We start from the raw sequence: 57671 nt of genomic DNA, 5'->3' as shown, positions 1-57671 counted from the left end.
GCCGCCGCCGTCGTCCACCTGCACCGGCATCAGCCGCGGCGCGAACTCCACGATGTGCGCCTCGACCCCGAGGCCCTTGAGGGCGCCGGCCGCCTCCAGGCCGAGCAGGCCGCCGCCGACGACGGCGCCCGTGACGGCCTTCGTCCTCGCGTACTCCTCGATGGCCAGCAGGTCCTCGATGGTCCGGTAGACGAAGCAGCCGGTGGCGTCCTTGTGGGGGACCGGCGGGACGAACGGGTAGGAGCCGGTGGCCAGGACGAGGACGTCGTAGCCGACGGTGAGCCCCGAGCGGGCGGTCACCTTCCTCGTCTCGCGGTCGATCGTCTCGGCCGGGTCGCCGATGTGCAGCTCGATGCCGTGGTCCTCGATGAACCCCATGTCGGTCAGGGAGAGGTCCTCCGGCGTCCTGCCGGAGAAGTACGAGGTGAGCTGCACGCGGTCGTAGGCCGGACGCGGTTCCTCGCACAGCACGACCACGCGGTGCGTGGCGGTCAGGCCGCGCTCGGCCAGCGCTTCGAGGAAGCGCTGGCCGACCATGCCGTGGCCGACGAGCACGATCGTGGGGGTGGCCCCCGGGGTGGCGGACATTCAGGAGCCTCCATCGTTGGTGAGCAGGTGGAGCAGGGGGCCGTCGCCGGGGAGCGGCTCGGCCCCCTCCCAGGCGCGGGCGAGCGCGCCGACGGTGCCGAGTTCGCCGACGAGGACCCCGCCGACCAGGCGGTCGTCGCGGACGACGACCTTGCGGTAGGTGCCGCGGGTGGCGTCGGCCAGCCGTACGACGTCGTCGCCGGGCCGGGCCTCCGTCTCGCCGAACGCGGCGAGATCGAAGGGGGATTCGGGGCCGGTCAGGGTCAGCCGGGTCAGCGAACGGGTGCCGGTGTAGCGGGCACCGGTGTCGCCCGCCAGCAGTGCGGCGAGCGCGTCGGCCTGTTCGAGGGCCGGGGCGGCCAGGCCGTAGACCGTGCCGTCGTGCTGGGCGCAGTCGCCGATGGCGTGGATGTGCGGGTCGGAGGTGCGCAGTTCGTCGTCCACGAGGACGCCCTTGCGCACGGCCAGGCCCGCCTGTTCGGCGAGGCCGGTGCGCGGCCGCACCCCGCAGGCCAGGACGACGAGGTCGGCGTCGAGGGCGTAGCCGTCGGCCAGTTCCACCGAGCGGACCGCGCCGGCGACGCAGCGCACGTCCCGGACCCGGCACTCGGTGTGCACCTCGACGCCCAGGCCGGTCAGGTGCCTCAGCACCAGCCGGGAGGCGTCCGGGTCGAGCTGGCGCTCCATGAGCCGCTCGGCCTGCTGGGCGAGCACCACCTGGGCGCCGCGGACGGCGAGCGCGCGGGCCGCGGAGACCCCGAGCAGCCCGCCGCCGATGACGACCGCCCGTACGCCGGGCCGCACCGCCTCGGCCAGGCCCAGGCAGTCGTCCATGGTGCGGAACGCGTGGACGCCCTCGGGGAGTCGGTGGCCGGGGGTGAACAGGCCGCGCAGCGGGGGCAGTACGGGGTTGGAGCCGGTGGCCAGGACCAGCGTGTCGTACGCGATCGACATGCCGTCGGCGCAGTCGACGGTCCGGGCGGCCCGGTCGATGCCGGTGACCCGGGTGCGCAGCAGACCCGCGGGCGGCGGGAGGGTGATCACCTCCGGCGCGTACCGGCCGGCCAGCACCTCGGCCAGCAGCACCCGGTTGTACGGGGCGTGCTCCTCGTCGCCGACGAGCAGCGCGGGCGTGCCCAGGTCGCCGAGCCGCCGGGCGAGCCGTACGCCCGCGAGGCCGGCGCCGATCACCACCACACGCGTATTCGAGGTCATGCCACGAGCGTGCGGTCCGGACGTTACCCGGTGGGATCACGTCTGTTTCCTGGGGGGAACGCTGCCCTCAGCGAAATAGGGCGGCGGGTGTGAGGAGGCGCCGTGACGCCTGTTCCCCGGGCGGGACGCGGCACACGAGCGAGGGTCCGGCGCCGGCGGGTGCACCGGTGCCGGACCCGGCGCGTGTCAGTACGCGCGCGACACGAGGGCGACGTTCCCCGGCTGGTCGTCGGCGTCGGGGACCGAGCCGTCCGCGGCGACGAGGCACCGCACGGACACGCCCTGTTCGGCGAGGGCCGCCTCGCCCTCCGGGCCCAGCGTGGCCCAGGGGATGCGCGCCCAGCCGGTGGCCGCGGCCTCCGCGGCCTCCTCGATCGTGGCCGCGTCGACCGTGCGGTCCCTGCGGCGCTCGCGGGACTGCGCGAGCAGCAGTGCCTGGTCCTCCTCCAGGACCTTGGGGAGCAGCGCTTCGAGTTCCCCGGTCCGCACGGGCTCCTTGCCGCCGGGGATACGGCGGGCCAGCATCGCGGTGCCGTTCTCCAGGTCGCGCGGGCCCACCTCGATGCGGACCGGCACACCCTTGAGTTCCCAGTCGACGGCGCGCCGGCCGAAGGGGATGTCGGTGCGGTCGTCGACCTGGACGCGCACACCCGCGGCCCTGAGCCTGTCACTGATCTCACGGACCTTGGCGATCACCGTGTCGTCGCCCTTGATCGCGAGCACGACGGCCTGGACCGGCGCCAGCCGCGGCGGCACGCGAAGTCCGCTGTCGTCGCCGTGCGACATGATCAGACCGCCGACCATCCGGGTCGACACACCCCAGGAGGTCTGCCACACCAGCTCCTGCCTGCCCTCCTTGGACAGGTACTGGGTGTGGAAGGCCCTGGCGAAGTTCTGGCCCAGCTCATGGCTGGTGCCCATCTGCAGCGCCTTGCCGTCGCCCATCATGCCCTCGAGGGTGAGGGTGTTGATCGCGCCGGCGAAGCGCTCCCTGGCGGTCTTGCGGCCGAGGACCACGTCGATGCCCAGGACGTTGACCATGAAGTCGTAGTAGACGTCCCGGTGGATGCGGGAGGCGTAGGCGCGGGCGTCCTCATAGGTGGCGTGGGCGGTGTGCCCCTCCTGCCAGAGGAACTCGGTCGTACGGAGGAAGACCCGCGGACGCATCTCCCAACGCACGACGTTCGCCCACTGGTTGATGAGCAGGGGCAGGTCCCGGTAGCTCTGCACCCACTTCGAGAAGTACTCGTTGACGATCGTCTCGGAGGTGGGCCGGACGACGATCGGCTCCTCCAGTTCCTTGCCCCCGCCGTGCGTGACGACCGCGAGTTCGGGGGCGAAGCCCTCGACGTGCTCGGCTTCCCTGGTCAGGTAGGACTGCGGGATGAAGAGCGGGAAGTAGGCGTTGGAGGCACCCGCGGCCTTGATGCGGGAGTCCATCTCCTGCTGCATCCGCTCCCACAGCCCGTACCCGTACGGTCGGATGACCATGGTGCCGCGCACCGGGCCGTTGTCTGCCAGCTCGGCCTTGCCGATCAGTTCCTGGTACCAGCGGGGGAAGTCTTCCGCCCGGGGCGTGAGAACGGGTGCCTTTGCCATAGCGCGCATGCTAGAGCGCGCCTCCGACCGTGCGCGAATCACTTCTTCCGCGAGCGGGACCCGGCCGGCCCGGCGGTCAGCGGGTGCGCAGGAGGTCCACCAGGCCGGTGGTGTCCTCCCCGGCGTGGCCGTCGGCCAGCCTGCGGCGCATCAGCTCCAGGAACGGGGTGATCAGCTCCGGGCTCACGCCCTGTTCCGCGGCCGTGCGCAGCAGCGTCCCGCTGCCGGCGACCTGCATCGCCAGGTTGGAGACGACTCCGGTGGTGTAGTCGCCGGAGACCAGCCGTTCGGCCGTCTCCCGCGCCATGCCGGACATCGCGTCCAGCCACGGCACGAGCAGCGCGGCGAAGTCCTGGGGCGCCACGTCCGTCCCGCGCAGCAGCGCGAACGCGTGGGTGATCCCGGCGAACATGCCGTACATCCCGCTCAGCAGCGCCACGTCGTGCAGCGCGGCGAGACCGGGGTCGGCGCCGACGTACTCGGTGCCGGCCGGGACGGCGAGGGTGTCCCGGTGCTCCTCGAACAGCTCCTGGTGGCCGCTGTAGAGCACGAAGGCGCCGGGCACACCGATCATCGGCGGTACGGCCATGATCCCGCCGTCCAGGAACCGGGCGCCCCGCTTCTCGGCCCAGGCGGCGCGCTCCCGGGCTTCGGCCGGAGTGCCGGTGGTGAGGTTCACCAGGTCCCGGCCGCCCAGCTCCGCGGAGTCCAGGGCGGTGCCCACCGAGGCGTCGTCCAGCAGACAGGCCACGACGAGCCGGTTCGCGGCCACCGCCTCCGCCGCGCTCCCCGCCGCCACCGCGCCCTCGGCGGTCAGCGCGGCCGTCCGGCCGGGCGTGCGGTTCCACACGGTCAGCGGATGCCCGGCGGCGAGCCAGGCCCGCCCGAGCGCGGTGCCCATCGCACCGGTGCCGAGCAGGGTCAGAGGAGTACGGGGCGCGGAGGAAGAGGAGGTGTCGGTCATGGCGACTAGGCTCACCCGTGGAACCGCCGCGCAGAAGTACGTACTTGTAAGTAGGTGGTTACCAGCGGGAAAGGGTGCAGGTCGGAAGGGGGAGGACCATGCCGGTGGGACGGCGGCCGGGGGCCCGCATGTGCGGGACCGACGCGGCGATGGACATCATCGACGGCAAGTGGAAGGTGTCGATCCTGTGGGTGCTGGGCGAATGCGGCACATGCCGCTTCGGTGAACTGCGCCGGCGGCTGCCCGGTGTCACGGAGAAGGTGCTCGCCGCGCAGCTGCGCGAGCTGGAGGCCGACGGTGTCGTGCACCGCGAGGAGTACGACGAGGTGCCGCCCCGCGTCGAGTACACGCTGACCCAGAGCGGCCGGCAGCTGAACGAGGCGCTGGAGCCGCTCGCCGGCTGGGGGATGCGGCACGTCCTGAGCCGGATACCGGAGCCGCGCTGAGCCTGCCGGGGCCGCACCGGGCCTTCAGCGGCTGCCCGTCAGATGGGCGAACACCACCACGTTGCCCTGGTAGCCGGTGGTCCGGGAGTAGCCCCCGCCGCAGGTGATGACGCGCAGTTCGGGGCGGGGGGCCGCGCCGTACACCTTGTCGTCGGGGAAGTCGTGCGCCGAGTACACCTCCACCGCGTCCACGGTGAACACGGCCACCGAGCCGTCCCGGCGGTCGACCTCGATGCGGGCGCCCCGCTTCAGCGCGCCCAGGTCGTAGAAGACGGCGGGGCCCTCGGTGTTGTCGACGTGCCCGGCGACGATCGCGGTGCCCGTCTCGCCGGGGGTGGTGCCGGCCTCGTACCAGCCGGCGAGGTTCTTCTCCTTGGCGGGCGGCGCGTCCAGGCTGCCGGAGCGGGTGAGGGCCAGGCCCGTCAGCGGGGCGTTCACCCGGATCGCGGGGATGCGGATGCGCAGCGGCGGGGAGGGGGCGAGCGCGGGGGCGCCGGCATGTTCACCGGCCGGGTCCGGGCGGCCCTCGGCGACTGACGGCTGTGGGGGCGTGCCGGGGCGGGTGCCGCCGCCCAGCAGCCACACCCCGGAGCCGAGGGCCACGACGGTGACGGCGGCTATGGCGGTGTCGCCGAGCCGGGCGGCCCTGCCCCGCCCGCCGCCGCGGCCCCGCCGGCGGCCCCTGCTCCCGCTGCCGCTGCCGCTGCCGCTGCCGCCGCTGCCGGACCCGGCGCCGCTGCCGGACCCGGCGCCGGTGGCGCACTCTGCGCAGGAGCCGCACGCGGCACCACCGCCGCACCCCGCGCCGCCGTACCGGCCGCTCACGCCGCTCCCGGCGTTCCTGCGCATGGCAAACCCCTCTCCCGGGGGGCGGCCCCCCGAAGCACCCTCCCCCTCCGGGCCGCGAGGGGCGTCGGACCCGGAGGGGGCGGGATGTGCGGTACCGCGGACGGACAGCGGAGGGTGTCCGTCAGATCCCGTCGCCTCTCGCCCGGCGATGCAGGAGCCAGGTACCGCCCGCGGCGGCGACGGCCAGTGCCGCCACACCCGCCGCGGTCTGTACGGGGTCGGGGCCCAGTCCGCCGCCGACCCCCGTCTTCACGCTTCCCCGCGGCTGCACCTGCTCGTGCGCCGCGCTCAACGCCACCACCAGATCGCCCGTCACCTGCCGGTCGCCCACGGCACACCGGGCGACGATCTCGTACGTCCCCGGCTGCGCGCTCGGCGGCACCCGGAACTGGCCGATCGCCTCGCCGTCGTGCGCGCTGGGCGCCAGCATGAACGTGCCGGCACCGACCGCGCCCGCGTCCCCGGTCGCGGCGCCCGCGTCCCCGCACGCGGCCGTGTTCACCGAGACCTGGCCACCGGGCGCCACGGTGGACGGGTACACATCCAGACGGCCGGTCCCCACGGCGTGGGCCGGTGCCGCGGCGGCCACGGCGAGCGCGGTACCGGCCAGCACACGGGCAGTGCGTCGCATGGTGCTCCCCAGAGCTCGTCCGACTCGTCCAGGGGTGCGCCCCTGCCCTTCCGAGGTAAGTCGCAGTCGGGGAGATCCGCTTGCCGAGGCGGGCCGGCGATGCGGTGAACGGGTGGCGCGAACGGCCCCCCACACGGCCCAGCCGGGAAGTGTTCCGGCAGGTCAGGGCCGTGTGAGGGGCCGGGTGCGAAGAGCACACGATTGGCCTCCACCCGCCGGCCGCACCCCGTGCGCGGGGCGGCGGCCGGCCGTGGTGCCGCTCGCGTCAGGTGACGTTGACCGCGCTCCAGGCGGCGGCCACCGCGTTGTACTCCGCGCTGCTCGCGCCGTAGAGGTCCTTGGCGGCGTTCAGCGTGGCCGTACGGGCGCCCTTGTAGTTCGTCGACGAGGTCATGTAGACCGTCAGCGCCCGGTACCAGATTCTGCCGGCCTTGTCCCGGCCGATGCCGGTGACCGCCGAGCCGTTGTACGTCGGCGAGTCGTAGCCGACGCCGTTGATGGTCTTCGCCCCGCTGCCCTCGGCGAGCAGGTAGGCGAAGTGGTTGGCGACGCCGGAGGAGTAGTGGACGTCGAGGTTGCCGACCGAGGAGCTCCAGTAGTCGGCGGAACTGCCGTCCTTGGACGGCTTGTCCATGAAGCGCAGGGCCGCCTTGCCGAAGCCGGGCTTCACGATCTTCTCGCCGATGAGGTAGTCACCGGTGTCGGAGGAGTTGTTCGCGTACCACTCCACCATCGTGCCGAGGATGTCGGAGGTGGCCTCGTTCAGGCCGCCGGACTCGCCGGAGTAGGTCAGCGCGGCGGTCTTGGACGTGACGCCGTGCGTCATCTCGTGCCCGGCGACGTCGAGGGCGACCAGCGGACCGAAGGTGGTCCCGTCACCGTCGCCGTAGGTCATGCAGAAGCAACTGTCGTCCCAGAAGGCGTTGTTGTAGTTGCTGCCGTAGTGGACGCGGTTGTACGAGCCCTTGCCGTCGCCGGCGATGCCGTTGCGGCCGTGGATGTTCTTGTAGTAGTCCCAGGTCTCGTCGGTGCCGTACTGGGCGTCGACGGCGGCCGAGGCGCGGTCCGCCGTGGTGCCCGTGCCCCAGTGGTTGTCGGCGTCGGTGAACAGGGTCGCCGGGGCCCGGCTGAAGCAGATGCCGAAGAAGCACAGGTCGGTCTTGCCCTCGGCGTCACCGGTGTAGGTGTTGCCGCGGGTCGGGTCCTTCAGCTGGTACGACGACCCGGACTGGGTCGACTCCAGCGGGACCGTCCCGCTGTACAGGGACGCGCCGTCGCCGGTGGCCGTCTCGATGCTGTCCCAGGCGTCGATCTGCGCGCCGGTGCGGGCGTCGGTCAGCACGGTGCGGGCGACGGGGTTGCCGAGCGAGTCCAGGCCGGCGGCGTTGGTCCGCCAGGCGAGCCGGGGGCTGCCGTGCAGGGCGTCGACCACCAGCTCCGGTTTGGCCTTGACCTGCTTCAGCTTCTCCCCGAGGTTGGCCGCGCGCAGGGCGTTCACGGCGAGGCCGGCGGCCTGCGGGCCGGAGACCTCCGGGGTGACGGAGGGCACGGAGACGGCCTGCCGGGTGGCGCGGTCGGCGCTGCGGTAGGCGCCGTCCGGGGCCAGGTGGACGACGAAGTCGCCGCCCAGCACCGGCAGGTGCCGGTAGGTGCGGTCGTAGCGGACGTGCTGGGTGCCGTCCTTGTCCACGATCACGTCCCGGACACTGGTGTCCTGGGCGGAGGTGAGGCCCAGGGACGAGGCGTGGGCCAGCAGGGCCGACGCCGCGTTCTCGATCGCGGTGGCCCGGGTCGGTCTGCCGTCGGCGTGGGCGGCGGGGGAGAGGCTGACGGCCAGCAGGGTCGCGGTGGCGAAGGCGACACCGGCGGTGGCCGTGCGACGGGTTCCTCGGACGTGCTGCCGTATCCGGCTCATCTGTCTCCTCGGGGAGGCGCCAGGCTAGGCGTGGGGGTGGCGCTCGTGTCCCCGAGATTTAAGTGGCCATGACATGTCATGTCCATAGCCTCTTCATGGAGATGTGTGGGGAGCCGGCGGGGGTACAGAATCGTTTCCGTGACCGCCGAGGACCCCCGCGAGGACTTCCGCCCCCTGCCCTTCTTCGTCTACGGCACCCTCCGCCCCGGCGAGGCCAACCACGACCTCCTGCTGCGCGGCCGCACCCTCGCCGAGGAACCGGGGCACCTCACCGGCGCCGTGCTGTACGACGGCCCGGGCTACCCCTACGCCGTCGAGGAACCCGGCGCAGCCGTGCGCGGGGAACTGGTGACCGCCCGGCCGGAGGCGTACGGGGAACTGCTCGCCGCGCTGGACCGGCTGGAGGAGTACGTGCCGGGCGACCCCCGCAACCTCTACGTCCGCGCGGCCCGGGACGTCGTACGCCCCGCCGGCGGCACCGTCCGGGCCTGGGTGTACCTCGCCGCCCCGCCTGTCGCCGCCCGGCTGCGGGCCACCGGCACCCGGATCGCGGACGGCGACTGGCTCTCCCGCCGCTGACTCAGCCCAGCAGGGCCAGCCCCCCGGGCACCTCGATGCCGAACTCCTGCGCGACCAGGCGCCGCGCCTCCGACTCGTCCGTCAGCGTCCGCTCGGTCACCGTGCCGTCGGCGAGGGTCTCGGTGAACCGGGCGCCGTCCAGGGCGAGATGGCGGTCCGCGGTGGTCCGCTGGAGGTAGGGGCGGCGGGTGAAGGGGGAGCGCGGGTGGGTGCCGACGAACCAGTTGAACACCTCGAAGTCGGCCGGGGCGAACGGCTCCTGCGTGAACGCGTACTGACCGGACCAGCCGCCGCGCGCCGCGTGCGCCTGCAACTCCCACAGCTCCAGCGGCCCTTCGTGCGGCAGCCGCACCAGCCGGTGCCGGCGCCCGGCGCCCTCGAACTCGGTGCCGGTCACCAGCGGCACCGGCAGCAGCAGCGCGCCGACCGCGCCGAAGCCGACGTCCGCCAGCCACGGCTGCGGTTCGCCCGCCACCTCGACCCGGAGCATCGCGTGTGTCCGGGGCCGGCTCTCGGGGGTCTCGGCGCCCACCACCACCCGGCCGGCCAGCGGGGTCACCCGGAAGCCGAGCGCCTCCAGCGCCAGCCGCAGGAGGGTGTTGTGCTCGTAGCAGTAGCCGCCGCGCCGGCCGTGGACCAGCTTGGCCATCAGGTCGGCGGGCGCCAGGGAGGGGGCCGCGCCCCGCACCGGGTCCAGGTTCTCGAACGGCAGCGACAGCGCGTGCGCCAGGTGCACGCCGCGCAGGGTGGCCAGGTCGGCCCGCCGCCCGCCCTTCCAGCCGATGCGGTCGAGGTAGGCGTCCAGGTCGTACGGCTCGCTCCGTCCGTCCTGTCCGTTCCGTGCGGTCTGCTCGATGTCGGCCATGTACCGAACCTATGCGAGTCCCGCCGGCCGTGCGGCATCCGGCGGACCGGACCGCGCTACCTCCCTGGCCCCAGGACCTCCACCCGCACCGCGCACGACTTGAACTCCGGCATCCGGGACGTCGGGTCCAGGGCCGGGTTGGTGAGCGTGTTCGCGCGGCCCTCGCCCGGCCAGTGGAACGGCATGAAGACGGTGTCCGGCCGGATGGCGCTGGTGATCCGCGCCGGCGCCACGGCCCGGCCGCGCCGGGACACGACGGCCACGCGGTCGCCCTCCGCCGCGCCCAGCCGGGCCGCGAGCCGCGGATGCAGCTCCACGAACGGCCCGGGCGCCGCCGCGTTCAGCTCCGCCACCCGCCGGGTCTGCGCCCCCGACTGGTACTGCGCCACCACCCGCCCGGTGGTCAGCAGCAACGGGTACTCACCGTCCGGCTCCTCCGCCGTCCCCCGGTACACCACCGGCACGAACCGGGCCCGCCCGTCGGCCGTGGCGAACGCGTCGAGGAAGAGCCGGGGAGTACCGGGATGAACGGGCGGCACGACGGGGGCGCGCCCGGCATCCACCGGCGAACGGCCGTCCAGCGCGCCGGTGTCAGCCGCCGGGCCGTCGGGCAGCGCGGCCGGCGTCGCGTCCTCGCCGTCACCGACGGCGGAGCCCCCGGCCCCGGCCCCCGCCGGGGCCGCGCCCCCGGCGCCGCCCCCCGTCCCCGCCGCCTCCTGCGGACAGGGCCAGAAGACGCCGTTCTCCTCGGTCAGGCGGCGGTAGGTGATGCCGGAGTAGTCGGCGGGTCCGCCCGCGCTGGCGCGGCGGAGTTCCTCGAAGACTTCCTCGGGGTCGGTCGGGAAACCCTTCTCCACGCCGAGGCGGTCGGCCAGCTCGTGCAGGACGTGGAGGTCGCTGTGGACACCGGGCGGCGGAGCGACCGCCCGGCGGCGCAGCAGCACGCGGCCCTCCAGGCTGGTCGTCGTGCCCGTCTCCTCCGCCCACTGGGTGACCGGCAGCACCACGTCCGCCAGCTCCGCCGTCTCGGACAGCACGACGTCGGCCACCGCGAGGAAGTCCAGCGAGCGCAGGCGCTCCTCGACGTGGGCGGCGCGCGGGGCCGACACCACCGGGTTGGAGCCCATCAGCAGCAGCGCCCGGATGTCCGTACCGAGGGCGTCGAGGAGTTCGTACGCGCTGCGCCCGGGCCCGGGCAGGCTGTCCGGGTCCACCCCCCACACACCGGCCACGTGCGCCCGCGCCGCCGGGTCGTCCAGCTTGCGGTACCCGGGCAACTGGTCGGCCTTCTGGCCGTGTTCGCGTCCGCCCTGCCCGTTGCCCTGCCCGGTCAGGCAGCCGTACCCGGACAGCGGGCGGCCCGCCCGGCCGGTGGCCAGGCACAGGTTGATCCAGGCGCCCACCGTGTCCGTGCCCTGCGACTGCTGCTCCGGCCCGCGCGCGGTGAGCACCATCGCCGCCTCCGGCTCGCAGAACATCCGTACCGCCTCGCGCAGGTGCGGCACCGGCACCCCGGTGATCCGCTCCACGTGCTCCGGCCAGTGCGCCATCGCCGCGGCCCGGGCCTCCGCCCAGCCGGTGGTCCGTTCCCGGATGTACTCCTCGTCCGTCCGCCCCTCGGCCACCACCAGGTGCAGCAGGCCGAGGGCGAGCGCGAGATCGGTGCCGGGCCGGGGCGCGAGGTGCAGGTCGGCCTGCTCGGCGGTCCTGGTCCGGCGCGGGTCGACGACGATCAGCGTGCCGCCGTTCTCCCGCAGTTCCGTGAAGAAGCGCAGCGACGGGGGCATGGTCTCGGCCGGGTTGGACCCGACGAGGATCACGCACCCGGTCTTCGGGACGTCCTCCAGCGGGAACGGCAGCCCCCGGTCCAGACCGAACGCCTTCGTGCCGGCCGCCGCGGCCGACGACATGCAGAACCGGCCGTTGTAGTCGATCTGCGAGGTGCCCAGCACCACCCGCGCGAACTTGCCGAGCGTGTACGCCTTCTCGTTGGTCAGCCCGCCCCCGCCGAACACCCCGACCGCGTCCGCGCCGTACCGCTCCCGGGTCGCCGAGAGCCGCTCGGCGATCCGGTCCAGCGCCTCGGGCCAGCCCGCCTCCACCAGCCGGCCGCCCTCCCGCACCAGCGGCGCGGTCAGCCGTACCGCCGGGGACAGCACCTGTGCCGCCGTACGGCCCTTGCCGCACAGCGCGCCCCGGTTGACGGGGAAGTCCGGGCGCTCGGTGACCTCGACGCCCCCCTGGGGCAGGGGCGTGATGTTCATCCCGCACTGCAAGGCGCAGTACGGGCAGTGGGTGGGCGTCGAGGTGTTCTCCATACCGCCCAGCGTGCGTCCGGTGTGTTACGGCCCCGTGCCGCATCCGGTTACGCCCCCGGCACGGCGACCTCCCCGCGCCGCCCCGCCCGCCGTGAGGCCACGGTCGGCGCACACCGCCGGCGCACGCCGTCTCCGCACGCCGTCACCGTCCGGCGGCCAGCGCCCGTGCCACCCCCGGCTCCTTCGGCCCCAGGAACCGCGGGTCCGGCCGGAACACCGCGTCCAGTGCCGCCTTGCCCGCCGCGAACACCTCGCGCGTCCCGCCGTAGTACCAGGTCACGTCGCGTTTCGCGGCCACCCCGACGCCGTACGAGTCCACCCCCGCCGCCTCGCACAGCGCCACCGCCCGCCGGATGTGGAAGTCCTGGCTGATCAGCACCGCCCGGTCCACACCGAAGATCTTCCTGGCCCGGACGCAGGAGTCCCAGGTGTCGAACCCGGCGTAGTCGCTGACGATCCGCGCGTCCGGCACCCCGTGCCGGGTGAGGTACGCGCGCATGGCGTCCGGCTCGTCGTAGTCCTCGCGGCTGTTGTCCCCGGTGACCAGGACCACCTTGATCCGCCCCGCCCGGTACAGCTTCGCCGCCGCGTCCAGCCGGTGCGCGAGGTACGGCGACGGCTCGCCCTGCCACAGCCCGGCCCCGAACACCACCGCGACATCGGCGCGCGGGACGTCCGCCGTCGTCCGCAGCCGGTCCGCCGTGGACACGTACAGCCAGGTCACCGGCAGCAGCGCCAGCACACACCCGGCCATCACGGCCTGTACCAGCCGCCGCTGCCCGGCCCGCGTGCGCGGCCACCGCGGTCGACGGATCCTCATACGGTCCCTCCTGATCGCCTCCGGTCATGGAGGACGCCGAACGAGGGCGGTCCGGTTCGCCTCACACCGTGCATCCGTACGCGGTGAACCCACGGAAAATACCCGTGACGGCCGCGCAACGGGCCCGCAACGTCTTCCGGTCAGGATCCTTCCATGACGGCGTCCACCCCACCCCGCACCAGTGGCCGGCCCCTCTCCCCGCCCGGCCGCCGCCGCCCGGCCCCGCCCGCCCTCGTGCTGGTCGCCCACGGCAGCCGCGACCCGCGGGCGCTCACCACCGTGCGGGCCCTCATGGCCCGGGTCCGCGGGCTGCGTCCCGGCCTCCCCGTGCACCTGGGGCACATCGAGCTGAACGAACCCCTGCTCCCGGACACCCTCGCCGCGCTCGGTGACACCCCCGCCGTCCTCGTCCCGCTGCTCCTCAGCCGCGGCTACCACGTCAAGCAGGACATCCCGGAGATGGCCGGCGCCGCACGCGCGCGCACCCGCCTGGCCGCCCCGCTGGGCCCGCACCCCCTGCTCGCCGAGGCCCTGCACGCCCGCCTGGCCGAGGCCGGCTGGCCGTCCGGGACGGACGACACCGCCCGCCGCTCGACGGCGGTCGTCCTCGCCGCGGCCGGTTCCCGCGACCCCGACTCGGCCGCCGACACCCGTCGCACGGCCCGCCTGCTGTCCGCCCGGCTGGGCGTCCCGGTGCTCCCCGCGTACGCCTCGGCGGCGACGCCGACGGTGGCGACGGCGCTGCGCGTCCTGGCGGCGCGGGGACGCCACACCGTGGCAGTTGCTTCCTGTTTCACGGCTCCCGGCCGCTTCGCGACCCGGTGCGCCGCGGAGGCGCCGTGGATCGCCTCGGCCCCCCTGGGGGCCCACGACACGATGGCCCGCCTGGTTCTGCACCGCTACGACCAGAGCCTGGGGGCGACGGCGGCCGAAGCCGCCTGAGGGATGCGGGGTGCCTTAGTGTCGACCCATGGAAGGCACCGCACTCGCCACGGCATACGACCCGGCGTCACTCGACCGCTGGGTCCCCGAACCCGACAAACGCCCCGGCCGTACCGCCTTCCAGCGCGACCGCGCCCGCATCCTGCACTCGGGCGCCCTGCGCCGCCTCGCGGGCAAGACGCAGGTGGTCACCCCGGGGACGCACCCCCAGGCCTGGGACCCCAGCCCCCGCACCCGCCTCACCCACTCCCTGGAATGCGCCCAGGTCGGCCGTGAGCTGGGCGCCGCCCTCGGCTGTGACCCGGACCTGGTCGAGGCGGCCTGCCTCGCCCACGACCTCGGTCATCCCCCCTTCGGCCACAACGGCGAGACCGCGCTGAACGAGTTCGCCGACGACTGCGGCGGCTTCGAGGGCAACGCCCAGTCCCTCAGGCTCCTCACCCGCATCGAGCCCAAACGGTTCACCGACGACGGCTCAGTCGGCCTGAACCTCACCCGCGCCACCCTCGACGCCGCCACCAAGTACCCGTGGCCGCGCGGCGCGCACCCCGCCGACCCGGACTCGCGGAAGTTCGGCGTGTACGAGGACGACCGCCCGGTGTTCGACTGGGTCCGCGCCCACGCCCCCGGCACCCGCACCTGCTTCGAGGCACAGGTCATGGACTGGTCCGACGACGTCGCCTACTCGGTGCACGACGTCGAGGACGGCCTGCACGCCGGGCACATCGACCCCGACTGCCTGCACGCCGAGCCGGAACGGCAGGCGGTGTTCCAGGTCGCCGTCGGCCGGTACGTCCCCGCGGACACCGACCCGGCCGAACTCGCCGCCGCGCTGGACCGCCTCCAGGAGGAGGAGTGGTGGCCGCACGGCTACGACGGCAGCGCGGCCGCCCAGGCCCGGCTGAAGGACGCCACCAGCCAGCTCATCGGACGCTTCTGCCTGGCCGCCGAGGCCGCCACGCGCACGGTGTGGGGGACCGGCCGGCTCACGCGCTACGCCGCCGGACTCGTCGTACCCCGTGAGACCCGCATGGAGTGCGCGGTGCTCAAGGCGGTCGCGGACCGCTACGTGATGCAGCGGGACGAGCAGGAGCGGCTGCGCGCCGACCAGCGGGTGATCGTCGCCGAGCTGGCCGAGGCGCTGACCGCCCGCGCGCCCGACGGCCTCGACCCCCAGTTCCGGGCGCTGTTCGACGCGGCCGGTGACGACCGGGCGCGCAAGCGGGTGATCGTGGACCAGATCGCCTCCCTCACCGACGCCTCCGCGCTCACGCTGCACGCGAGACTTACGGGGCATATGTGAGAGGAACATGACCCTCCGTGGCCTGATCGGGTCACACCCTCTTCCCGCATCACGCTGCGTGCGGGACGCTCGCATGTGGCGGCACCCTTAGAGGAGGCATCAAGTGGTCGACGCGGATCAGACATTCGTCATCGTCGGAGGCGGTCTCGCCGGTGCGAAGGCGGCCGAGACGCTCCGGGCGGAGGGCTTCAGCGGCCGGGTGATACTGATCTGCGACGAACGCGACCACCCCTACGAGCGCCCGCCGCTGTCCAAGGGCTATCTGCTCGGCAAGGAGGAGCGCGACAGCGTCTTCGTGCACGAGCCGGCCTGGTACGCGCGCAACGACGTCGAGCTGCACCTCGGCCAGACCGTGGACCGCATCGACCGCGCGGCGAAGACGGTCCGCTTCGGCGACGACGGCACGCTCGTCCGCTACGACAAGCTGCTGCTGGTCACCGGCGCCGAGCCGCGCCGCCTGGACATCCCCGGCACCGACCTGGCGGGCGTCCACCACCTGCGCCGCCTCGCGCACGCCGAGCGCCTCAAGGGCGTCCTGCACCACCTCGGCCGGGACAACGGGCACCTGGTGATCGCGGGCGCCGGCTGGATCGGCCTGGAGGTCGCGGCGGCGGCCCGCGAGTACGGCGCCGAGGTCACGGTGATCGAACCGGCGCCGACCCCGCTGTACGGCGTCCTCGGCCCCGAGCTGGGCAACGTCTTCGCCGAACTGCACCGCGAGCACGGCGTCCGCTTCCGCTTCGGGGTGCGGCTCACCGAGATCGTCGGCCAGGACGGCATGGTCCTCGCGGCCCGCACGGACGACGGCGAGGAGCACCCGGCGCACGACGTCCTCGCGGCGATCGGCGCCGCCCCGCGGATCGCCCTCGCCGAGGCGGCGGGGCTGGAGACCGCCGACCGGGCGCACGGCGGCGGCATCGTCGTCGACGAACGGCTGCGCACCTCCGACCCCGACATCCACGCGGCCGGCGACGTGGCGTCCTTCCCGCTGGGCCTCTTCGACACCCGGCTGCGGGTGGAGCACTGGGCGAACGCCCTGAACGGCGGCCCGGCGGCGGCGCGCGCGATGCTCGGCCAGGAGGTCGTCTACGACCGCGTGCCGTACTTCTTCACCGACCAGTACGACCTGGGCATGGAGTACAGCGGATGGGCGCCCCCGGGGTCGTACGACGAGGTGGTGATCCGCGGCGACGCGGGGAAGCGGGAGTTCATCGCGTTCTGGGTGCGGGAAGGACGCGTGCTGGCCGGGATGAACGTGAACGTGTGGGATGTCACAGAGCACATCCAGAATCTGATCCGTTCCCGGGCCCGGGTGAACGTCGAGGCGCTCTCCGACCCGCACGTCCCCCTCGGCAGCCTCACCTCTTGACCTCCGCGGGCACCGGGACTGTCACCGCGCCCCCGTAGAATTCACGCGTGGCAGGACGGATCAACGACGAGGACGTGAAGGCGGTACGGGACGCGGTCCCGATCGACGCCGTGGTCTCCGAGTACCTCCAGCTGCGCAACGCGGGCGGCGGCAACCTCAAGGGGCTGTGCCCGTTCCACGACGAGAAGTCGCCGTCCTTCCAGGTCAGCCCGAGCAAGGGACTCTTCCACTGCTTCGGCTGCCAGGAGGGCGGCGACACCATCACCTTCGTGATGAAGGTGGACCACCTCTCCTTCTCGGAGGCGGTCGAGCGGCTGGCAGCCCAGGCCGGCATCACGCTGCGGTACGAGGAGGGCGGGTACAACCCGGCGCACCAGCGCGGCGAACGCATCCGCCTGGTCGAGGCCCACAAGATCGCCGCGCAGTGGTACGCCGAGCAGCTGGCCACCAGCCCCGAGGCCGAGACCGGCCGGATCTTCCTCGCCGAGCGCGGCTTCGACCAGGCCGCCGCCGTCCACTTCGGCGTCGGCTACAGCCCCCAGGGCTGGGACCACCTCACCCGCTACCTGCGCGGCAAGGGCTTCACCGACAAGGAGCTGGTCCTCTCCGGCCTGTCCCAGGAGGGCCGCCGGGGACCCATCGACCGGTTCCGGGGCCGCCTGATGTGGCCCATCCGGGACATCGGCGGCGAGGTCGTCGGCTTCGGCGCCCGCAAGCTGTACGAGGCGGACAACGGCCCCAAGTACCTCAACACGCCCGACACGGCGATCTACAAGAAGAGCCAGGTGCTGTACGGCATCGACCTGGCGAAGAAGGAGATCGCCAAGTCCAGCCGCGCGGTGGTGGTCGAGGGCTACACGGACGTCATGGCCTGCCACCTCGCCGGGGTGACCACCGCCATCGCCACCTGCGGTACGGCCTTCGGCGGCGAGCACATCAAGATCCTCCGCCGCCTCCTGATGGACAACGGCTCGGCCCGCGTGATCTTCACCTTCGACGGTGACTCGGCCGGGCAGAAGGCCGCGCTGCGCGCCTTCGAGGACGACCAGAAGTTCGCCGCCGAGACCTACATCGCGATCGCGCCCGACGGCATGGACCCCTGCGACCTGCGGCTGGCCAAGGGCGACGAGGCGGTCGCCGACCTGGCCGAACCCCGCACCCCGCTCTTCGAGTTCGCGCTCCGCCAGATCGTGGGCCGGTACGACCTGGACACCCCGGCCGGCCGGGCCGCCGCCCTCGACGAGGCCGCCCCGGTCGTCGCCAAGATCAAGAACAGCGGCGCCCAGCACGAGGTCGCCGTCGAACTGGCCGGCATGCTCGGCATCCTCGACACCCAGTTCGTCGTCCGCCGGGTCGCCCAGCTGGCCCGCTGGAACCGCGAGGGCAAGGGCCCGCAGCAGCAGGGCCGCTCCCGGCAGGCCCAGCACCAGTGGACCGAGGCGCCGCGCCCCGCCGGCTCCGGCCCGGCACTGACCCTGCGCAACCCCGTCTTCGCCGCCGAACGCGAACTGCTCAAACTCGCCCTCCAGCGCCCCGAGCTGGTCTCCCCGGCCTTCGACGCCTACGGCGTGGACGAGTTCACGGCCCCGCCCTACGCGGCCGTACGCCGGGCCGTCGCGGAGGCGGGCGGCGCCGAGTACGGCGTCCCGGACCCGCAGGAGTACCTGGTCCGCGTCCGCGAGGCCGCACCGGACGACACGGTCCGCGCGATGGTCACCGAGCTGGCCGTCGAACCGATCCTGCGCCGCACGGTGGACGAGACCTACGCCGGTACGGTCCTCGTCCAGATCCGCCGCCGCGCCGTCGAGCGCCGCATCCGCGACATCCAGTCCCAGATGACCCGCCTGGCCACCACCGGCGACCCCGCCCAGCTGGCCGCCGTACAGAACGAACTGTGGGTCCTCCAGCAGTACGACCAGGCCCTGCGCGTACGGGGCGCGGAGGCGCTGTAGCGGGGCCGGCGGGCGGTGATCGCCTGAAGCCGCGACCTCGTCGCCCGGACCGGACGGCCCGCAGTTGCCCGTCGCATAGTCCACCGGGACGCATCACCGGCCGGTGACGGAACGGACGCAAAAAGTCACCGCACGACCCTCGTGGCGGAGTTGTGTCGTACTCCACACTGGGGGCGGTGCCCGAGCCTCGGAGCGCACGCTGCCGCTCACCTTCAGCAGCGATCATCCTGGAGGTCGCCCCCGTGCAGACCCGGACCCTCACCCAGAACGCCGACAGCACCAGCGCCACCAGCACCACCGCGGACGAGCCGGACGCGGAGACGGACGTCCTCGTGGCCGTGCCCCCGCAGAGCCGTGCCGCCCTGCATCCCGAGGCGGAACCGCCCGCCGACGCGCTCGTGGACGAACCCGCGGAACCCGTCGAGGTGCCGGTCCCCGCCCGGGCCGAGTCCGGCGGCCCCTCCGCCGACCTGTTCCGCCAGTACCTGCGCGAGATCGGCCGTATCCCGCTGCTCACCGCCGCCGAGGAGGTGGAACTCGCCCGCCGCGTGGAGGCCGGCCTGTTCGCGGAGGAGAAGCTGGGCAGCACCCCCGACCTGGACAGCGAGCTGGCGCTCGACCTGGACCGGCTCGTCGTCATGGGCCGCGTCGCCAAGCGCCGGCTCATCGAGGCCAACCTGCGGCTGGTCGTCTCCGTGGCCAAACGGTACGTCGGCCGCGGGCTGACCATGCTCGACCTGGTCCAGGAGGGAAACCTCGGGCTCATCCGGGCCGTGGAGAAGTTCGACTACGCGCGCGGCTACAAGTTCTCCACCTACGCCACCTGGTGGATCCGGCAGGCCATGAGCCGGGCGCTGGCCGACCAGGCCCGCACCATCCGCGTCCCCGTCCACGTCGTGGAGCTGATCAACCGGGTCGTCCGCGTCCAGCGCCGGATGCTCCAGGAGCGCGGCTACGAGCCGACCGCCGAGGAGGTCGGCGCCCACCTGGACCTGCCGCCCGAGCGGGTCGGCGAGGTGCTGCGCCTCGCCCAGGAACCGGTGTCGCTGCACGCCCCGGTCGGCGAGGAGGACGACGTCGCCCTCGGTGACCTCATCGAGGACGGCGACGCCGCGAGCCCCGTGGAGTCGGCCGCGTTCCTGCTGCTGCGCGAGCACCTGGAAGCCGTGCTGTCCACGCTGGGGGAGCGCGAGCGGAAGGTCGTCCAGCTCCGGTACGGCCTGGCCGACGGCCGCCCGCGCACACTGGAGGAGATCGGCCGCATCTTCGGCGTGACCCGGGAGCGGATACGGCAGATCGAGTCCAAGACCCTCAACAAGCTCCGCGACCACGCGTTCGCGGACCAGCTGAGGGGTTACCTGGACTGAGGGGCCGCCGCCGTGCGGCGGCCCCCGGCGTTCAGTCCACCTCGGCCACGGCCTGGGCGAACTGCGCCTTGTACAGCCGGGCGTAGGCTCCGTCCGCCGCCAACAGCTCGGCGTGCGCGCCCTGTTCCACGATGGAGCCGTTCTCCATCACGAGGATGGTGTCGGCGTCGCGGATGGTCGACAGCCGGTGCGCGATCACGAACGACGTGCGGCCCGCGGCCAGTTTGGCCATCGCCTTCTGGATCAGCACCTCGGTACGGGTGTCGACCGAGCTCGTCGCCTCGTCCAGCACCAGGATCACCGGGTCGGACAGGAACGCCCGCGCGATGGTGATCAGCTGCTTCTCACCGGCGCTGACGCCCGTGCCCTCGTCGTCGATCACGGTGTCGTACCCGTCGGGCAGCGTACGGATGAAGCGGTCCGCGTGCGCCGCCCGTGCCGCCTCCTCGATCTCGCCGCGCGTGACCTCGCGCGAGGCGCCGTACGCGATGTTCTCCGCGATGGTGCCGCCGAACAGCCAGGTGTCCTGGAGCACCATGCCGATCCCGGACCGGAGTTCGTCCCGGGTCATGCCGCGGATGTCGACCCCGTCGAGGGTGATCCGGCCGCCCGACACGTCGTAGAACCGCATCAACAGGTTGACCAGCGTGGTCTTGCCCGCGCCGGTCGGGCCGACGATCGCCACCGTGTGCCCCGGTTCCACCGTGAGCGACAGATCCTCGATCAGCGGCTTCTCCGGCTCGTACCGGAACGACACGTGCTCCAGCCGCACCCGGCCGCGCAGTTCCTCCGGCCGCTCGCCCGGCACCGGATCCGCCTCCTGCTCCTCCGCGTCCAGGAGTTCGAAGATCCGCTCGGCCGAGGCGACACCGGACTGCACCAGGTTGGCCATCGACGCGATCTGGGTCAGCGGCGTCGAGAACTGCCGCGAGTACTGGATGAAGGCCTGCACGTCACCGATGGACAGCGCGCCGGACGCGACCCGCAGTCCGCCGACGACCGCCACCAGCACGTAGTTCAGGTTCGACACGAACATCATCAGCGGCTGCATGACACCGCTGTTGAACTGCGCCTTGAACGCGGCCTCGTACAGCGCCTGGTTCTGCTCGGCGAACTGCTGCGCCGACTCCTGCTGCCGGCCGAACACCTTCACCAGGGTGTGCCCGGTGTACATCTCCTCGATGTGCGCGTTCAGCTTGCCGGTGGAGCGCCACTGCTGCACGAAGTGCGGCTGCGACCGCTTGCCGACCCGGGTGGCCACCACGAACGACAGCGGCACGGTCACGAGCGCGACCAGCGCCAGCAGCCAGGACACCCAGAACATCATCGCCAGCACGCCGATGACGGTCAGCACCGAGTTGATCAGCTGGCCCATCGACTGCTGGAGCGTCTGCCCGACGTTGTCGATGTCGTTCGTCGCCCGGGACAGCACCTCACCGCGCTGGCGCTTGTCGAAGTACGACAGCGGCAGCCGCGACAGCTTCGTCTGCACGTCCTCCCGCAGCCGGTACATCGTGCGGTTCACGGCCCGGTTCACCAGCCGGGTCGCGATCGCCATCAGCAGACCGGCGACCAGGAACGTGCCGAGCGCCAGCAGCAGGACGCTGCCGACGGCATCGAAGTCGATGCCCTTGCCCGGCGTGAAGTCGGTGCCCTTCAGCATGTCCGCGATCCGGCCCTGGCCGCGCTCGCGCATGGAGTCGAGCACCTGCTGCTTGGTGGCGCCGTCCGGCATCCGCCGGCCGATGATGCCGGCGAACACCAGGTCGGTGGCCCGGCCGAGGATCTTCGGGCCGATCACGTTGAGGCCCACGCTGACGAGCACGCAGAGCAGCAGGCCGTAGATCGTGAGCCGTTCCGGTTTGAACTGGGTGACGAGCCGTTTGCCCGACCCCTTGAAGTCCATCGAGCGCTGGTCGGGGCCGCCCCCGGCCATCATGCGTCCCATGGGCCCGGCCATCAGGCGGCCTCCGCTTCCGTCAGCTGGGAGAGCACGATCTCCCGGTAGGTCTCGTTGGACGCCATCAGCTCGGCGTGCCGGCCGGAGCCGACCACGCGGCCCTCGTCGAGCACGATGATCCGGTCCGCGTCCCGGATGGTCGCCACCCGCTGGGCGACGATGACGACGGTCGCCTCGGCGGTCTCCCGGCCGAGCGCGGCGCGCAGGGCCGCGTCGGTGGCGTAGTCCAGCGCGGAGAAGGAGTCGTCGAAGAGGTAGATCTCCGGGCGCTGCACCAGGGTGCGGGCGATGGCGAGCCGCTGCCGCTGACCGCCGGAGACGTTGGTGCCGCCCTGCGCGATCGGCGCGTCCAGGCCGCCCTCCAGCCCGCTCACGAAGTTCCTGGCCTGCGCCACCTCCAGCGCGTGCCACAGCTCCTCGTCGGTGGCGTCCGGGTTGCCGTAGCGCAGGTTGGTGGCGACGGTGCCGGCGAACAGGTACGGCTTCTGCGGCACCAGGCCCACCGTGGCGGCCAGCAGCTCCGGGTCGACCTCGCGGACGTCCACGCCGTTCACCAGGACCTCGCCCTCGGTGGCGTCGAACAGCCGGGGGACGAGTCCGAGCAGCGTCGACTTGCCGCTGCCGGTGGAGCCGATCACGGCCGTGGTCTCGCCCGGCCGGGCCACCAGGCCGATGGACTTCAGCACCGGCTCCTCGGCACCCGGATAGCGGAAGCCCGCGCCCCGGATCTCCAGGTGCCCGTGCGCGCGCAGCTCGGTGACGGGGGCCGCGGGCGGTACGACGCTGGAATCGGTGTCCATGACCTCCTGGATGCGCTCGGCGCACACCTCCGCGCGCGGCACCATCATGAACATGAAGGTGGCCATCATCACGGACATGACGATCTGCATCAGGTAGGCGAGGAACGCGGTGAGGTCGCCGATGGCCATCTGGCCGCTGTCGATCCGGTGGGCGCCGAACCACACCACCGCGATGGACGACACGTTCACCACCGTCATGACGATCGGGAACATCAGGGCGAGCATCCGGCCGGTGGCCAGCTGCATCTCGGTCAGCTCGGCGTTGGCGCCGCCGAACCGGCCCTGCTCGTACTCGTCCCGGACGAAGGCGCGGATCACCCGGTTGCCGGTGATCTGCTCGCGCAGCACCCGGTTCACCGTGTCCAGCCGCACCTGCATCGACCGGAACAGCGGCCGCAGCCGGCGCACGATCAGCGTGACGGAGATGCCGAGCACCGGCACCACCGCGACCAGCACCCCCGACAGCGGTACGTCCAGACCGAGCGCCAGCACGATCCCGCCGACACACATGATGGGCGCCGACACCATCAGGGTGAACGTCAGCAGGGCCAGCATCTGGACCTGCTGCACGTCGTTCGTCGTACGGGTGATGAGCGAGGGCGCCCCGAAGTGACCCACCTCACGCGCGGAGAAGGACTGGACCCGGTCGAAGACGGCCCCGCGCACGTCCCGGCCGAGCGCGGAGGCGGTCCGGGCGCCGTAGTAGACGGCACCGATGCTGCACACCACCTGGGCCAGCGAGATGCCGATCATCAGGGCGCCGGAGGTCAGGATGTAACCCGTGTCACCCTTCACGACACCGTTGTCGATGATGTCCGCGTTCAGAGTGGGCAGGTAGAGGGTGGCGCAGGTCTGCAGGAACTGCAGCGCCACCAGGAGAGCGATGGGTTTCTTGTAGGGCCTGAGATAGGTCCGCAGAAGTCGTATGAGCACGCTACGTCTCTCGGAGTCGGCGACAGGGGCTGGTCGGTTGCCCTTGGCCCCTATCGTCGTGCACTCCACCGGCGTTACCCCAACCGATTAACCTCACCGGGTTCAGGGGCGGAACGCGCCCGGATGGGTCTGCTCGCGCACCGCGGTGAACTGCTGCCGCACCGCCTGTCCCACGGCAAGCTCCTCACCCGGCTCCAGCACCTGTGCCGCCGCGCCCTGCCACGCCGGCGGGTTGCGCGGATCGAGTGTGCCCTGCGACACACCGAGCGCCCAGGCCGCCTGCCGGGCCGCGCCGATCGCCGTGTAGTCCGCGGGCTGCGGTACGACGACCTGCGCGCCGAACAGGGAGGGCGCCGAGGCCTGCACGGCGGACAGTTCGGCGGCCGGGCCGAGCAGGAAGATCCGGCGCACCTCCACGCCCCGCCCGCGCAGCACGTCCAGCGCGTCGGCGAGCCCGCACAGCATGCCCTCGAACGCGGCCCGCGCCAGGTGCTCGGGCTTCATCGACTCCCGCCGCAGTCCGGCGAGGGTCCCCGCGGTGTGCGGCAGGTTCGGCGTCCGCTCACCCTCCAGATAGGGCAGCAGCACCAGCCCGTGCGCCCCCGGCGTGGACTTCATCGCCAGGTCCGACAGGCTCTCCAGGTCCGGCAGCCCGAGCAGTTCGGCGGTGCCGCGCAGGGCGCGTACGGCGTTCAGGGTGGTGACGACCGGCAGGTGCATGCCGGTGGCGTCGGCGAGCGAGGTGATCATCCCGGACTGGTCGGCGAGCGCCTCCGGGTGCACGGCCATCACGGAGCCGGACGCGCCGAGGGACACCACCGCGTCCCCGAGCCCGATCCCGAGCCCGAACGCGGCGGCCATGGTCTCCCCGGTGCCGGCGGAGATCAGCAGGCCCTCCGGGGTGGTACCGGCCGCGTCCGACGGGCCGATCACCTCCGGGAGCACCGCCTGGTGGCCGAGCGCCAGCTCGACCAGGTCGGGCCGGTAGCCGCCGGTGGCGGCTGACCAGTACCCGGTGCCGGAGGCCCCGCCGCGGTCGGTGGTCCTGCGCAGCGGGCGGCCGAGCAGCTGCCAGACCAGCCAGTCGTGGGCCTGCAGCAGGACGGCCGTGCGCAGCGCGTTCTCCGGCTCGTTCTTCGCGAGCCAGCGCAGCTTGGTGACCGGCTGGGCCGCCTGCGGGACGCAGCCGACCGCCTGCGCCCAGGCCTCCCTGCCGCCGAGCGCGTCCACGAGGTCGGCCGCCGCGACCTGGGCGCGCTTGTCGCCGCCGACCAGGGCGGGGCGGACGGTGTTGCCCTGGGCGTCCAGCGGGACCACCGCGTTCTGCTGCGCCGACACCCCGATGGCCTGGACGCCCTCCAGCAGGCCGCCGCCGGCGGCCTCGCCGAGCGAGAGCAGCCACGCCTGGGGGTCGACATCGCTCGGGCGCCCCTCCACCGGGTGCGGGGCATACCCCTGCCGTATGACGGCACCGGTGTCTGCGTCACAGACCACGATGCGCGTGAACTCCGGTGAGCTGTCCAAGCCGGCGACTATCCCCATGCCTGAGGATTTTGCCGTATCGGCGGGGGTGGCTGTGCTGCCCCGGGCGCGGGTGCGTGACCCTTACGTGTTGCTCGTGCCCCAGTCGTCCCCGCCCGTGCCGTCGACATTGCGTTCCCGCAGGGAGCGGACCCGCTGGGCGACGGACTCGGGCACCCGGTCGCCGACCTTGTCGCTGACCGTGTGGAAGGCCTTGCCGGCGTAGGAGCGGCCCTGCTGGGCGGCGGTCTCGGCGGTGTTGCGGACCGCGGGGTTCCGCGCGATCTGCCGGGCCGACTTCTTCAGCTGCTCGTAGCGCTCGCGTCCGGCCCTCGTGCCGAATACGTAACCGAGGGCCAGTCCGGCGAGGAACGTGAGCCGGTAGCGCATGGCTGCCACCCTTCCCGTGTGTAGGTCTCTGGTGCGGCGCTGGCGCCGAGGGATACCGATTGGCGGAGCACCCCCCTGCTTGCGCTAATGTATGTGTCGCAGCGAGCGCCCGCCCCCTGGCGAATACCCAGGTAGGTACGTTCGATGCAACGAGGCGATCCTCCGTAGCTCAATTGGCAGAGCAGCCGGCTGTTAACCGGCAGGTTACTGGTTCGAGTCCAGTCGGGGGAGCTTCGATCCTCCGTAGCTCAATTGGCAGAGCAGCCGGCTGTTAACCGGCAGGTTACTGGTTCGAGTCCAGTCGGGGGAGCGCTGAACGAGGACCCCTCAGGGGTCCTTTTTCATGTTCCCGGGAACCGCCGCGCCCGCGGTGCTGTCCTCAAGGCCATGAGCAGCGCAGGAAGCCGACCATCCGAGGCAGGAGATCGTATGAGCGGCTATGCTGCGGCAGACGGCGCGCACACTTGTACGCGACACGCCGCTATGGGGCGGTAGCTCAGCCGGTTAGAGCAGCGGACTCATAATCCGTCGGCCGTGGGTTCGAGTCCCACCCGCCCCACCGGAGACTGCAGACGCAGAATCGATGCGACCTGCGGGAACGGAATCACGGTGGCCGCCACGCCGAGGCGGCGGCCACCGTTCATCCTTTCGAGACCGGGCACCGCCAATACCCGTTGGTCCGCGGAGAGTCGACCCGTGGCCGGGACGCGGAGTCCGCCGTCCTGTCCGCAGCCCGCCGTGTCCGGATCCCACGCACCCGGGCCGCCCCGGACTGTCCGGCACCGCCCTGCCGTCCTTACGGTGAGGGGTGCAGCACCTCAAGGGCCGCACGGCGACGGGGTGCCGCCGCTGCGGGCCGTGCCGCCGAGGGCCGGGCCCGGGAAGGAGAACGGCCGCATGACACCTCCGCCCCGGGCCGCGCACGGCACCCCGGACACCGGCCCTGCCCTGCTCGACGAGGCCCGCCGGCTGGCCCCCGGGGCGGTCGCGCTGCGCCGTGCCCTGCACCGCGGACCGGAGCAGGGCCTCGACCTGCCCGCCACCCAGCGCCTCGTCCTCGACGCGCTCGACGGCCTCGGCCTGCGGATCCGTACCGGGCGCGCCCTGTCCTCCGTCACCGCGACCCTCGACGGCGCGGCCGGCGGTCCGACGGTCCTGCTGCGCGCCGACATGGACGCGCTGCCGGTCACCGAGGCCACCGGGCTGCCGTTCGCCTCGGGCAACCCCGGTCTGATGCACGCCTGCGGGCACGACGCCCACATGGCGATGCTGGTGGGCGCCGCGCGGCTGCTCGCCGGGCGGCGCGACACGCTCGCCGGGCGGGTGGTGTTCATGTTCCAGCCCGGCGAGGAGGGCGAGCACGGGGCCCGGCACATGATCGAGGAAGGGGTGCTGGAGGCGTCCGGGGCCCGCGCGGACGCCGCCTTCGCACTGCATGTCCACCCGAACCTGCCGGCGGGCGCGGTGCGGCTGCGGCCGGGGCCGCAGATGGCGGCCTCCGACCGGTTCCGGGTCGTGGTCCGGGGCCGCGGCGGGCACGCCTCCGCCCCGCACACCGCCTGCGACCCGGTCCCCGTGGCCTGCGAGATCGTGCTGGCCCTGCAGACGGCGGTGACCCGGGGCGTGGCCGCCGACGACAGTGCCGTGCTGAGCGTGACCCGGCTGACCGCGGGCACCGCCCCCGGCGTCATCCCGGACACCGCCGAACTCGCGGGGACCCTGCGCACGTTGGCCGAACCGACCCGGCGGCGGCTGCACGAGGTGATCGCCCGGGTCGCCCGGGGCGTGGCCGCCGCGCACGGGGCGACGGCGGAGGCGACCGTCGAGACCGGCTATCCGGTCACCGTCAACGACGCCGACTTCACCCGCTTCGTCCTGCGGACCGCCGCCGGCACGCTCGGTCCCGACGCGGCCGGCGTCCTGCCGGCCCCGTACATGACGGCGGAGGACTTCTCCTACGTGCTGCGGGCGGTGCCCGGTGCCCTGGCCTTCCTCGGCGCCTGCCCGCCGGGCCGGACACCGGACGAGGCCCCCGCGCTGCACTCGTCCCGCATGGAGATCGACGAGGACGTGATCTCGACGGGCATCGCCTGCGAGGCCGCCGTGGCGCTGGCCTTCCTCGCCGGCGGCGGCCCGGAGCCCGGCCGGTGACCGCTGCGGACCTACGGGTCACCCGGCCGGCCGGAGCAGGGCACGAGCCGGGCCGCCGGGTCCGGGCCGGCCCGCCGGGTGGGTTGGGCCGCCGGGTCCGGACTGGGCATGGACGGGTCGGGTCCGGCGGCCGTGCCGGTCGGCATGGGACGCATCGGGGATACCCCGTCGAGCGCCGGCTCGGCGAGGGCGGCATGCGCACGGTCCCTCTCGCACGCACGCGCGGCGGACGGGCCGTCACCCTGACGGTGGCCGAGCCGAACCGACCGCCGACGCCGTGTTCCGGGCCCGCCCCGGTAGCGGGCGCCGTGCCGACGGGCCGTCAACCGTCCGGGTGACCGCAGGACTTGGCCCGGTCAGGCTTGAACCGGCCGACTCCTGGGCACGGACCTCCTACCGGCGTCCAGCCGGGGGGTGTCGGCAGCAGGAGGGCGTCATGGACCGTCGGATCAGGGTACGGGTCAGCCGGCGCCCCGCCGCGCCGCGCGGGCAGGAGATCGACCGCAGGACTCCCTCCGGGCGCATCCTGCCGTACTGACCCGGCGGGCCGCGCGCGAGTCCCTCGCCCGGCGCGGCTGCCAGGTCACCGGGCGCGGCAGGCCCCGTCGCCCGGCACGCTCCCGCGGCCACCGCGGACACCGTACGGGCGGGCAGGCCCACGGGCGGGGCGGCGCCCAGCGGGTCGCGAGCGGCGCCCAGCGGGTCCCGAGCGGGGCCGCCGGCGTCCCGGTGAGGGTGTCCGTGCGGCCACGGGCCGGCTCACCGCGCGCCGTCAGGACGGCCCGTCGCCCTCCGTGCGGCCGTCGACGGCCAAGCGCCCGGCCGCCGCTCGTCGTCCGGTTCTCGTCCGGCCCCCGTCCGTCCACCGTGCCCGGCCCACACCCCGGCCGGTCGCGGGAAGGCGCATACTGGGCACTCATGTATCTGTGCGGGTGGGAGACGACGTGAGCGGACCCGACCCGGCGCGACCCGAACCGGTCGCCGCCGAGCCGATGCCCGTGGCACCGCGGCTCGACGTGCACCCGCTGCCCGGGAGGAGCGGGTTCCGGGCGGCGGGCGAGGTGAGCCTGCCGACGCGCGGTATCTGGGAGCGCGCGCTGGAGCGGGCCGTACGCGAGGGCGAGGATGTGTACCACTTGGAGCTTTCCGCGCTGACCTTCGTCGACGTCGCGGGCGTCGGGGCGCTGGCGGACGCCGCCCGCAGCCTCGGCGGCGGGCGCCGACTGGTCCTGGACCGGCCACCGGACGCCGTACCGCGGATACTGGAGCTGTTGTGGCCCGGTCTGCCGGGGATCGAGGTGTCGGCGTGCTGACCGGGACGTCCGAATCCCTGGACCACACCGACCCGTTCGTGCACCCCGCGCTGTTCTACGGCGACCCCGGGGAGTACCTGGCCGGGACCGTGCCCTTCGTCCGCGCGGCGCTCGCGGCGGACGCGCCCGTCGCGGTCGCCGTCCCCGGCGAGAACCTGCGGCTGATCCAGGACGAGTTGGGGGCCGACGGCGCCGCCGTCCGCTTCCTGGACATGCGCGAGGCCGGACGCAACCCCGGCCGGATCATCCCCGGCGTGCTGCGCGCCTTCGCCGACACCCAGCCGCCCGGCCGGCGCGTCCACATCATCGGCGAGCCCGTCTGGGCGGGCCGCAGCCCGGCCGAGTACCCGGCCTGCGCCCAGCACGAGGCACTGATCAACACGGCGTTCCGGGGCCGCGAGGTCACCATCCTGTGCCCGTACGACACCTCCCGGCTGGACGAGCGGGCGCTCGCCGACGCGCACGCCACCCACCCCGTCGTCATCCCCGCCGGCTCCGCGGCCGGCCGGCCCAGCGCGGCCTACGACCCCGACGGCGTGGTCGCCCGCTACAACGAGCCGCTGCCGGCCGCCCCCGGCGCCGGTCCGGGCGTGCTCGCGGTCCCCTTCGACGAGGACTCCCTGTCCGCCGTCCGGCACCTGGCCACCGACCACGGCGCCGGGCTGGGCCTGACCGGCCTGGCCCTGGAGAACCTGGCGCTGGTCACCGCCGAGCTGACCACGAACAGCGTGGTCCACGGCGGCGGCACGGGCGTCCTCACGGTGTGGTCCGACGACGGGTACGTGCTGTGCGAGGTCCGCGACGGGGGCCGCCTCACCGACCCGCTGGCCGGCCGCCGCCCCGCCTCCCGCGACCAGCGCGGCGGACGCGGACTGCTCCTCGTCAACCTGCTGTCCGACCTGGTGCGCGCCCACACCGGCCCGGAGGGCACGACGATCCGCTCCTACCTGGGCCGCTGACGGCGCCGCCCGAGCGGCCTCAGGCGGCGAGCGGGTTCAGGGCCAGCGGTTCGATCCGGCCCTCCAGCATGGCGCCCAGGCCCTGCGCCGCGCACACGTCGGGCCGCTCCGCGATGTGCACCGGCATCCCCGTGGCCTGCCGCAGCATCTGGTCGAACCCGGGCAGCAGCGCCGAACCGCCGACCATCATGATCCCCCGGTCGGCGAGGTCGGCCACCAGATCGGGCGGGCAGTCGCGCAGCACCTTGCCGATGGCGTCCAGGACGGCCGTCAGCGGGGTCTGGATCGCGTCGCGCACGGCGGCGGTGTCCACCCGCACACTGCGTGCGAGCCCCGTCGCCACGTCCCGGCCGTGGATCTCCGTCGACGCCGGGCCGTGCGGGGTGAGGCCGTTGCCGGACAGGGCCAGCGTCAGCGGCCGTACCGACTGGCTGGGCAGCATCAGCTCGTGCTCGTGCCGCAGGTGCTGCACGATCGCGTAATCCACCGCCTCGCCGCCCACCGGGATCCGCTCGGCGGTCACGATCGACCCCAGCGAGAGCACCGCGACCTGGGTCGCCGCCGCCCCGCACACCAGGACCATGGTGGCCTCGGGCCGCTCCACCGGCAGCCCGCACCCCACCGCGGCGGCGATCAGCGTGTCGACCAGCTCCACCCGCCGGGCCCCCAGCCCGACCAGCGTCTCTATCGTGGCGCGCTGGGCCAGCGGATCGGCGTCGTGCGGCGCGCAGGCCGCCGCGCGCAGCCGGGGCTTGCGGCGCAGCGCCCGGCGCATCTTGTCGCCGAGCAGGTGGCGCAGCATCCGCTGGGCCATCTCGATGTCCACCACCGTGCCGCCGGCGACGGGCCGTACGACCCTGATGTAGTCCGGGGTGCGCCCCGTCATCTTCTCCGCGAGCTCGCCCACGGCGATGAGTCCGCCGGTACGGGTGTTCACGGCCGCGACCGAGGGCTGGTCGACGACCAGGCCGGTGCCCTTCACGTACACCCGGGTGCGCGCCGCACCCAGGTCGACGGCGAAATGGCAGCGGCGCAACTGCTCCAGGCTGACGGTCACGGCGGATCCTCCCGAGTGCGCGGGCCTTCAGGCGCCGTCCGGTCGGCGGGCCTCTGACAGCATCCTGTGCGGCGCCCGGTGGCGGGCGCCCGCTGGAGAGGGCCGGGCGGGGCGCCGCCGAACGGGCGGTTCCCGGGGGAACACCGGCGTGTCGCATGGTCGGACACGGGTCCGCTGGAAGACGACGGGGCGTCAGGCGGGCGGGGGAGGGTCGTCACCGCGGGCGCCGGGGTCGTCGTCCGCCTCCACCGCCTCGTCCTCGTCCCCCGTCCCCAGGAGCGAGGGCAGCCACTCCTCGGTGGGGAAGCTGCCCGGCGGCAGCTCGTCCGGCGGCGGGACGGGGTGCTGCGAGAGCTGCGGGCCGTGGGCGGTACGGTCGTCGGGTTCGGTGCCGGTGTCGTCCCAGGGCGCGTCGTGGTCCGCGCGGAGCTCGTGTCCGAGGGCGAGCAGTTCCGGGTCCCGGCCGCCGGAGAGGGTGTACTCCTCGAACACCTCCAGCGCCTCGTCGAGCCGGCCCAGGTGCCGCAGTGCCGTCAGCAGCAGACGGCGGTAGTCCTCGCGGGCCGGGTACGCCCGCAAGAGCTCCGAGAGGTCCTGCGCCGCGCGCTCGTACCGGCCCCGGTCGAGGTCGAGTTCGGCGCGCTTGCGGTACAGGGCGTGCCGCAGCCGGAGCAGGCGGTTCCGGGCGGTACGGGCGGCGGGGCCGGGCACGCCGGCGAGCGGGCCGGGGTCGCGCCAGAGGCCCAGTGCCTCGTCCAGCAGGCGGCGTGCCTCGTCCAGCCGGGCTCCGGCTTCGCGTTGCGGGTACTGCCGGGCGGCCAGCTCGGTCGCCCGGCGCTCCCGGTCCTGGCAGCGGAGCAGGTCCACGCGGTCCGCGCTGGTGTGCAGGGCGTAGCCGTCGGGGAGCGTGGCCAGGACACCGGGTCCCAGGGCCGCGCGCAGCCCGGACGCGAGCCGCCCCAGTACGGCCAGCGCGTCCCCCGGTTCCTCGGCGGCGCCCCACAGGCCGGCCCGCAGCTCGTCGTGGGTCACCCCGCGGCCGTGCCGGAGCAGCAGCATGGCGAGCAGCGCGCCCGCGAGCGGCTCCAACTCCACGGAACGCCCGCCCACTCGGACGGTCAACGGCCCCAGGACGGTGTAGCTGCGCCGCTGGTCGTACGCCTCCCGGGCGCGGGCCAGCAGGCGGTCGTCGCAGAGCCGAAGCGCACCGCCGTACCGGTACAGCGACGTCGACATCAGGGTGAGCGCCCGCGCGTACGGGGGGCGCAACCGCTCGGGGAGATGGGGCAGCGGGCCTTCCGGGCCCTCCCGCGTGCTCCCGGCGGCCAGCTGGAGCATCAGCTCGCCCAGCGCCCGCAGGTCCTCGTCCCTCGGCACCTTGGCGGACTGGCCCGGCTCGAACGAGGTGAGCTTCACCGTTCCGTCGGGCAGCAGGACGACCCGGGACATGCCGACTGCGCCGTGCCGTACCCAGTGGCTGTGTGCCTCCTCCAGGGCGCGCACGAGCTGCGCCCCGACGGACACCGTCAGGGGTGCCGGCAGTCGGTAGCCGCCGGGTGCCGCCAGGGCGTTCAGCGGGATGCCGTCCAGGTGCTCCATGACGACGTACGGGACGTCTCCCTCGATGCCGGCGTCGTGGACGCTCACCACGTTCCGGTGGCGCAGCTCCTTCAGTGCGTTCGCCTCCCGCAGGAAGGCCGCGCGCCGCCACCGGTCGGTGAGCGGCCGGTGCAGCCGCAGGACCACCGTCCGGGCCGTCTCCGGGTCCTCGGCCAGCCAGGTGGACCCGCCCGGGCTCATCCGGCGCAGCAGCCGGTAACGGCTCTCCAGGGCCGGTGGCACCGTCCGCGGCCCGTCTCCGGTCAGCCGGCGCACGCTGTCCGGCCGTACCGTCGCGAACGCCTCCCCTTCCGCGGCCGGACCCGCCGCCCCCGTGCCGACCGCCACCGGTGCCACCGCCCGGAACTCCCCGGGGGCCGACCCCGCGCGCTCGTCGATCAGCGCGCCCACCCGGGCGAGCAGTTCCGCCGTACGGCCCCGGGACGACCGGGGCAGGCCGCGCAGCAGCAGCTCGCGGACGCCGGGGCGGAAGGCGTACGAGCCCGGCGGCCCGTCCGTCACGGTCAGCAGCCCGCCGACGATGACCTCGGCCAGGTGCTGCGGACGCGGATCGGGCTCGACCGCCCGCTGGACCAGGCGCATCACCGGCAGGTCCGGGCGGCCCAGGGAGAGGTGGCCGGCCAGGCGGTAGGCCTCCGGCGAGGCGGTCGCGCGGAACCGCAGGACCAGTTCCTCGGGGGTCAGCCGGGTCAGGTCCGTCCGGGTCGCGGCGTCCGGCACCCGTCCCAGCGGTGCCGCCGACGCGGGCCGGGCCGTCCCGTCCGCCGACGCCAGCAGTCCCGCCCAGTTGGCCACCCAGCGGGGTTCCGGCTCCAGGACGGGCAGCGGGACGACGTCCGGCGCGCGGTACGGCGTGGGGTCGGCGTCGTACGGGACGAAGGACAGCGCCGCCGTCGGGGCGGCCGGGAACGGCGCCCGCAGCAGGCCCGGTTCGGCCGGCAGCGCGGTGTCGCGCCACAGGTACTCGGGGAGGGGCTGGACGACGGCCACGGGGAGCCGGCGCGTCCAGCGGCGCAGGGTCGCCTGCCACCGGTCGCCCGCGGGGCCCGGCCGCCACTGCGGCCCCATGCAGTCGCTGACGATCAGGGTGACGGTGCGGCCGTCGGCCGGGTCGGGCACGCGGTGGCCGGGGACCCGGCCGTCGGGTGTGGCGGGGACCGCGGTCACCGTGCGGAAGACGCCCGACTGGCTCAGCACCGCGTGAAGTTCGCGGATCAGGGGGCGCCAGACGGGCATCGTGGGGCCGGTGTCGTGGACCAGGTTCAGCCGCAGCCAGCGTTCCCGGGCGGGCCGCAGGACCGGCAGCCAGTGTTCCGGTGCCGCGCCGAGCCGGGCGGCGCGGTCGGCCGTCGCCTCTTCGTCCAGCCGGTGACCGGCCGGTGCGTCGGTACGGCGGTGGACGGGGCGGAGCGCGCGTTGCAGCGCCAGCGGGTGGCGGATCATCGCGGGGGCGGGCGCCCGCAGGGGGGCGTACCGGCCGGTCCCGGTGTCCGGGGCGGGCAGGTGGAGCGGTGTGCGGGCGGGCTGCCGCGGGGGCGCCGCGGGCGGGGGATCCGGCTCCGGGCTGTCGGCGGGTGGTCGCGGCCGGGGCCGTGCGGGGGGCCGCCGCGACGGCTCCGGCGGGCGCTCCTGCGGGCGCGGACGCGGGGCCGGCGTCCGCTCGTCCCCGGTCACCGGGTCGCCGCCGTCCAGCTGCCGGGCCAGCCACAGCAGTTCGGCCAGCTCCAGCGGGGTGGGGCGGGCCCCGCCCGTCGCTCCGGCCAGGGCGTCGGCCAGCCGGGCGAGCGGGTCCGGGGTGCCCGGGGGGTCAGAACGCATCGGGGTGCTGCGCCTCACCGAGGTACGGCATGAGCTGTTCCGCCAGCTCGTCCAGGGACTCGGCGGACACGTCGGCGGAGCGGGCCAGGTAGACCGCGTTGAGCAGCTGGTCGGTGGCCAGTTCGCCGCCGCCCGCACGGGACAGGAAGCGGGCGATCAGGGCCTCGGCGTAGGCGCCGGGGTCGCCGTCGAAGTGGGCGTCGACGATGGCGGCCAGCTGGGCGTCGTCGGGCTGCCGCAGCCGCAGGGTGACGCAGCGGCGCAGGAACGCGGGCGGGAACTCGCGCTCGCCGTTGCTTGTCAGCACCACGAAGGGGAAGGCGCGGCAGCGGACCCGGCCGCCGTCCACGGCGACCCGGTCGTGGGTGCCGTCGGCCATCACCTGGGCCCGCGGGGTCTGGCGGGCGGCCCGGACCAGCTCGGGGATCTCGTACTGGCCCTCCTCCAGGACGTTGAGCAGGTCGTTGGGCAGGTCCAGGTCGCTCTTGTCGATCTCGTCGATGAGCAGCGCCCGGGGGCGGGCGTAGGGGAGCAGGGCGGTGCCGAGCGGGCCGAGCCGCAGATGGTCCTCGACGGCCGACTCGGGGACGGCGGTCCCCGGGCCGGCCGCCGCCTGCCGGGCCGCGTACAGCCGGGAGAGCGGGTCGTACTGGTACAGACCGTCGTGCAGCGTGCTGCGGCTGGTGATGTTCCAGCGCAGCACCGGGCCGAGCTTCAGCTCGCGGGCCACCGCGTACACCAGCGAGGACTTGCCGGTGCCGGGCGGGCCGGTCACCAGCAGCGGACGGCGCAGGTAGAGGGCCGCGTTGACCAGGTGCACCGTCTGCGGGGTGGGCTGGTAGGTGGCGGCGCGGTGCGCGCGGTCGGGGGAGGTGGCCGCCGCGTCGGCGGTGGCGGCGGGGGTCGCGAGCACCGGTTCGCCGTCGAAGGCCCGCCAGGGCGGGGGCGGGGGCAGCTCGGTGATGCCGTCGTGCGGCTCCGCTGTGCCGGTGTACACGGGCCTCAGGGGCATGGGAGGGATCCTTCGGTCACGGGCGGGCGGCGTCAGGTGACGGGGGAGTGCAGGCTGGCGGGGGGCTCGGGAAAGCACCGTGGGTCGTCCCAGAGCAGCTGGACGTCCCTCGCCCAGTGCCGCCCGGGTTCCTCGGCGGCCTCGGCCTCCTCCCGCAACGCCTGTATGTGGCGTGGGAGTTCGGCCGCCGGGACGCCCTCGACGCAGGGCGCCAGGGCGTCCAGGAACGCCGTACCGGGGCACGGCTCGGGGTGTCCGGCCGGGCCGGGGCAGCCCGAGCGTGGCCACACCAGCACCGGCACGGGCAGGGTGAGGCCCACGGCGAAGTGCTCGGGCAGCCCCTCGGGCGGCGCGGCGAAACCCACCAGGGCGGCGTCCTGTTCGCCCAGGCGTCTGCGCAGGCCGGGCGGGTGCTCCGGGGTGCCGCAGTCGACGCGGTGCAGCGGGGTGCCGGAGCCGGTGCTCAGTTTCCGCCACTTCTTGCCGAGCTTGTGCCGCAGCCGGCCGCTGTGGTGCCGGTAGCGGTCGTTGACGACGACGGGGTGGGCACAGCCCAGCGGGGTGGGGTCGTCGGTACTGCACGCCCAGTGCGCCACCGGCAGGTTCAGCAGGTCCCGGGGCAGCACGAAGGCCAGCAGTTCCTCGGCGTCCGGCGCGAGATGGGTGAAGGCCCGGTCGATGCCCCGCTGCACGTACTCCCGCACCTCGTCGCGGGCCAGCCGGGCCGTGCCGACCGGGCGCCGCCGGCCGTCGCGGTAGGCCGACACCGAGACCGTGACCTGGTCGGTGCCCGCGCCGCTGTGGTCGATCTCGACGAGGATCGGGGCCCGGTCGCCCGAGGGCGCGGTCCGCGCCGGGCCCGTGGCGGGCCCGTCCAGCAGCTCCGCCAGCCGGTCGCCGAGCCGGGCCAGTGCCTCCGCCGCCGGCACGACCTCCCACTGCACATAGCCGACCGCCGCCCGCAGGGACGGGAAGCCGCCGGGCGGCAGCTCCGGCCCGAAGGGGCCGACGGCGTCCACGAACAGCTGGTCCGGCGAGCACGCGAGGCCGGTGGCCTCGGCCCGCCGTACCAGCTCGTACAGCCGCGGGGTCGGGTCCTCGCCGTCGTCGCGGGCCGGGACGAGCGCGCCGAGACCGGGCCAGTGGCGGGCCAGCGTCTCGGTGGGCAGCATCCGGGCCACCAGGACGCCGGGCTCGCCCGCCCGCTGGGCGATCATGCCGACCACCCGGCCGTCGGGGAGGGCCGCCGCGGCGCCGCTGAAGCCTTCCGTCAACGGCTGGCCGTGGGCGGTGACGGCCTCCAGCTGCACCCACTGGCCGGCGACCCGCGTGGTGGACACGGCGCGGTACCGGGCGAGCTGGCCCTCCTCGTAGCCGGCCGGGAAGCCGTACGCCTCCACGACCCACTCGGCCGGCCGGTGCCAGGCGTCCGGCGGGGCGAACCGGGCCGGGCGCAACGGGACCTCCCCGGCCAGTTCCAGGACGGCGAGGTCGCCCGGGTCGGCGGTGCCGCCCGCCCAGCCGCCGTGCACGGCCACCGTCGCGGGCAGCGCGGGCAGGTCGGGCCGGTTCGGGAAGGACACGGTCAGGGTGTCCGGCTCACTGTCCTGCACCACGTGCGCGCAGGTCAGGACCGTGCTCGGGGTCACCAGGAACCCCGCCCCCGCCACCAGGCCCCCGCACTCGATCCGGGCCTGCCAGGAAGCGTCCCTCATGCCGGCAGGGCCGGCCCCGGAACGCCGTTCGCCGGTGTGGCCGCGGCCGGGGCGGGTCCGGCGGCCGCACGCTCCGACGACCACGCCAGCCGCACCACCAGCTGCCCCTCCGCCGCGCCCTTGGCGATGACCGCGCCGGCCTCCGCGCTCAGCTTCACCCCGAACTCCAGCTCCACCGAGTCCGGCCGCAGGCTGCCGTCCCGGAAGACCCGCAGCGCGGAGTGGGCCGCCGCGCGCACGCTGTCGAGGGCGCCCTCGAAGGTACGGGTGGCCTGGGCGGCCGGGCCCTCACCGCGGGAGACGAGCTTGGCGCCGCCCACCGTGTCCGCGCTCTCCACGACGACCACGGCGCCGTCCTCCGTGGTGAACTCCACCAGCCTGTTCATGACGCCGACCGACCCCCGCACTCCTGATCCACGACCAACTCCATTGTGGCGCAAGGGGGGTGACCTGTCCGCCCTTTGCGCCGACACTCGTCCCGGCACGCGCACCGCCCGGACCGTCAGGACCGCACGAGAAGAGGCGTGGATGAGCACACGACCAGTCAGAGGCGGGGCCGTCCTGCTCACGGCGGGGCTGCTGAGCGCCCTGCTCCCGGTCGTCCCGGCGGCCGCGGCGCCCACCCCCGGCCCCGGCCCCGGCAGCGACGGGAGCACCACCGTCACCCTCGTCACCGGTGACCGGGTGACCGTCACCGGCCTCGGGCACGGCAGGCAGACGGTCACCGTCCGGCGGCCCGTGGGCGCCACCGGGGCGGTACGGACGCAGCGCAGCGACGGGGACCTCACCGTCGTACCGGACGAGGCGCTGCCGTACCTGCGCGCGGGAACCCTGGACCGGCGGCTGTTCGACGTCGGCGGCCTGATCCGGCAGGGGCTCACCGACGCCGGATCCGACGCGCTGCCGCTGATCGTGACCTACGACAAGGGAGTACGGGCCGCGACCCCGGCCGGTGCCCAACGCGTCCGCGCGCTGCCCAGTGTCCGCGGGGCGGCCGTGGCGGCCGGCCGGGGCCGTACCTTCTGGCGGTCGTTCACCCGGACGTCCGGCATCCGCACGGTGTGGCTCGACGGGCGGGTGAGGGCCGACCTGGCCGCGAGCAACGCCCAGATCGGCACGGCCGCGGCCTGGGACGCCGGACTGACCGGCAAGGGCGTCACGGTCGCCGTCCTGGACACGGGCGCCGACCTCGGCCATCCCGACCTGGCCGGCCGGGTGAGCGCCGCCCGCAGCTTCGTCGACGGGGAGGAGGTCGCCGACCGCGACGGCCACGGCACCCACGTCACCTCCACGGTCGGCGGCAGCGGCGCCGCCTCCGACGGCAGGGAGAGGGGGGTGGCGCCCGGCGCGAACCTCGCCGTCGGCAAGGTGCTGAGCGACCAGGGCTCGGGCAGCGAGTCCCAGATCATCGCCGGGATGGAGTGGGCGGCCCGGGACGTGCACGCCCGGATCGTCTCCATGAGCCTGGGGACGGCGGAGCCCAGCGACGGCACCGACCCCATGGCGCAGGCGGTGGACGCCCTCTCCGGGGAGACCGGCGCGCTGTTCGTCGTCGCCGCCGGCAACACCGGCGCCCCCTCCTCCATCGGCTCGCCCGGCGCCGCCGACGCCGCCCTCACCGTCGGCGCGGTGGACGCCGCCGACCAGCCCGCCCCCTTCACCTCCGCCGGCCCCCGCTACGGCGACCACGCCCTGAAGCCCGACCTGTCCGCCCCCGGCGTCGACGTCCTCGCCGCCCGCTCCCGACTCCTGCCGGGCACCGGCGACTACACCTCCATGAGCGGCACGTCCATGGCCACCGCGCAGGTCGCGGGCGTCGCGGCGCTGCTCGCCGAGCGGCACCCCGACTGGACCGGCGCCCGGCTGAAGGACGCGCTGATGTCCACCTCCCGGCAACTGGACGCCCCCGCCTACCTCCTGGGCGCGGGCCGGGTGAGCGTCCCGGACGCGGTACGCGCGACGGTCACCGCCACCGGCAGCGCCGACCTCGGCTTCCTCAGCTGGCCGTACGACGCCGGCCGGCCCGTCACCCGGACCCTCACCTACGCCAACGACTCCGGCCGGCCGGTGCGGTTGAGTCTCGCGGTGCGGGGCGCCCCGGACGGCGTCGCCACCCTCGCCGACGACACCCTCACCGTCCCCGCGCACGGCACCGCCGCCACCACCGTCACCGGCGACGGCTCCAAGGCGCCGGTGGGTGGGACGAGCGGACGGATCGTGGCCACCGACCAGACCGGCGGCACCGTCGCGCACACGGTGTTCGGGCTGGTCAAGGAGGAGGAGCGGTACACCCTCACCGTCCACGTCGAGGACCGGTCGGGCGCGCCCGCCGCCGCCGACCTCACCGTGCAGCGGCTCGCCGGGGGCGCGGACGCCGAACCCGCCCACGTCGACGGCTCCGGCACGCTCAGGCTGCGCCTGCGGCCGGGCACCTACTGCCTCGCCTCCTTCCTCGACGTGCGCGGCAGCCACGGCGCCGACTCCCTCGGCCTCGGCTTCCTCGCCGCCCCCGAGGTCACCCTCGACCGGGACCGCGAGGTCGCCCTGGACGGCCGGGCGCTGCGGGAGATCGGCGCCCGCGTGCACCGGCGCACCGAGACCCGCCAGCTCCTCATGGAGTACGACCGGCAGGCCGGCGGCGCCGACCTGTTCGGCGCGGTCCAGGTGCCCCTCACCTACGACAGCGTGTTCGCCGCGCCCACCCCGAAGGCCACGCGGGGCAGCTTCGAGTACCGGACCGTGTGGCGGCTGGCCGAGCCGCGTCTTGAGGTCAGGGGCGTCGCCGAGGCCACCGTCCAGCCCGGCGGCACCCTCGTCGAGGGCCGCACCCGGCTGCCGCTGGTGGACGTGGGCGACGGACCCGTCACCGGGGTGTCCGGCAAGGCCGTCCTCGCCCGCCTCGGCGACGGCGCCGACCCGGCCGCGCTCGCCCGCGCCGCGCAGGACGCGGGCGCCGAGGCCCTGTTCGTGACGGACGACGCGCCCGGCCGGCTGATGGCCTGGTGGGGCACCGACGACAACGCCGGCCGGCCGCTGCAGATCGCCACCGTGAACGCGGCCGACGCGGCACGCCTCCGGGCGGCGGGCCGGGTCGACATGACCGGCACCGCCGACTCGCCGTACGTGTACGACCTCGCCGAGGGCCACCGGGGCGCGATCCCGGACCGAGACCTCACCTACGCGCCCGGCGACCGCGAACTGGCCGCCGTGCGGGTGCGGTTCCACGCCCCCCGGCCGCAGCACGGCGGCGAGTTCCGGTACTCGGTGACCGGTGCCTTCCCGATCGGCCTCGGCTTCCAGGAGAGCGTCGCCCTGCCCGCCGAGCGCACCGACTACGTCTCCACCGGCCCCGGCCAGCTGTGGCACGAGTCCGTCAGCACCGCCGGCGGCGCCCTGGAGGAGCGCGGCGGGCTGGTCCGCTACACCGGCGGAACCCGGCCGGTGCTGAACTGGTTCCGGCCGGTGTGGCACCCGTGGCTGGGCACCGGGCTCGGCTGGGGCCAGCAACGCGCAGGGAACCGGATCCGGCTGAACGTGCCCGGCTGGGGCGACTCCGGGCCCGACCACACCGGCTTCGGCGACGTGTGGAGCGAGGACGGCGGCATGAGCCAGACCACGGCCGTGTCCGTGGACGGCACCCTGGCCGACCGGCGGACCGGTCCCGCCGTCTCGGTGGAGGACGCGCCGGCCGGCGAGCACGCGTACCGGGTCGTCACCGACACCGCGCTGGACGCCGCCCGCTGGCCGCTCGCCACCCGGGGCCACACCGAGTGGACCTTCCGCTCGGCGGCCACCCCCGAGGACCACTGGACGTACCTGCCGCTGATCAACCTCGCCTACGCCCTCGACACCGACCTCACCGGTGCGGTGCGCGGGGGACGGCGGACAGCGGTCGCGCTGAGCGCCGCGTACGTGGCGGGGGCGGCCGGGTCCGGGCGGCTCGGCGGCGGGCGGCTGGAGGTGTCGTACGACGACGGCGCGACCTGGCGCACGGTCCCGCTGCGCGCCGGCCGGGGCGCCTCCTGGCGCGGCACGCTGACCGTGCCGCGCGGCGCGCCGTCCGTGTCCTTGCGGGCCTCGGCCCGGGACGACGCGGGGGGAACGGTGACGCAGGAGACCGTGCGGGCGGCGGCGGTCCGCCGGCGCTCCGGGGGCGTTCACACGATGCCCCGGACCACCCCCAGCTCCACCAGGTCCTGCGGCCGGATGCGCAGCTGGTCCGCGGTCGCCTCCACCTCCTGCGGCGGGCGCTTCAGGATGGCGGCCGCCAGTTCCGGGGCGATCACCGAGAAGTAACTGTCCGGGGTGGCCCAGGTGTTGCCGGGCGCGGCCAGGGCGAGGGCGCCGCCGGAGCCGCCCTCGCCGATGACGAGGGTGGTGACCGGCACCCGGGCGGCGGCCACCGCGCCGAACACCTCGGCGATCGCCGCGCCGGCGCCCTGCCGTTCCGCCTCCGCGTCGTTCGCCGCACCCGGGGTGTCCACCAGCGTCAGCACGGGGATGCCGAGCCGGTCCGCCAGCCGGATCAGCCGGGCGGCGGTCCGGTACCCGGCGGGCCGGGTCGCCGTCCCGGTCTGCGCCGCGTACGCCACGGTACGGCCGTCCCGTTCGCCGAACCCGCACAGCATCCCGTCGGTGTCGACCCCGCCGCACCGGTCCCCGCTGATCAGCACCCGCCGCCGGAAATAGGCGTCCAGATAGGCCCGCGCCCCCGGCCGCTCAGCCGCCCGGGCCCGGACCACGGCCTCCCACCCGCTACCGGGCACCCCGGCCGCCCCGAGCGCGGCCGGCACCGGAGCGGGCGCCGGCCGGCGCACCGCGGCCCCGCCCGCCGCCGCCCGCCCGGCCAGCAGGCCGAGCCACGTGCCCAGGGTGTGCTTCAGGTCGGCCGGCCGCACCACCGCGTCCGCCGACCCCGCCGCCAGCTGGGATTCCGCCGTGTACGCGGCCGGGTCGGCGTCGGGCGGGCGGACCCGGGAGCCGGCGAAGCCCACCTGGGCGGCGGGCAGGGCGAGCACGACGTCCGCGCCGGCGCCGAGGGTGGCCCAGCCGCCGCCGGTGGTCGGGTCGCGCAGGACCGCGATCTGGGGCAGGCCCGCCTCGCGGGTGAGCGCGGACTGCCGGGCCACCCGCTGGAGCTGGGTGAGTGCCAGCATGCCCTCCTGCATCCGGCTGCCCCCGGTCGCGATCAGCGGCACGACGGGGAGCCGGTGATCGCGGGCGTGGGTGTAGGCCGCCTCCAGCCGGTCCCCGGTGCGCCGGCCCAGCGAGCCGCCCAGGAAGCCGAACTCGAAGGAGATCAGCACGGCCCGGGTGCCCTCGACGCTCGCGGTGCCGCAGACGACCGACTCCTGCTCGCCGGTACGTGCGGCGGCCCGGGCGCGGGAAGCGTCGTAGCCCTGCCAGCCGAGGGGGCCGTCGGGCGGGAACTCGCGTTCCGGCGCCGGCAGTTCGCGGAAGCTGTCCGCGTCCGCGACCAGCGCGAGCACCTCCCGCGCCGACAGCCGCTCAGGCATCGGCGAGCGCCCGCTTCATGATCTTCCCCATGTCGTTGCGGGGCAGTGCCTCCAGGTAGCGGACGACGCGCGGGCGCTTGTGCGGGGCGAGCCGCCGGGCCACGTGGCCGGCCAACTCCTCGGCGCCGGGCGGCGATCCGGGGTCCGCCGGGACGATCCAGGCCACGATCCGCTCGCCCAGGTCCGCGTCCGGCTCCCCGGTGACCGCGGCCTCCCGCACCCCCGGGTGCTCCAGCAGCGCGTTCTCGATCTCGCCGGCCCCGATCTTGTAACCACCACTCTTGATCAGGTCGGTGGCCTTGCGCCCGACGATGCGGACGTAGCCGTCGGGCTCGCGCACGGCCATGTCCCCGGTGCGGAACCAGCCGTCGGCGGTGAACGCGGCGGCGGTGGCGTCGGGCCGGTTCAGGTACTCGCTGAACAGGTTGGGGCCGCGCACCTGGATCTCGCCGACGCTCTCCCCGTCGTACGCGCCGATCTCCGTACCGTCCTCCTCCACCAGCCGCAGCTCCACGCCCGGCAGCGGCAGCCCGACCGTGCCGGGCCGGGCCTCACCGTCGGCCCGCACGGCGGTGTTCATCAGCGTCTCCGTCATGCCGTACCGCTCGATCACCCGGCGCCCGGTGGCCGCCGCGATCCGCTCGTGGTCGTGCACCGGCAGCGCGGCCGAGCCGGAGACCAGCAGCCGGGCCCCGGCGAGCGCCGCGGCCAGCTCCGGGTCGCCGGGCAGCGCCTCCGCGATCCGGTGGTACATCGTGGGCACCCCGAACATCATGGTCGCGCCGGCCTTCAGCTCGCGGGCCACGCCCTCGGGCGTGAAGCGTCCCAGGTGGCGCACCGAGCCGCCGCGCCGCAGCGGGCCCAGGACGCCCAGCACCAGCCCGTGCACGTGGAACAGCGGCAGCCCGTGCACCAGCACGTCGTCGCCGGTCCACTGCCAGGCGTCGGCGAGCGCGTCCAGGGTGGTGGCGAGGGCCCGGCGGGGCAGGACCGCGCCCTTGGGCGGGCCGGTGGTGCCGGAGGTGTAGACGACCAGCGCCGGGTCGCCGTCCGCGGCCCGCTCCGCGGGCAGGGCGCCGGCGGCGGACACGTCGACGTCGATCCGCGGCAAGCCGGCGAGGACCGGCGGCAGTTCGGTACCGGGGGCGGCCAGGACGAGCGACGGGGCGCTGTCCGACAGGATGTGCGCCAGTTCCTTCTCGCCCGACTTGGGGTTGAGCGGCACCGCGGCCACCCCGGCGACCAGCGCGCCGGTCACCGCGACGGCGGTCTCCAGCTCCGCCGTGGCCCACACCGCGACCCGGCCGGCCCGGCCGATCCGGGCGGCCAGAGCGCCCGCGGCGCCCGCGAGTTCGCCGTACGTCAGGGTCCGTGGCCCGAACCGCAGGGCGACCTTCCCCCGGACCTCGTCCGGGGGGACCCCCAACTCGCTGCGCCCGGCCGGACCGTCCGTCAGGGCGGGGAAGAGAGAGGACACGCGGTGCACTCCTTACTGTCGACGGCGCCGACCACCGGGGACGACAGCACCTTCCTACACCAGGAGCCGCGTCGCGACGACCGTGCTCCTGGCCGGACTCCACGTGATCCGGCCCGATCCCGGCCCCGGTTCCACGGCCGCTTGTTAGCCTCACAGCCGCACCGATCATCACACCGCCGTTCGACAGGGAGCCCCGCCGTGCCCCGGATAGCCCTCGCCACCTACGACCCCGGAACCGAGCCGAGCAGGGACGGCGATCTGCCGCTGCTGGTGCGGGCGCTCACGGACGCCGGTGCCGAGACGGAGGCCCGGCACTGGGACGACCCGGCGGTGGACTGGGCCGGGTACGACCTCGTCGTCATCCGCTCGACCTGGGACTACAGCTGGCGGGCCGCGGAGTTCGGGGCCTGGGTGGACCGGGTCGGCGCGCTGACCCGGCTGGCCAACCCGGCGCCCGTCGTGCGCTGGAACGCCGACAAGCGCTACCTCGGGGAACTGGCCGCGGCCGGTGTCCCCACCGTCCCCACCCGCTACCTGCCGCCGGGGGAACCGGCCCGCCTGCCCGCCGGCCACGAGTTCGTGATCAAGCCGACCTCGGGCGCGGGCGCCCGGTTCGCCGCCCGGTACACACCCGCCGAACACGACACGGCGGTACGGCACGTGGCGCGCATGCACGCGGAGGGGTTCACCGCGATGGTGCAGCCGTACATGCCGGGCATCGACGTGCGCGGCGAGCGGGCACTGCAGTTCTTCGGCGGACGGCTGCTGCACGCCAGCCGCAAGGGCGCCGTGCTGTCGCCCGGCACTCCGTACGACGCCGACAAGGTGCCCCACCCCGGCCTGGAGCGCTGGCAGCCCACCGACGCCGAACTCGTCCTGGCCGAGAAGGCGTTGGGGGCCGTACCCGCGTCCGGCCTGCTGTACGCCCGCGTCGACCTGGTCGACGGCGACGACGGCGAACCCCGGCTGATGGAACTGGAGCTGGTGGAACCGAACCTGTTCCTGCGGCTGCACCCGGAGTCGCTGCCCCGGGTGGCGGAGGCGATCCTGGCGGCGGCCGGGGACCCGGCGGCGTCCCTGCCGGGCTGAGGGCGCCCGCGCCCGCCGGCCGAAGGGGTCAGGCGACGACGGCCGTCCGCTGGAGCAGTCCCCAGGTGAACTCGGCGACCACCTCGTGCAGTACGCCCTCCCGGTCGGGGGCGGTGAGGGCCAGACCCCACCGGGTGGGCGCGGTGCCCTCCAGCGGGCGGGCCGGCGGGAAGGCGCGGGCGGCCTCGTCCACGGTGCAGGACCAGGGCGTCAGGTCCTCCAGGGCGCGCAGCCGCGGCGCCGGCGCACCGGGCGCCCGGACCAGCCACTCGTTCCACACCCCGCCGTCCGGCCCGACCAGCACCTCGAAGCGCAGCCCCGGCCAGAGCGGCAGCGCCCACCGCCGGGCCTCGCAGTCGACGTCGCCGAGGCGGCGGGGCAGGACGGACTCGGGTTCGCCGAGGACCGAGCGGTACCGGGAGGCGGCACCGCGGGCCCGCGGCGAACGGACCATGGCCTGCCACCGCCTGTTGGCCTCCCGCATGTCCGCGGCCGACGCCCCGAGCCGCCGCCGGGCCTCGTCGGCCAGGTCCGGGTTGTGGTCGGCCATGCGGCGCAGCAGCACCAGCTGGAAGTCGAGATCCATGGCCCCATGGTGCCCGTGACCACGGGTCTGCTTCCCGACCCATTGCCCGCACCACCCACCATGACTAGCCTGTGTTCGTCATGCCGATCGCCTGTTGAAATCTCGAACGGGCGCTTAGACCCAAGGGAGGGGGCCGGACGTGGGACGCCTCGTGCCTGCCGTGACCCGGGCTCTCGACATTCTTGAGCTGTTCCTCGACGGGGACGGGACGCTCTCCGCCCCCGACATCGTGCGCAAGCTCCAGCTGCCGCGCACCACCGTCCACGAGCTGGTCACCACGCTCGCCGCACGGTCGTACATCGTGCAGGTGCCCGGACAGCCCGGACGGTACCGGCTCGGCGTACGCCCGTACCAGCTCGGCAGCCGCTACGCCGAGCAGCTCGACCTCGCCGCCGAGGGCCAGCAGGTGGCCCGCTCGGTCGCCGAGACCTGCGACGAGACGGTCCACGTGGCCATCCTGGAGGGCACCGACGTCATCTACATCGCCAAGGTCGACTCCACGCACGCGGTCCGCATGGTCTCCGCCGCCGGCCGCCGGCTGCCCGCCCACTGCACCTCCGTCGGCAAGATGCTGCTGGCCGCGCTGCCCGAGCCGGAGCTGACCTCCCGGATCCCCGACGGGTCCGCACTGGCCGCGATGACCCCGAACAGCATCACCGACCCGGCCGCCCTGCGCGAGGTCCTGGCGGACATCCGGCAGCGCGGGATCGCCGTGGAGAACCGCGAGTCCAACCCGGACGTCTCCTGCGTGGCCGCGCCGGTGCGCGACCGCACCGGGCAGGTGGTGGCCGCGCTGTCCATCTCGGTCCCGATGATCCGCTGGAGCGAGGAGCGCCGGGCCGAGCTGGAGCAGCTCGCCGCCAAGGGCGCGGCGGAGCTGTCGGAGCGGCTGGGCCACCGGAGCGCGGTGTGACGGCCTACGAGGTCGCGGTGCGCGCGGAGGCGACGCTCGGCGAGGGACCGACCTGGGACCCGGCGACGGGCCGGCTGGTCTGGCTGGACATCCTGGGCATGCGGCTGCACACCTACGACCCGGTGTCCGGCCGCCGCACGGTCCGTACGACCCACCAGCACATCGGCGCCGCCAAGCCCCGCGCGGGCGGCGGCCTGGTGCTGAACCTGCGGGACGGCGTCGGACTGCTGGATGCCGACGGCGGCTTCCGCTGGCTGCACCACGAGCCGGTGCCCGGGCGCCGCGCCAACGACGCCGCCGTGGCGCCCGACGGCTCCCTCTGGGCGGGCACCATGCGGTACGACGAGGCGCCGGGCGGCGGCACGCTGTCCCGGCTGACCGGGGACGGAGCGGTGGCGACCGTGCTGCCCGACGCCACGGTCAGCAACGGCACCGGCTGGAGCCCCGACGGCCGCCTCATGTACTACGTCGACACCCCGACCCGGCGTGTGGACGTCTTCGACTTCGACGCCGACGGCATCCGGGGCCGCCGCCCGCTGGTGGAGATCGAGGAGGGCGCGGGCTTCCCGGACGGGCTCACGGTCGACGCGGATGGCTGTGTGTGGGTGGCGCTGTGGGACGGCGGAGCGGTCCGCCGCTACACGCCGGACGGCGAGCTGGACCGGATCGTCACCCTGCCGGCCCCGCGCACCACGGCCTGCGCGTTCGGCGGCGCCGCCCTGACCGACCTCTACGTCACCACGGCCCGCACGGGCCTGCCGTCCCCCGACCCCCTGTCGGGCTCCCTCCTGGTGATCCCCGACGCCGGAAGGGGCCTCCCCCAACCGGCGTTCAAGGGCTGACACACGCGCCCCGAAGGGGTGCGGGGAACCGCGCGGCCGGCCACGACGAACCCGCGGCCGGCGGACGGGGCGAGCCACCCCTACCGGAGCCCTGCGGCCGTCCGCTCGGCAGAGGTGAGCGGCGGAGCGGTCAGCGGGGGCTTCAGGGGCCCCGCCACCGCCGCCACCACCACACTCGGCGCCAGCAGCGCCCCCGCCCCCCGCTCCAGCGCCGTCACGTCGGTGACCCGGCGGGCGATGCGGCCGTTGCCGGTGGCGGTCCGCAGCAGGCGGCCGACGTACGCGGCCAGCACCCGGTCCCGCAGCGTCGGCCCGTGCTCGGCCGCGCCGGGGTAGAAGACGTCCGCGCCGACGGCCAGGTCCCACGCCGCCCGGACCGTCCGCCCGACCGCCTTCTGCGCCTCCCGGGCCAGCCCCCGGCTCCCCGGCCCCCGGCGCCGCACCACGTCCCGCACGGCCGACGCCGACCGCGCGGCCACCGCCATCCCGTGGCCGTACACCGGGTTCAGTGCGCACACCGCGTCACCGAGGACCACGAAGTTCTCCGGCCACACCGGCATCCGCTCGAAGAAGTACCGCCGGTTCGCCGTCGACCGCGTGACCGCGACCTCGCCCAGCGGCTCCGCGCCCCCGCCCAGCAGCTGACCGATCAGCGGATGCCGCAGCTCCTCGCGGGCGTACCGCTCGAACCGGGCCGCGTCCGCGGGCGGTTCGCCGCCGCGCCCGCCGAACAGCGTGACGATCCACCGGCCGTCCTCCACCGGCATGAGCACGCCCCCGCGCCCGGACCCCGAGCCCCGCGGATCGGGTTCGATGTTGACGATCGGGAAGCCGGCCCGGGCCGCCCGGGGCGCCCGGTAGAGGCGACTGGCGTACACCAGCTCGGAGTCGACCTCCCGCCGCTCGACGGCGGGCAGCCCCAGCCCGGCCAGCCAGTGCGCGGCCCGCGAGCCGCGTCCTGTCGCGTCCACCACCAGCCCCGCCGTCAGCGCGCGCTCGCTGTCGTCGTGCGCCCGGATCCGCACGCCGGTCACCGCACCGCCCGTGCCCGTCAGCCCCGTCGCCACGGCCCCTTCCATCAGCTCGATCCGCCCGTCGGCCAGCACCAGCCGCCGTACCACCCAGTCCAGCAGGTCCCGGCTGGCGGGCAGCATGAACGCGGACTCGGCCCAGCGCCGGTACCAGCCGTACGGGGACAGCGCCACCATGTCCGTCGTCATCGGCACCCGGCTCACCCCGGCCGCGCGCAGCCGTCCGATCGCCCCGGGCAGCAGCTCCTCCAGCGCCCGCGCCCCGCCCGACCACAACTGGTGCACGTGCCGGGCCTGCGGCAGCCCCTTGCGCGGTTCGGGACCGTCGGGCAGGGCGTCCCGCTCGACCACGGTCACCCGGACGCCGCCGTCGGCGAGGGCGCGGGCCGCGAGCAGGCCGGCGAGGGAGCCGCCGAGTACGACGGCGGTGGATCTGTGCTCACTCATGTACGGCAACGCTCTCTGCTGGGGCGGCCGCTCGCGCGCGCACCGCCTCGATGTCGTCGGGACGGCGCAGGGCCTGTGAGACGGCCCCGATCTCCTGGAGCAGGTTCGTGGTGTCGGGCCCGTCGGCCGGCTCGGCCGGCTCCGGCGTACGGGACCTGGTCTCGATCGCGTCGAGGATGCTCACCGCCGCGGCCAGCGCACGGGCCCGCTCGGGCGGATGGCCGAGGGCGAGCGCGGCCTCGTGGGAGCGCCGGCCGAGGCCGGTGTCGATGTGCCGGGCGAGCGGCAGCAGCACGTCCCGGATGAACGTCTCGCGCCGGGTGAGCCGCAGTTCGGGCGTGGACCGCAGCACGAACGGCACGCCCTCGCCGCTCACGGTGCGCATCAGCCGGTACAACGGCCGCAGCCGGCGGTGGGCGAGCCGGACCCGCCAGCGGTCGTGCAGGTACTGGCCGGCGTGCGGCAGGATGAAGCCGACGGCGATGAGGATGGCGGACAGGGCCGCCACGGGCGGGGCCAGGTTGGTGCTGAGCCAGTCCAGGTCCTGGCCGAACCAGCGCGCGACCACGGCGATCAGCTTGACCGCGTCGAAGACCAGGTTCGACACGTAGCCGGCGCCCAGCAGTTTCAGGCCCCAGCGCAGCCAGGCGTCCAGGCCCTCGGTGCGCACCCAGTTCCAGATCAGCCGGGAGGTGATCAGGCAGGCCACGGCGTGCGCGACCAGGTAGAGCAGGATCTCCTCGCGCATGAACGGCGTGGTGGCGTAGTGGGTGTCGAGGTCCCGCAGCCGTTCCTCGGGGGCGTCGGCGAGCAGGAACAGCACCCACAGGGCGAGGATCACCCCGGAGTACACCGAGATCACCCAGCGCATCGCCCGGCGGGTGGCGGCCGAGCGGTCGGACAGGCCGTTGCGCCAGGTGATGATGAGCAGCAGGCAGGAGCCGCAGAACGCGGTGATGAGCGAATAGCACCACGGTGCCGAGATGTTGGGCACGCCGGTCAGCCGGTTGACCGCGGCGATGGTGGACGGGGTGCAGAACACGAACACCGCGCAGGCCAGCAGCAGCAGTCCGCCGACGGCGCGCAGCAGCGGGTCCCGCCACAGCCGGATGATGCTGGGCAGCTTGATCACCAGGGCGGCGGTGAGCACGGCCGTGGGGATCCAGAAGGAGATGTAGAACTCGCTGAGGAACCCCGAGGGGTTCACCGCCAGCAGCGTCACCGCGCCGTTCCTCCACGTCCGCGATAGCCGAGGGAGCGCTGGACGGGGTCCAGCGCGGCGGGGCGGATCCCGCTCAGGTGGCCCCGGAACAGGGTGGCCAGGCGGTGCCCGAAGTCGTCGGCCTCGGCCTCGTCGGTCTCCCGGGAGCCGTTGCGGGCGGCCACGGTGAGGGCCGCGTCGCCCCAGCCGGGCGTGTCGGCGAGGGCGCGGGCGGCGGCGGCCCCGGCGAGGTGGTGGTGCCGGTGCCCGGCGTGCAGGTGCCACAACTCGTGCCCCAGGATGACCAGTTGCTGCACGGCCTCGGCCCGCTCCTCCACGATGACCAGGTCGAAGTCGGCGAACTCGACCCACAGCCCGGTGACTTCGATCTCGTCCGGGAACCGTTCGAAGCGCAGCTCCAGCGGCCGTCCGCCGCGCAGCGCGCTCATCTCCTCGCACAGCGCCCGGCACAACGCGCGGACGCCGTCGGGCGGTTCGGGACGGGCGCGGACGGCGGCGGCGAGCTCGCCGGCCAGGGAGCGCATCGACGAGCCGGGACGGGAGGGCCGCAGCCGGGCGGCCAGGCGTACCGCCTGTGCGCGCGCACCCCCGAAGCTCATCGGTCTCCCTTCCCACCGCCGGTTGCGGCAGGTCCGAGCGTACGCGTCCGGATGTGCCCACGTCATGCGATCCGGCGACCGTCGTTCAACGGGGAACCACCTGTGGGCCGGTGCCCGCCCCATTGACGCGGGAGCGCTTCGAATCTACGGTCCGTTCGAAGTTACGAGTGTCGTCCGATATGTCGAACGGCGGGGGCGGGGGAGAGGGGCATCACCGCCCGGCCGGCCAGTGACCAGGCCCCGACCGACCCGGAAGGATTCCATGAGCAAGAGCACCGCCCGCTTCACCCTCGACCCCGCCTTCACCGTCGGCGAGGTCAACCCCCGGCTCTTCGGCTCCTTCGTGGAACACCTCGGCCGCTGTGTCTACACCGGCATCTACGAGCCCGGCCACCCCACGGCGGACGCCGAAGGCCTGCGGACCGACGTGCTCGACCTGGTCCGCGAACTCGGCGTCACCGCCGTCCGCTACCCGGGCGGCAACTTCGTGTCGGGATACAGGTGGGAGGACTCGGTCGGCCCCCGCGCGGAGCGCCCCCGGCGCCTGGACCTGGCCTGGCACTCCACCGAGACCAACCGGTTCGGCCTCTCCGAGTACATCGCGTTCCTGCGCAAGCTCGGCCCCCGGGCCGAGCCCATGATGGCGGTGAACCTCGGGACGAGGGGCGTGGCCGAGGCCCTCGAACTCCAGGAGTACGCCAACCACCCCGGCGGTACCGCCCTCTCCGACCTGCGCGCCGCCCACGGCGACGAGGAACCCTTCGGCATCCGGCTCTGGTGCCTCGGCAACGAGATGGACGGTCCCTGGCAGACCGGCCACAAGACGGCCCGGGAGTACGGACGGATCGCCGCCGAGACCGCCCGCGCGATGCGCCAGCAGGACCCCGGCGTGGAGCTGGTCGCCTGCGGCTCCTCCAGCCAGGACATGCCCACCTTCGCCGCGTGGGAGGCGACCGTCCTGGAGGAGACGTACGAGCTGGTCGACCACATCTCGCTGCACGCCTACTACGAGCCCGTCGACGGCGACCTGGACTCCTTCCTCGCCTCGGCCGTCGACATGGAGTCCTTCATCGAGAACGTGATCGCGACGGCCGACCACGTGGGCGCGCGACTGAAGTCCAAGAAGAAGATCAATCTCTCCTTCGACGAGTGGAACGTCTGGTACCTGTCGAAGTGGGAGGAGTACGCCCGGACCCTCGACCGCTCCGACTGGCCCGAGGCGCCCCGCCTGCTGGAGGACAACTACAGCGTCACCGACGCGGTCGTCTTCGGCTCGCTCCTCATCGCGCTGCTGCGGCACGCCGACCGCGTCACCGTCGCCTGCCTCGCCCAGCTCGTCAACGTGATCGCCCCGATCATGACCGAGCCCGGCGGCCCGGCCTGGCGGCAGACCACGTTCTTCCCGTTCGCGCAGGCCTCCCGGTACGGCCGGGGCCAGGTGCTGGACGTCCGCGTGGACTCGCCGACCTACGCGACGAAGAAGTACGGCGAGACGGACCTGCTGCACGCCACCGCCGTCCGCGCGGACGACGGCACGGTCACCGTGTTCGCGGTCAACCGCAGCCGCACCGCACCGCTGCCCCTCGAAGTCGCCCTGCACGGACTGGAGCCGACCACCGTCACCGAGCACAGCGCGCTGGCGGACGCCGACCCCGACGCCCGCAACACCCTGACCGACCCCGGACGCGTCACCCCGCACCCGGTCGAGGGCACCGCCCTGACGGACGGCACCCTCACCGCCGTACTGGAGCCGCTGTCCTGGAACGTGATCAGACTGGCGTGACCGGCACGCCTCCCGTCGTCCTGCCGAGCAGCGCCAGGCGCACCGACCCCGGGCCCGACAGCGTGGTGAACTCCGAGAGGACCGCCAGCGCGAGGGTGTTGGTGCCCCGGGTGCGCAGGATGCCGTTGGGCAGGACGAAGGTGTGCTGCGGACCGACGTTGTTGATGTACTGGCCCAGGTTCCAGCCGTTGAGGAAGATCTGGGAGCGGTAGGCGCGGTACGGGTCGTCGTCCAGGACCAGCCCCACCGAGGCGTCGACGTCGGCGGGCACCGACAGCCGGAACGTGGTCCGGTACCAGGTCACGCCCTGGTACCGGGCGGCGCGCGGGAAGCTCGCCTTCTCCCAGTCCCGGTCGCGGAAGCCGGGCAGGTGCCAGCCCTCGCGCTCGCCGTACAGGCCGCCGTTGTTCATCGGCCCGCGCACCGGGTCGGGAGCGCCCGCGCCCTGGATGCGCCAGCGCACCTTCGGCGAGGCCCCCTTGAAGGTGACCGCCGTCAGGCCGCGCGCCGCCTTGTGGGTGTCGAGCGCCTTGCCGTCCTGGTCGTGCTGCATGCGCCGGACCAGGACCGACAGCACGTGCCGGCCGGGGGAGCGCAGCCGCTCGCGCACCGGGAACACGGCCGTCTCCGTCCACGTGCCCTTGCGGACGGTGGTCTTGTCCGGTACCGGCATCCGGTGCGTGCCCAGCGGCTCGCCGTCCAGCCAGGCCATCAACAGGCCCTGGGTGCCGGTGCTGTAGGCGAGCGAGACCTCCTCGACGCCGCTGGTGCCGCTGACGGTGCCCCGGTACCAGACGTCCCCGTAGTGGAAGCCGTAGTCGTCGGCGAACAGCACCGGCTGTCCGTCCGGGACGGCCGTGGTGCTGTACGAGGCGGTCTTGTCGGCGACCCGCCACGAGGAGTCGTCGAAGCTCGGGCCCGCCTCCGGGTTCTCCGTCCGCATCCGCCAGCCGCGCAGCTCGGGCAGTCGGACCTCGGGGGTGTCCGGCAGCATGCCGGTGGTCATCAGGCTGCCGGAGAGGGTGACGCGGGTGGCCAGCTTCCGCCCGTTCCACACCAGGGTGTCGATGCCGCGCGGCCCCCACACCTCCATGCTGGTCCGCTCGGTGACGTCCCCCGTCAGGTGCACCTCCGAGCCGCGCACCTCCGCGTGCCGCAGCAGCGCCGGGCCGTAGACGAGCAGCGTCCCGGACGGGGTGTCGTAGGGGAAGAGGCGGACGGCGGTGGCGTCGTCGGCGAAGAGCAGCAGCAGCGAGGAGTCGGTGTCGCCCTTCTGCACCAGCACCCGGGTCAGCCCGCCCTGCCCGAGGGGCGCGTTGATGTGGAGTTCGCCCCGGTCGTAGGCCCAGCCCGCCTCCTCGTCCAGGCGCTGCACGAACGGCTCCACCGGGCAGTCGAGCACCAGCTCGGCCATCTGGCCGTGCCGGCCCGCGAACACCGCGATGTCCTGCCGGCCGGCGGTCAGGACCGTCATGGGCGAGGCGGTGGCGTACTTCAGCGTCCGCCTGCCCAGCGGCAGCCCGGTGGTGACCAGCGTGGCGTCCTTGCCGGGCACGGTGACCGGCAGGTCGCCGGCGTCGGTCGGCAGGTCGGTGGTGACCGGCTCCGTGCCGTCGTTGCGGGCGACGTACACGTGGGTGCCGGTGTCGGGGTTGGTCAGGTGGTAGACCTTCAGCCCCTCGGCGGTCACGTCCGCGGCCCGGTCCAGCTTGGCGAAGTCGGGCACGCGCTGGAGCAGGTGCCCCAGCTGGTGCATCGGCGCGATCTTGTCCGTGACGTTGCGGGCCTCGTCGATGGCGGCGCCGTAGTCGTACGAGGTGTAGACGACCGGCGCGGGCAGCCAGCCCCACGAGGTGCCGCCGAAGGTCATGTACGCGTTGTGCAGGGTGAGGCCGTTGGCGAGGTTCGTCAGGTAGAACCGGCGCTCGTAGGCGGCGTCCCGGGTGCGCCGCGACTCGGCGTACCCCTTGCCGTCGAACCAGGCCCCGCCCCACGGATCGAACCAGCCGCCCCCGAACTCGGGCACGAACCCGGGCGTGGCCGGCGAGGCGGTGGCCCCGCCCTTCGCGCCGCCGGGACCGTAGTGCCCCCAGTCCGGCGGGGTCTGGGACGGCGACGGATATCCGTCGAACCCGTACAGCCAGCCGCCCCGCTCGCCGCCGGTGTCGAACGACCCGGGGATCCAGTACCCGTTGCGCCCCTTGTCGTTGTGGAACAGCGGTACGTCGATCCCGTCGGCCCGCACCTTCCGGTACAGGTGGGCCATGTAGTTCCGGCCGGTGGCCTCCGTGACGTGGGCGTCGTACTCGTTCTCGATCTGGTACAGCAGGACCGTGCCGGTGCCCTGCGTGAACAGGTGCCGGCGGGCGATGCGGTCGACCTGCGTCAGCCACTCGTCGACGTGCGCCAGATAGGCCGGGTCGTCGGTGCGGGCCGTGCCCTTCGCCGCCGTCAGCCAGCCCGGGAAGCCGCCGCCGTCCACCTCGGCGTTGATGTACGGGCCGGGCCGCAGCACCACGTACAGCCCGGTCTCGGCGGCCGTCCGCAGGAACAGGTCCAGGTCCCGCACGCCCGTGAAGTCGTACCGGCCGGGCGCGGGGGAGTGGTAGTTCCAGGCCACGTAGACGCTCACCGCGTTGAAGCCGTGCGCCCGCATCTTCTGCAGCACGTCCCGCCACAGCGACGGGCTCGGCAGCCGGAACGGGTGCATCTCGCCGGACCACAGCACCAGGCGCCGCCCGTCCACGAGCAGCGAGTAGCGGTCGTACCCGATGGTGTGCCGCCGGCCGTCCGCGCGCGGTGGGGCTGGCGCCGGACCGGTCGGCGCACTGGCACCCGCGTACGCCGACGGCGCGCCGGGGCCGCCGCTGCCGCCCAGGGCGAGCCCGAGCGCGGCCGAGCCGGCCAGGGCACTGAAGGTACGTCTGCTGAGCGCCAAGGTGGATCCTCCCGGGCGGGCTTACGGGGGCGCGGTCCGGCCATTCTCCCCGCGCCCACGCCCCACAATGGACCCATGAGGATCTCGGCACGGGCGGATTACGCGGTACGGGCGGTACTGGAGCTGGCCGTACGGCAGGGTAACGGGCCGGTGAAGGCAGAGGAAATCGCCGCCGTGCAGGACATCCCGCACAAGTTCCTGGAAGGGATCCTCGGCGACCTGCGCCGGGCCGGGATCGTCGACAGCCGGCGCGGCGGGGGCGGCGGCTACCGGCTGGCCCGCACCGCGGCATCGATCACCGTGGCCGACGTCATCCGGGCGGTCGACGGCCCGATCGTGTCGGTGCGCGGCGAACGCCCGACCGGCCTGTCCTACACCGGCACCGCCCAGCCCCTGCTGCCCCTGTGGATCGCCCTGCGCGCCAACGTCCGCCGCATCCTGGAGGGCGTCACCCTCGCCGACCTCGCGGCGGACGCACTCCCCGAACCGGTCCGCGCCCTGGCGGCGGAGCCGGCGGCCTGGGAGAACCCGTAGGGGCCGGCGCTCCGCCGGCCGGGGGACGGGAGGTTTCCCCTCGTGGGCCCCGGTCGTTGGCAATGCCGTGATCAAGAAACTCGCCTGTGTCACCGCCCTGGCCGCCGCGCTTCTCGCCGCCGCCCCCACCGCCGAGGCCGCCCAGCGCCCCGCCCCGCCCACCGCGGTCCCCGGAGCGGCCCTCCTGGACGGCATCCTCGGGTCACTCGAAGTGGGGCACCCCGTCACCTCCCTGCGCACGCTGCTGCCCAGGGGGCTCCGGGCCGAGTGAGAGGCGCCCCGAGGACGTGAAAAGTCCGGTGTGAATGGCCGGAGTTCGCTCTCCCGGGCCCGGGTGGGGCTCCCTACGCTACCCACGCCTCCCTCTCCCCTTCACAGGTGGCGCACATCTTCTTCAAGAGTGAACGCCCGGGAAGGGGGCGGCGGGAGGCGCAACCCCCCACTCGACTACCCGGGAGAGACCATGGCTGGTGGACTCCTCATGAGCGGCGCGGTGGCCGCCCTCCTCACCACCGCACTGCCCGCGCACGCCTCGTCCCCGTTCGACAACCCGCCCCCGGACAAGATCGTCATCGACGTCGCCACGGTGAACGGCTCGGGCTGCCCGGCCGGCACGGCCGCCGTGGCGGTCTCGCCGGACAACACCGCCTTCACGGTGACCTACAGCTCCTACCTGGCCCAGGCCGGCGGCAACTCCGACCCCACGGCCTTCCGTAAGAACTGCCAGCTCAACCTGGTGGTCCACGTCCCCCAGGGCTTCACCTACGCGATAGCCAGCGCCGACTACCGGGGCTTCGCCTCGCTCCAGCGGGGCGCCACGGCCACCCAGAAGGCGTCGTACTACTTCCAGGGTTCGTCGAGCACCGTGCCCAGGACGCACCCCTTCGGCGGCCCCTACAACGACGACTGGCAGGCCACCGACTCCACCGACTGGGCCCAGCTGGTCTGGGCGCCCTGCGGGGTCCTGCGCAACTTCAACATCAACACCGAGCTGCGCGTCAACGCCGGTACCGCCAACCCCGACAAGGTCAGCTTCATGACCATGGACTCGACGGACGGGGACATCAGCACGGTGTACCACATGGCGTGGAAGCAGTGCCCGAACTCCTAGCCGGCTCACGGGGAGGGGGCGCGGACGCGCTGCCTCCCCGTCAGGGCCCGGCGTCGACCCGTCCGACTGCTCGACGGGCCGGCCCGTGGCGTACCGAGCGGGGCCGCCCCGTTGCGCCGAACGTGTGCATCCGTCATCCGAACGGCCGCGCCTGGGCCGCTCAGGATGCCCGCGCCGCCCTCCCGCCGCCAGGATGGCGGAGGACCGACGCCATCGCGTGGGCGGTCGGCGAGCATCGGGAGACGGACGACCTGTGAGCATCCTGAACGAACCCCAGGGCGGTGCGGCAGCCGCCGAGGACTCGTACGAGAACGAGCTGCCGGTCCGGCGCAAGCAGCCCGGCAACGTCGTGGTGAGGTGGCTGACGACCACCGACCACAAGACGATCGGCACGCTCTACCTGACGACGTCCTTCGCGTTCTTCCTGGGCGGCGGAGTGATGGCCCTCATCCTCCGGGCCGAGCTGGCCCGGCCGGGCCTGCAGCTGATCTCCAACGAGCAGTACAACCAGCTGTTCACGATGCACGGCACGATCATGCTGCTGATGTTCGCGACGCCGCTGTTCGCCGGCTTCACGAACTGGATCATGCCGCTGCAGATCGGCGCGCCCGA

44 protein-coding genes, 3 tRNA genes and 1 pseudogene (1 of these 48 running past the window's edge) are annotated in these 57671 nt (G+C 74.3%); 22 read left to right on the top strand and 26 right to left on the bottom strand.

The window, feature by feature from the left end; translation table 11 throughout:
* From nirB to IG05_RS0133975, 4 genes are all read right to left on the bottom strand, one after another.
* On the bottom strand, window positions 1-588 hold the beginning of the coding sequence (nirB, locus tag IG05_RS0133990; protein ID WP_030347918.1) for a nitrite reductase large subunit NirB. 2022 nt of this gene lie to the left of the window's left edge; only the first 588 of its 2610 coding nucleotides appear in the window; the start codon lies at window positions 586-588; its stop codon lies off the left edge, out of view.
* A complete protein-coding gene (locus IG05_RS0133985) occupies window positions 589-1803 on the bottom strand; it encodes an NAD(P)/FAD-dependent oxidoreductase (protein WP_030347917.1) in 1215 nt (404 codons plus the stop codon).
* 186 nt (window positions 1804-1989) lie between these two features.
* Window positions 1990-3402, bottom strand: coding sequence for a proline--tRNA ligase (gene proS / locus IG05_RS0133980; protein WP_030347916.1), 1413 nt, complete (start codon window positions 3400-3402; stop codon window positions 1990-1992).
* A gap of 76 nt (window positions 3403-3478) precedes the next feature.
* Entirely contained in the window at window positions 3479-4366 is an 888-nt protein-coding gene (locus tag IG05_RS0133975; RefSeq protein WP_030347915.1) for an NAD(P)-dependent oxidoreductase, read from the bottom strand.
* Between the two features lie 98 nt (window positions 4367-4464).
* Here IG05_RS0133975 and IG05_RS0133970 point away from each other — a divergent pair, with 98 nt between their 5' ends.
* Window positions 4465-4812 (top strand): winged helix-turn-helix transcriptional regulator, encoded by a 348-nt coding sequence (locus IG05_RS0133970; protein WP_030347914.1) that lies wholly within the window; start codon window positions 4465-4467, stop codon window positions 4810-4812.
* A 24-nt stretch (window positions 4813-4836) separates the two neighbouring features.
* On the opposite strand, the gene IG05_RS0133965 is transcribed toward IG05_RS0133970, so the two are convergent.
* The 3 genes from IG05_RS0133965 to IG05_RS0133950 form a co-directional block, all read right to left on the bottom strand.
* Window positions 4837-5433, bottom strand: a complete 597-nt coding sequence (locus IG05_RS0133965; RefSeq protein ID WP_030347913.1) for a class F sortase — start codon at window positions 5431-5433, stop codon at window positions 4837-4839.
* A gap of 349 nt (window positions 5434-5782) precedes the next feature.
* Window positions 5783-6292, bottom strand: a complete 510-nt coding sequence (locus tag IG05_RS0133955; RefSeq protein ID WP_030347912.1) for a hypothetical protein — start codon at window positions 6290-6292, stop codon at window positions 5783-5785.
* Window positions 6293-6557: 265 nt separating this feature from the next.
* Window positions 6558-8207 (bottom strand): M4 family metallopeptidase, encoded by a 1650-nt coding sequence (locus IG05_RS0133950; protein WP_030347911.1) that lies wholly within the window; start codon window positions 8205-8207, stop codon window positions 6558-6560.
* Between the two features lie 138 nt (window positions 8208-8345).
* Here IG05_RS0133950 and IG05_RS0133945 point away from each other — a divergent pair, with 138 nt between their 5' ends.
* A complete protein-coding gene (locus tag IG05_RS0133945) occupies window positions 8346-8786 on the top strand; it encodes a gamma-glutamylcyclotransferase family protein (protein WP_037815185.1) in 441 nt (146 codons plus the stop codon).
* Between the two features lies 1 nt (window position 8787).
* On the opposite strand, the gene IG05_RS0133940 is transcribed toward IG05_RS0133945, so the two are convergent.
* From IG05_RS0133940 to IG05_RS0133930, 3 genes are all read right to left on the bottom strand, one after another.
* On the bottom strand, window positions 8788-9651 hold the full coding sequence (locus tag IG05_RS0133940; RefSeq protein ID WP_051790542.1) for an arylamine N-acetyltransferase family protein: 864 nt from the start codon (window positions 9649-9651) through the stop codon (window positions 8788-8790).
* A gap of 56 nt (window positions 9652-9707) precedes the next feature.
* On the bottom strand, window positions 9708-11969 hold the full coding sequence (locus tag IG05_RS0133935) for a molybdopterin oxidoreductase family protein (RefSeq protein WP_030347908.1): 2262 nt from the start codon (window positions 11967-11969) through the stop codon (window positions 9708-9710).
* 142 nt (window positions 11970-12111) lie between these two features.
* Window positions 12112-12789, bottom strand: a complete 678-nt coding sequence (locus IG05_RS0133930; protein WP_030347907.1) for a SanA/YdcF family protein — start codon at window positions 12787-12789, stop codon at window positions 12112-12114.
* 153 nt (window positions 12790-12942) lie between these two features.
* Here IG05_RS0133930 and IG05_RS0133925 point away from each other — a divergent pair, with 153 nt between their 5' ends.
* From IG05_RS0133925 to IG05_RS0133905, 5 genes are all read left to right on the top strand, one after another.
* Complete coding sequence (locus IG05_RS0133925) at window positions 12943-13731, top strand: sirohydrochlorin chelatase (RefSeq protein WP_030347906.1); 789 nt, start codon at window positions 12943-12945, stop codon at window positions 13729-13731.
* Window positions 13732-13759: 28 nt separating this feature from the next.
* The gene (locus tag IG05_RS0133920) at window positions 13760-15034 is read left to right on the top strand and encodes a deoxyguanosinetriphosphate triphosphohydrolase (protein WP_030347905.1); all 1275 of its coding nucleotides are present in this window, start codon (window positions 13760-13762) and stop codon (window positions 15032-15034) included.
* A gap of 103 nt (window positions 15035-15137) precedes the next feature.
* Window positions 15138-16403, top strand: coding sequence for an NAD(P)/FAD-dependent oxidoreductase (locus tag IG05_RS0133915; protein ID WP_030347904.1), 1266 nt, complete (start codon window positions 15138-15140; stop codon window positions 16401-16403).
* 47 nt (window positions 16404-16450) lie between these two features.
* Window positions 16451-18355, top strand: coding sequence for a DNA primase (gene dnaG, locus IG05_RS0133910; protein WP_030347903.1), 1905 nt, complete (start codon window positions 16451-16453; stop codon window positions 18353-18355).
* 167 nt (window positions 18356-18522) lie between these two features.
* Window positions 18523-19722, top strand: a complete 1200-nt coding sequence (locus IG05_RS0133905; protein WP_324605035.1) for an RNA polymerase sigma factor — start codon at window positions 18523-18525, stop codon at window positions 19720-19722.
* Window positions 19723-19753: 31 nt separating this feature from the next.
* Here IG05_RS0133905 and IG05_RS0133900 read toward each other — a convergent pair whose 3' ends face one another.
* The 4 genes from IG05_RS0133900 to IG05_RS0133885 form a co-directional block, all read right to left on the bottom strand.
* Window positions 19754-21682, bottom strand: a complete 1929-nt coding sequence (locus IG05_RS0133900) for an ABC transporter ATP-binding protein (protein WP_030347901.1) — start codon at window positions 21680-21682, stop codon at window positions 19754-19756.
* A complete protein-coding gene (locus IG05_RS0133895; protein ID WP_030347900.1) occupies window positions 21682-23415 on the bottom strand; it encodes an ABC transporter ATP-binding protein in 1734 nt (577 codons plus the stop codon). Before IG05_RS0133895 ends, IG05_RS0133900 begins: the two co-directional genes overlap by 1 nt.
* Window positions 23416-23517: 102 nt before the next feature.
* Window positions 23518-24957, bottom strand: coding sequence for an FGGY family carbohydrate kinase (locus IG05_RS0133890; RefSeq protein ID WP_030347899.1), 1440 nt, complete (start codon window positions 24955-24957; stop codon window positions 23518-23520).
* A gap of 63 nt (window positions 24958-25020) precedes the next feature.
* Complete coding sequence (locus IG05_RS0133885; RefSeq protein WP_030347898.1) at window positions 25021-25326, bottom strand: hypothetical protein; 306 nt, start codon at window positions 25324-25326, stop codon at window positions 25021-25023.
* A 158-nt stretch (window positions 25327-25484) separates the two neighbouring features.
* Between IG05_RS0133885 and IG05_RS0133880 the strand changes: the two genes are divergently transcribed.
* The 6 genes from IG05_RS0133880 to IG05_RS0133845 all read left to right on the top strand — a co-directional run bounded on the left by IG05_RS0133880 (window position 25485) and on the right by IG05_RS0133845 (window position 29749).
* Window positions 25485-25557 (top strand) — tRNA-Asn (locus IG05_RS0133880).
* A gap of 6 nt (window positions 25558-25563) precedes the next feature.
* Window positions 25564-25636: transfer RNA gene (locus tag IG05_RS0133875), tRNA-Asn, on the top strand.
* A 175-nt stretch (window positions 25637-25811) separates the two neighbouring features.
* Window positions 25812-25885 (top strand) — tRNA-Ile (locus tag IG05_RS0133870).
* Between the two features lie 338 nt (window positions 25886-26223).
* Window positions 26224-27477: a M20 metallopeptidase family protein gene (locus IG05_RS0133865; RefSeq protein WP_030347897.1), complete on the top strand. Its 1254-nt coding sequence runs from the start codon at window positions 26224-26226 to the stop codon at window positions 27475-27477.
* A gap of 992 nt (window positions 27478-28469) precedes the next feature.
* Window positions 28470-28790, top strand: coding sequence for an STAS domain-containing protein (locus IG05_RS0133850; RefSeq protein WP_030347896.1), 321 nt, complete (start codon window positions 28470-28472; stop codon window positions 28788-28790).
* The gene (locus IG05_RS0133845) at window positions 28787-29749 is read left to right on the top strand and encodes a sensor histidine kinase (RefSeq protein WP_030347895.1); all 963 of its coding nucleotides are present in this window, start codon (window positions 28787-28789) and stop codon (window positions 29747-29749) included. The genes IG05_RS0133850 and IG05_RS0133845 overlap by 4 nt, the downstream gene beginning before the upstream one ends.
* A gap of 19 nt (window positions 29750-29768) precedes the next feature.
* Here IG05_RS0133845 and IG05_RS0133840 read toward each other — a convergent pair whose 3' ends face one another.
* The 5 genes from IG05_RS0133840 to IG05_RS0133820 all read right to left on the bottom strand — a co-directional run bounded on the left by IG05_RS0133840 (window position 29769) and on the right by IG05_RS0133820 (window position 37357).
* Window positions 29769-30806, bottom strand: a complete 1038-nt coding sequence (locus IG05_RS0133840) for a rod shape-determining protein (RefSeq protein WP_030347894.1) — start codon at window positions 30804-30806, stop codon at window positions 29769-29771.
* 192 nt (window positions 30807-30998) lie between these two features.
* The gene (locus IG05_RS0133835) at window positions 30999-34244 is read right to left on the bottom strand and encodes an SAV_2336 N-terminal domain-related protein (RefSeq protein ID WP_051790540.1); all 3246 of its coding nucleotides are present in this window, start codon (window positions 34242-34244) and stop codon (window positions 30999-31001) included.
* Window positions 34234-35256, bottom strand: a complete 1023-nt coding sequence (locus IG05_RS0133830; protein ID WP_030347892.1) for an AAA family ATPase — start codon at window positions 35254-35256, stop codon at window positions 34234-34236. Before IG05_RS0133830 ends, IG05_RS0133835 begins: the two co-directional genes overlap by 11 nt.
* Before the next feature lie 32 nt (window positions 35257-35288).
* Complete coding sequence (locus IG05_RS0133825) at window positions 35289-36971, bottom strand: trypsin-like peptidase domain-containing protein (protein ID WP_030347891.1); 1683 nt, start codon at window positions 36969-36971, stop codon at window positions 35289-35291.
* Window positions 36968-37357, bottom strand: a complete 390-nt coding sequence (locus tag IG05_RS0133820; RefSeq protein ID WP_037815181.1) for a CU044_2847 family protein — start codon at window positions 37355-37357, stop codon at window positions 36968-36970. The genes IG05_RS0133825 and IG05_RS0133820 overlap by 4 nt, the downstream gene beginning before the upstream one ends.
* Window positions 37358-37499: 142 nt before the next feature.
* On the opposite strand from IG05_RS0133820, the gene IG05_RS0133815 reads away from it, so the two are divergent.
* A complete protein-coding gene (locus tag IG05_RS0133815; RefSeq protein WP_234336132.1) occupies window positions 37500-41267 on the top strand; it encodes a S8 family serine peptidase in 3768 nt (1255 codons plus the stop codon).
* Here IG05_RS0133815 and IG05_RS0133810 read toward each other — a convergent pair.
* Together IG05_RS0133810 and IG05_RS0133805 are read right to left on the bottom strand one after the other, a co-directional pair.
* Window positions 41192-42487 (bottom strand): annotated as a pseudogene (locus tag IG05_RS0133810) (carboxyl transferase domain-containing protein); the annotation flags it as partial. The gene IG05_RS0133815 and the pseudogene IG05_RS0133810 overlap by 76 nt on opposite strands.
* The gene (locus IG05_RS0133805; RefSeq protein ID WP_030347887.1) at window positions 42480-43964 is read right to left on the bottom strand and encodes an acyl-CoA synthetase; all 1485 of its coding nucleotides are present in this window, start codon (window positions 43962-43964) and stop codon (window positions 42480-42482) included. The gene IG05_RS0133805 and the pseudogene IG05_RS0133810, both read right to left, overlap by 8 nt.
* A gap of 198 nt (window positions 43965-44162) precedes the next feature.
* Between IG05_RS0133805 and IG05_RS0133800 the strand changes: the two genes are divergently transcribed.
* The gene (locus tag IG05_RS0133800; RefSeq protein ID WP_030347886.1) at window positions 44163-45053 is read left to right on the top strand and encodes an ATP-grasp domain-containing protein; all 891 of its coding nucleotides are present in this window, start codon (window positions 44163-44165) and stop codon (window positions 45051-45053) included.
* A 28-nt stretch (window positions 45054-45081) separates the two neighbouring features.
* On the opposite strand, the gene IG05_RS0133795 is transcribed toward IG05_RS0133800, so the two are convergent.
* Window positions 45082-45639: a hypothetical protein gene (locus IG05_RS0133795; protein WP_051790537.1), complete on the bottom strand. Its 558-nt coding sequence runs from the start codon at window positions 45637-45639 to the stop codon at window positions 45082-45084.
* A gap of 139 nt (window positions 45640-45778) precedes the next feature.
* Between IG05_RS0133795 and IG05_RS0133790 the strand changes: the two genes are divergently transcribed.
* A complete protein-coding gene (locus IG05_RS0133790) occupies window positions 45779-46552 on the top strand; it encodes an IclR family transcriptional regulator (protein ID WP_030347884.1) in 774 nt (257 codons plus the stop codon).
* Entirely contained in the window at window positions 46549-47394 is an 846-nt protein-coding gene (locus IG05_RS0133785) for an SMP-30/gluconolactonase/LRE family protein (protein WP_030347883.1), read from the top strand. The genes IG05_RS0133790 and IG05_RS0133785 overlap by 4 nt, the downstream gene beginning before the upstream one ends.
* A gap of 80 nt (window positions 47395-47474) precedes the next feature.
* On the opposite strand, the gene IG05_RS0133780 is transcribed toward IG05_RS0133785, so the two are convergent.
* From IG05_RS0133780 to IG05_RS0133770, 3 genes are read right to left on the bottom strand one after another with little or no spacing between them, the layout of a single operon-like run.
* Complete coding sequence (locus IG05_RS0133780; protein WP_030347882.1) at window positions 47475-48872, bottom strand: FAD-dependent oxidoreductase; 1398 nt, start codon at window positions 48870-48872, stop codon at window positions 47475-47477.
* The gene (locus IG05_RS0133775; protein ID WP_030347881.1) at window positions 48865-50094 is read right to left on the bottom strand and encodes an MAB_1171c family putative transporter; all 1230 of its coding nucleotides are present in this window, start codon (window positions 50092-50094) and stop codon (window positions 48865-48867) included. The genes IG05_RS0133780 and IG05_RS0133775 overlap by 8 nt, the downstream gene beginning before the upstream one ends.
* Window positions 50091-50693, bottom strand: coding sequence for a hypothetical protein (locus tag IG05_RS0133770; RefSeq protein WP_030347880.1), 603 nt, complete (start codon window positions 50691-50693; stop codon window positions 50091-50093). Before IG05_RS0133770 ends, IG05_RS0133775 begins: the two co-directional genes overlap by 4 nt.
* A gap of 262 nt (window positions 50694-50955) precedes the next feature.
* Here IG05_RS0133770 and IG05_RS0133765 point away from each other — a divergent pair, with 262 nt between their 5' ends.
* Entirely contained in the window at window positions 50956-52476 is a 1521-nt protein-coding gene (locus IG05_RS0133765) for an alpha-N-arabinofuranosidase (RefSeq protein ID WP_030347879.1), read from the top strand.
* On the opposite strand, the gene IG05_RS0133760 is transcribed toward IG05_RS0133765, so the two are convergent.
* Window positions 52463-55414 (bottom strand): glycoside hydrolase family 35 protein, encoded by a 2952-nt coding sequence (locus tag IG05_RS0133760; protein ID WP_030347878.1) that lies wholly within the window; start codon window positions 55412-55414, stop codon window positions 52463-52465. The genes IG05_RS0133765 and IG05_RS0133760 overlap by 14 nt on opposite strands.
* Before the next feature lie 75 nt (window positions 55415-55489).
* Between IG05_RS0133760 and IG05_RS0133755 the strand changes: the two genes are divergently transcribed.
* The 4 genes from IG05_RS0133755 to IG05_RS0133740 form a co-directional block, all read left to right on the top strand.
* Window positions 55490-55948, top strand: coding sequence for an RrF2 family transcriptional regulator (locus IG05_RS0133755; RefSeq protein ID WP_030347877.1), 459 nt, complete (start codon window positions 55490-55492; stop codon window positions 55946-55948).
* Between the two features lie 67 nt (window positions 55949-56015).
* Window positions 56016-56219, top strand: a complete 204-nt coding sequence (locus IG05_RS0133750) for a hypothetical protein (protein ID WP_030347876.1) — start codon at window positions 56016-56018, stop codon at window positions 56217-56219.
* A 192-nt stretch (window positions 56220-56411) separates the two neighbouring features.
* Window positions 56412-57059, top strand: a complete 648-nt coding sequence (locus tag IG05_RS0133745) for a DUF4360 domain-containing protein (RefSeq protein ID WP_030347875.1) — start codon at window positions 56412-56414, stop codon at window positions 57057-57059.
* 253 nt (window positions 57060-57312) lie between these two features.
* The coding region (locus IG05_RS0133740; RefSeq protein WP_030347874.1) for a cbb3-type cytochrome c oxidase subunit I at window positions 57313-57671 on the top strand (359 nt) is incomplete at its 3' end.

It is taken from the genome of Streptomyces sp. NRRL S-1022 (assembly GCF_000720135.1).
Lineage (GTDB): Bacteria > Actinomycetota > Actinomycetes > Streptomycetales > Streptomycetaceae > Streptomyces.
Note: the sequence above shows the minus strand (reverse complement) of the source record. Positions and strands in the feature narration are given on the sequence as shown.

Bases quoted from the DNA above. Each gene is read 5' to 3' on its own strand.
- IG05_RS0133955 (WP_030347912.1), bottom strand. From the start codon at position 6,292: ATGCGACGCACTGCCCGTGTGCTGGCCGGTACCGCGCTCGCCGTGGCC.
- proS (WP_030347916.1), bottom strand. From the start codon at position 3,402: ATGGCAAAGGCACCCGTTCTCACGCCCCGGGCGGAAGACTTCCCCCGC.
- IG05_RS0133815 (WP_234336132.1), top strand. From the start codon at position 37,500: ATGAGCACACGACCAGTCAGAGGCGGGGCCGTCCTGCTCACGGCGGGG.
- IG05_RS0133890 (WP_030347899.1), bottom strand. From the start codon at position 24,957: ATGGGGATAGTCGCCGGCTTGGACAGCTCACCGGAGTTCACGCGCATC.
- IG05_RS0133930 (WP_030347907.1), bottom strand. From the start codon at position 12,789: ATGAGGATCCGTCGACCGCGGTGGCCGCGCACGCGGGCCGGGCAGCGG.
- IG05_RS0133830 (WP_030347892.1), bottom strand. From the start codon at position 35,256: ATGCCCCTGAGGCCCGTGTACACCGGCACAGCGGAGCCGCACGACGGC.
- IG05_RS0133765 (WP_030347879.1), top strand. From the start codon at position 50,956: ATGAGCAAGAGCACCGCCCGCTTCACCCTCGACCCCGCCTTCACCGTC.
- IG05_RS0133835 (WP_051790540.1), bottom strand. From the start codon at position 34,244: ATGCGTTCTGACCCCCCGGGCACCCCGGACCCGCTCGCCCGGCTGGCC.
- IG05_RS0133900 (WP_030347901.1), bottom strand. From the start codon at position 21,682: ATGGCCGGGCCCATGGGACGCATGATGGCCGGGGGCGGCCCCGACCAG.
- IG05_RS0133825 (WP_030347891.1), bottom strand. From the start codon at position 36,971: ATGAGGGACGCTTCCTGGCAGGCCCGGATCGAGTGCGGGGGCCTGGTG.
- IG05_RS0133935 (WP_030347908.1), bottom strand. From the start codon at position 11,969: ATGGAGAACACCTCGACGCCCACCCACTGCCCGTACTGCGCCTTGCAG.
- IG05_RS0133920 (WP_030347905.1), top strand. From the start codon at position 13,760: ATGGAAGGCACCGCACTCGCCACGGCATACGACCCGGCGTCACTCGAC.
- IG05_RS0133975 (WP_030347915.1), bottom strand. From the start codon at position 4,366: ATGACCGACACCTCCTCTTCCTCCGCGCCCCGTACTCCTCTGACCCTG.
- IG05_RS0133755 (WP_030347877.1), top strand. From the start codon at position 55,490: ATGAGGATCTCGGCACGGGCGGATTACGCGGTACGGGCGGTACTGGAG.
- IG05_RS0133985 (WP_030347917.1), bottom strand. From the start codon at position 1,803: ATGACCTCGAATACGCGTGTGGTGGTGATCGGCGCCGGCCTCGCGGGC.
- IG05_RS0133925 (WP_030347906.1), top strand. From the start codon at position 12,943: ATGACGGCGTCCACCCCACCCCGCACCAGTGGCCGGCCCCTCTCCCCG.
- IG05_RS0133795 (WP_051790537.1), bottom strand. From the start codon at position 45,639: ATGGATCTCGACTTCCAGCTGGTGCTGCTGCGCCGCATGGCCGACCAC.
- IG05_RS0133950 (WP_030347911.1), bottom strand. From the start codon at position 8,207: ATGAGCCGGATACGGCAGCACGTCCGAGGAACCCGTCGCACGGCCACC.
- IG05_RS0133780 (WP_030347882.1), bottom strand. From the start codon at position 48,872: ATGAGTGAGCACAGATCCACCGCCGTCGTACTCGGCGGCTCCCTCGCC.
- IG05_RS0133745 (WP_030347875.1), top strand. From the start codon at position 56,412: ATGGCTGGTGGACTCCTCATGAGCGGCGCGGTGGCCGCCCTCCTCACC.
- IG05_RS0133770 (WP_030347880.1), bottom strand. From the start codon at position 50,693: ATGAGCTTCGGGGGTGCGCGCGCACAGGCGGTACGCCTGGCCGCCCGG.
- IG05_RS0133940 (WP_051790542.1), bottom strand. From the start codon at position 9,651: ATGGCCGACATCGAGCAGACCGCACGGAACGGACAGGACGGACGGAGC.
- IG05_RS0133850 (WP_030347896.1), top strand. From the start codon at position 28,470: ATGCCCGTGGCACCGCGGCTCGACGTGCACCCGCTGCCCGGGAGGAGC.
- IG05_RS0133820 (WP_037815181.1), bottom strand. From the start codon at position 37,357: ATGAACAGGCTGGTGGAGTTCACCACGGAGGACGGCGCCGTGGTCGTC.
- IG05_RS0133885 (WP_030347898.1), bottom strand. From the start codon at position 25,326: ATGCGCTACCGGCTCACGTTCCTCGCCGGACTGGCCCTCGGTTACGTA.
- IG05_RS0133865 (WP_030347897.1), top strand. From the start codon at position 26,224: ATGACACCTCCGCCCCGGGCCGCGCACGGCACCCCGGACACCGGCCCT.
- IG05_RS0133970 (WP_030347914.1), top strand. From the start codon at position 4,465: ATGCCGGTGGGACGGCGGCCGGGGGCCCGCATGTGCGGGACCGACGCG.